Here is a 57,671-nt window from a genome sequence, read left to right as displayed (position 1 = left end):
TTGGAGGAGGCAAAGGCATTCCGAAAACGATTCTTTGAAGCCTACACCGGAGTAGCAGAGTGGCATGAGACGATCAAGCGCAGTTACATCCGAGGAACGAAGGAGAGCCGTACACTGGCAGGACGGCGGCGCAGGTGGGCAGATAAACCCAGGCTGGCGGAGTTGCTGAACCATCCAGTCCAGGGATTGAATGCTGACATCACGAAATTGGCGTTAGTGAAACTCAACAAAGTACTGACAGAGACAGGAGCAAAGCTGATTTGCACAGTTCATGATGAGATTCTGCTGGAGTGTCCTGTTGTTGAGGCAAAGCACATTAGTTATCTCTTACGTCGCTGCATGGTTGCAGCAGCTCGGAAGTTTCTGCGTCCGATCCCAGTGGTCGTGGACATCAAAGTTTCATCTAGTTGGGGTGGCGATGAGGCTTAGGGAATAGTTTTGCCTTTATAACGAGCCAAATTTTCCCTAACCAAAAGCAGTACGGGTGAATCTGGACTTAGGGAATAAAAACAAGCTAAAGATCTCTAAGTATTCCCTAAGCAGATTTTGCGAGATCAGGGGTGGGAGATGCCAAAGCGGAGCAAAGCAGGGCAATTGATTCAGGAACTCCAGGATTGGAGTGATGAAGAGCTAGGGGATCTGGCTGAAATGATTCAGGGGCTATTGGAGTCACGCCGGGAGGAGGCAGAGGAGAAAACCCAGGAGACTCGTGAGGATGGCACACCGCTGGGGAAACACGGGGGACGAGGACATATTGAGCTGAAGATGATTCCTGACTCTAGGACGGGTAAAGCTTATGGACCTTACCGTTATCTGCGCTACTGGGGAGTGACGAAGAAGGGGACGATGGGGTTGAAAAGCGTGTACCTGGGTAGAGGGGATCGCTAATTAAGTAGAAAGGCGCTGTAAAACTCAACCATGTAAACGAATGTAAAGTACTCAAACGCCTGCTAGCAGATAATTGACTCTTGTTTACATGCTGTTACATAGCTCACTTTAATCCCGCCTACCTACTTACTATAAATTTATATAGTCAGATAGAAAAACTCATAGTCAGCTATATTTATGTAGTGTATTCAGGATATTTGCCTCGTAATCTGATTGAGGGTTAACTGTTCTAACCAACGGTGGTATTCAGAACTAATCTGCACGCGCCTATTAAACTAGTAGAGAGCTTACCAAATGGCAGATGCTCCAAAAATTCTTTCGTCTGATGATTTCAGGGTGGCTATTACTGATCCCGCTCGCTTCTTTGGTCGCAGTAATTTAATTGCAGTAGTACTTAGGTCTCCTTTTCAAGTTCGTATTCTACTTGGTGGAAGACGAATTGGCAAAACTAGTACCTTACGAGCTTTAGAATGGAACTTATTTGAATCAGCCTCCCGTGAACCTCGCCAAGCATTTCCTGTTTATTTAAGTTTACAAGTAGAACAGCCCAAAAGTCTGGGCAATTTTCGATACCTCTTAATTGCTCGTTTAAGAGAAGCAATAGAACGATGGCAAAACGTCTCAGGAACAACCATTCGTGAAATGTATCGCCAGTTTCTTAGACAGGTTAGCAGTGGCGAGGTAACTGCTAGTTTTTTGTCAGCCATCAACACTAAACTAAGTATCAGTGACCTAGATCAAGATAGACAGTTAACTCATGATGATTTCCGAACGGCGCTCCTTAAAACTATTGAAGAACTTTACAAATGGAAGTTTGAAGGGATTTGTTTCCTGTTGGATGAATCAGAATATATTGTGCAGCAGGATTGGGCGAATGATGCTTGGAGTTATATCCGAGGTTTGAAGGATACTGACACTGCTCTCAAACCATTTCTTGGTTTTCTCCTATCAGGTTATCGTGATCTGGAAAAGTACCAACAGCAAATAGGTTCTCCACTGTTAAATATTGCCGATATTGAGTGGCTAACAGTACTAACTGATGCGGAAGCGGAGCAATTAATTTCCTATCGAAGTCAGGAAGTAGGAGTTTCCCTTGGTAGTCAGATTGAAACTGTTATGAAATGGACAGGCGGACATCCATATCTTATTCAGGAAGTTCTTAGCACTATTTTCGATAACTTTCAAATAAATAAGGTTGCTGATTTAGATGGATTACTGGAACATTGCCTCAGCTTATTTCAGCGAGAATTCTCCAGATGGTGGGGAGAAGACCAGAACACTGACGGTTTTGGTGAAATTGAACGCTCAATTTACTACGCTTTGATAACATACCGTGAGGCAAACGTTGAGGATTTGGCACAGTTTACTGGCTTAGGTTTACATTTAGTAGAAAAAGCCTTGAATGTGCTGGCAGGAAGTGGTGTTATCCAATGGCTAAATGAGGGAAACTGCACCATTGGCGCAACACTTTTCGAGAAATGGGTCGCGCAGAAGCTATTTAAGCCCTTGTTAACAGTTGTGCGACCATTTTTGGAGCAAGCAGGGGCAACAACAAATCCGCTAGGCGAGAGATGTCTACAGGTTATGACTATTCAAGGTAAACTTAAACCTTATGCACCATTGCCAGTCTTGCTTGCCATTGACAAGCCAAATGATCGAGATATCGTTGAACTGTTCCAATACGCCGTCCAATTGGTAAGAAACCGCCAAAAGCAAGTTGGAGTTTTTATTTATCGTGAATTACCAGACGCGTTGTTTCGGGTGCGGATGGCTGAGGTTCGATTGCGCGATCATTTTATTCTCATTCCGCTTTCTTTAGCTGAAGTGGAAAAGGCGCTAGTTGGAAGCGCGAGTCGTGGACTGATAGCTAAGTACGCAGAGCGTTACTTACCAGGTTCTGATCTCTTTGATGATCGCAATGCTATTAGCGATACACTTGCTTTCTTTGGACGAGCTAAGCTTCTAGAAACTCTAACAGAAAACCTACAACGTAATCAGAGCATTGGTCTCTTTGGATTACGTAAATCGGGAAAAACCTCGGTCATAAGACAATTAGAATTTGCATTACGGCAATATCCACATCCAGTTGTGCAAATTGATCTTCAACGCTATGGTGACAAACTTCGCTTCGGATCTGAATTATTTAATGAAATTCTTCAACAACTCACCAGACTCGCCAGTAGCTCTGTTTTCATTCAAGTGAATGATAATAAAGTTTTCTCTAATAACCAAGAACAACCGAAGAAGCCAATTGTAACACCACTAAAAATTCCACTGCTGCCCTGTGAAGCTCCGGCAGCAGAATTGACCAATGAATTTATCAGGCAAGTCTCACAACTAGTAAATGTCCTTAAAGAAGTAGGATATCGATTACCTATCATCTGTTTTTTGGATGAAATAGAACAAATTCTACCTCGTTCAATAGATTCGTTTGAGAAAGCAGAAGAATTTAATGCTTTCTTTAGAGGATTACGGGTGTTAAGTCAGGAGCAGGAACAGCTAGCCCTTCTTGTTGCTGACGTTCACCCTGATTGCAACCGGATTAATCACTGGACACAATCAGACGCTCTAAATAATCCTGTTTATAATTTCTTCAAGGAGACTTTTCTACTACCCTTCTTACCGGATGATACAACAACGATGCTGACTGATATCGGACAAATGATGGGACAAAGGTTTGACCAAGAGGTACTGGCAGCAATTCATAAACAAAGCGGTGGACATCCTTTTCTTGCACGACAGCTAGCTAGTTTACTCTGCACTAAAATTACAACAGAGGCAGGCGAATCAATTACTTGGTCAAAAGCACAACGATATTTGAAGAATCCTTTTACCTACTCAGGTGTACTTAAGGAATATTTTAGACAGAACATTTGGGCTGATTTGGAAAAGCGAAAATTTATATCTGCAATGACAATTCTAAATGTGCTTGCCTGCAATAGTAACTTAAATCAGGGGATAGCTTGGGAGGTTCTTCTTATGAAGCTAAAGCACAAATTTTCTGAAGATCAATGTTTGGATGCTCTTCTATGGCTAGAAAGTGTTGGTTTAATTAGCTTAACTGAAGTAGAGGATGAAAATTACTATTGTCTACAAGTTCCACTCTTATCAAGATGGCTTCAAATGCAACTCAGAGAAGAGGAAATACTTCAATGGCAGATAAATTAAAAGATCGTCCATTCGATAATTTTAAGGCAGCAGTTACTGATCCTCCACACTTCTTCGGACGCAATAAGCTAATTGAGGAGGTGCAGCAGTTTCCTTTTCGAATTCGTGTCCTACTAGGGGGAAAGCGAATTGGAAAAACTAGCACTTTGCGTGCTTTAGAGTGGAACCTGCTTGAGCCTGCACCCAATAAATCTCGTCGAGCATTTCCAGTTTTTATTAGTCTTCGATACGAACGCCCTAACAGTTTAGATAATCTGCGTTATCTTATGATTGATCAGTTGCGGAACGCTATTGATCGGTGGCAGAAGACTCCAGGCTTGGTTCTCCGAGAAAAGTATCAGCAGTTTCTGAATCAGTTCGAGAGTGGTGAGGTAACTATTAGTTTTCTAACGGCAATCAATGCAAAAGTTAAGATCAATAATCTTGGCCGTGAGCACCTTTTGGACAAAACTGATTTCCAAAAAGCCTTATCCAAGACAATCATTGATCTTCAAAAGTGGGACTTTGAAGGAGTTTGCTTTCTATTTGATGAAGCTGTATATCTTGTACGTGAAGGTTGGGCAAACAGTGCCTTGAGCTACTTTCGAAGCATAAAAGATGATGACATGGAACTTAGTCCACTGTTTGGTCTCGTTTTGTCTGGCTATCGTGCATTGAAGAACTATCAACAAGAAGTAGGTTCACCGTTGTATGGTTTTGCTGATTTTCCTTGGCTAGGGGCATTAGAAGATTCTGAAGCAAAACAGTTAATTATCCACCGGATACAAGAGCAACAATTTTTTCTCAATGACTCAGTTAACACTATCATGCAATGGACAGGAAATCATCCTTACCTAACTCAACAAATGCTGAACTCAATTTTTGACATTTATCAGACAAATGCAAAAATGAATTGGGAAGCTTTATTTCATAAATTAATCCGGCAACATGATGTTGACTTTAGTGTCTGGTGGAACAAAAATCAACAGTCCGACGGTTTCAGTGATGCTGAGCGCTTGGTTTACGAAGCTCTAATTAAGAATCGTCGAGGAACTATTAAGGAGATGTTAAAGCTAGTAAATTTGAGCGAAAGTGAGGTTGAAGATGCTTTAGTAGTACTTTCTGGTACTGGTGTAATCCAAAGACTAGATGAAGAGTGCTACTCTATTGGCTCACTTCTTTTTGAAACATGGGTAAAACAGCAGAAAAAGTGAGTATATGGTGGAAGCCTAGTTAATATCATACGCTTTCAATTTTACTTGTAATGTCTAATTGCTACTCAAACAACTCTCGAGGAACGTAAGCAAATCTTGATCGATCGCCTCCACTCGCAGGTCTCGCATACGTCGCCTGATTCCGAATTGCCTGCATCTGTTCCGATTCCCGCTCCATCGCTGGGGTAAACTGCTGCCGCTGTGCCAACAAAGCCTCCAATTCAATTTGCCCCGGTTTGCCTTTGTAAAACGCCTCCTCTGCACAACGCTGCACCGCATTCCCAATCTCAGCAGGGGTACAGATTCGATACTCCGTCAACAGTCTGCGCCACTGGTCATCTGTCCAGGGTGATTGACTATTCCCTCGAAATGCTGGAAAGTACTTTGCCAGATGTAGATTGAACACCTCATACCTGGCTCCCTCATGGGGCAGATCGATAAAGAAAATGTCATCAAACCGACGTACCAGTTCGGGTGGTAGCATTCCGAGACGATTGACGGTTGCGATCGTGTAGATCGGTTCCTGGTGTTCCTGCATCCAGGTCAGCAAAGCCGCCGACAGACGACGGGCGATCCCACCATCAGCATTCGAGTCCCAGCCAGCAAAGCCCTTATCAAAATCGTCCCAATAGAGGACACAAGGAGCCAGGGACGTGACCACAGCAATAAACTCCTTCAAAGCGCGATCGGGGTTTGGGCTACTCAGGAGAATGCCCCAATTTGCCGCCAGCAAAGGTAACCCCATCTTCTTAGCCGCCAGTTTGGCAGAGAGGCTCTTGCCTGTACCGGGTGGTCCCCACAGCACCATCCCCGTAGGCAAGCTCAGCCCATATTGTTGAGCTTCGGGTCGAAGCAGAGAAGCGATCGCCTCCAACCGCCGCTCCAATAAATCCAATCCAGCAGCAGTGGGCACATCTGGTTCTGCAATATACTCCAGCCCCCGCCCTCGCAGCTTGTTAATTTTATGATCCAGAATCAATTGAATCAGTTGCTCCGAAGAATCCGCAAACGTCAGAAGTCTGTCCAGCACCATTTCAATCTCACCCACTGGCAATCCCTGACAAGCCGTAATCAATCGTTGCTGAGCTTCAGAGTCATCCTTGCCAATCCAGGGATGCTGGTTACAGAACTGAGACACGAGTCCTTCGGAGAGCTTCGCTAACGCTTGCACCTGTTGGCGATCGGGCATTGCATGAGACAGCACTGAAATAAACGGCTGAAGCTCCAATGGTAATTGAACGTAGGTTTCTAGCAAAACCCAATAATGAGGCAACGAATTCCAGAGCGATTGGTGGTAAGCATTCAAGAGTTGGTAGCAACGTTGCTGGCTCATCTCTGCCACAGTGCTATTCAAAACCCCTTCCAGAAGGTAAATGCCGGGTTCCGGCTGGTCTAGCAAGGATTGGAGGATGTCTTGCTCTATCGTTTGCGTTGTGGGTTGCAAAATCAGTCTCCCGTGCAGTTCTACCAACTGCTGAAGTGTTGAGTAACCAGGGTTCCAGACATAGACTGTTAGTGATCGCGCCTTACCCCATTGATAAAACTGGCTCAACACCGCCATTCGATCCGGAGTCTGATATTCCAGCGCCACGATCGGAGCGTTCTGCTCGATCAGTTTTATCCAATCCTGCAACTGTCGCATGATCTCAAACTGTAAGGGTTTCCACTGGTTGTAACGAAACAAAAACACTCCTTACCTCAGTCAAATGGACACTTTTGCCCAACACTGTTATGGAGTGCTATTCAAAACATTGTGGTGTTTGGAGATTGTTAAATGGAGCGCACTAAAATCCTTGAAGTTCCTGCCCCTAAGTTTGACCTCTATGAACTGGTAACTCTCTATTGGAATAACCGAGAACAGCCCACCCGAATTGTCCAACGGTGGCTCAACATCGATGAATCTGACCAGGGAGGCTGGTGGTACAAGGTTGCAGAAGATGAGCAGCTCTATCCAGAATCGGTACTCGCACCCCGTAATGATTGAATAATGGTTTTCAAATGGAGGGAAATGCCGCTAATGCGGCGAGGGAGGGAAATCCTCAAATTTGGGAGTTTATGAAATGGCAATGACCACAAAACCTCGCACCCCCAACGGCACTCGCAATGGTGCCACCTCCAAAACGGCTAAACCTAACGGTACAGCCTCAGCCACTAAAGCCAAAGCACCAACGGTTGATGGACCCCCGGAAACTAACGCATCAGCACTGCTCAAAGAATTGCGGAACTTGGTGTTCAAGGAGTACGGCGTGAAGCTGCAACTCCGGGATGCTCGTGTCTCTACCAAAATTGGGCATGCGACTCGCGAAAAGCTTGGGCTTGACATTGCCGCTCAGGTGAAGAAGAAGGGTGGTAACAAAAAGTTCGACTGGCAGCGATGGAATACGAAGGTGTTCCCGCGACTATTCGGACAACCCGATGCGCTGAAGTACGCGCCAGAAGTGGTGGCGATCCTTATGAGCCTGCTGTATGACACCGTTCGTACTGATCCAGAGCAAGCTGTTGCAGACCTGGTGGAATTCAACCGGGCATCGCTGGAGCGCCGCAACTCTTTCCAAGCGGAGCAGGATGATGACTTGGATGATGAACTGGATGACGATCTCGATGATGACTTGGATGATGAACTGGACGATGAAGCCAGTGATGAACTGGACGATGACTTGGATGACGAGTTAGATGAGGATCTAGACGAAGAAGAAGACGAATAACGCATTCGGTCTTGCTCACTGCCTGATTGCTTGCCCTGCATTAGTTCGGCTGATGCAGGGTTCTTTTTTCCCGCCCACCTCCCACGCACGCTGAAGCTAAAGGCAGTAGCAACTGCGGAAGGAATGAAAGCTCGGACTGCGCGAAGCAGGCATCTGTCGATGCGATCGCTGTGAGAAATCCAACTCATTCATAAAGGAGCAATTCTCATGGTTACTGCAACTGCAACACGCAAAGCTACAAAAAACACTGCACACAAGGTACCGAAGCACACACCTGCTTTACAACGGGTAATTCCCTATCAGGAGAAAGTTCGACTGATGGTGATTGAAGTGCTAAGGGAAGAGTCTGGACGAGAGCTGGCAGCATCTGCTCGTTTCACCGGACAGGAGTTCGATTGGGAACAGCACAATGCCCAGTTCCGTAAAGACTATGCCGAAACGTTACTCCGGGATCTGTTGACTTATGCTCGCAAGCTCTACGGATTGCAAAATCTGGATGAAGTGCGCGATCGCCGTGCTGCCCACAAAGCTACTCGCACGGGACGCTTGAATGCGCTCAACGGCTTGAGTACAACGGATGACTTGGATACGGATGAAGAGTTTGAAGTTGATCTGGAAGAAGACATCAACCTGGATGACTAATTCTTGAGCAGGTTCGGAGGCTACCACTCAAACCCCGGCGATGAGTCGGGGTTTTTCATTACCGCCCGCCCACCCACGTAGAATGGGGTTTAACCATTGTCCAAGATCGCTTGGACAATTAATTTATTCCTAAAAATTTTATTCGCTCACATCTGTAGGATCTGCGATGCTTGCACCGCGCTTCGCGTTCGCCTCTGCTGCCAGAGCATTTAGCTCCACCTCTAGCTGCTCAATACTGGGCAAACTTCTCTGTAATGGTTCTGGTAACGTGTCCTTCAGTCGGTAGGTTGCCACTCCCACCGGGTGTTGGATGTACCGCAATGCATATTCCACCGTTGCCTTATTTTTAGACTTGCACAAGACAATCCCAATCGTTGGATGATCCATCTCACTCCGCAACAAATCATCCACAGCAGCAATATAGAAGCTCATCTTGCCTGAAAATTCAGGTTCAAACTCAACCATCTTCAGGTCAATCACCACATAGCAGTGTAGTTTGACGTGGTAGAAAAGCAGGTCGAGTTTATACTCCTTGCCGCCGACCTCAAGCGAATACTGGCTACCCAGGAAGGAAAAGCCCACACCCAGTTCCAGCAAAAAATCTCGAATTCGATCCACCAGTGCCCGTTCAAAATCTCGCTCTTGAGCGGCTTCTGCCAGTTCCAGAAACTCAAAATTGTAGGGACTTTTCAGGATCTGGCGGGCTAGGTCTGACTGGCTTTGAGGTAGCGTATGGTCAAAATTATTAACGGCATTCCCCACTCGCTGATGCAAACCGCTTTCAATCTGATGCACTAGGGCACTGCGGCTCCAGCCATGTTCGATCGTCTTCTGGGCATACCACAGTCGTTCCTCATTGCCTTTGAGCTTATCCAGCAGCGCAATGTTGTGATACCAGGTAATTTGGCCCATGACTGCTTGAATTACCGTTTCATCCGGAAAGGCTTGGGCAAAGGCTCTCATATAGAGCAGATTAGAGCGGGAGAAGCCCTTAATCTCTGGAAAAGCGTGTTTTAGGTCTTTAGATAGGCGTTCAATGACTTTGGCTCCCCACCCTTCCTGCTGCTGCTTGGCAAGAATAGCACGCCCAATCCTCCAGTACAGAGTCACGAGTTCCCGGTTGACTGCGGTCGCTGCCCGCAGTTGAGCACTCTGAATCCATGCTTTGAGGTCATCCAGAAAGCGATCATAGCTATCTGACGACAGGTTGCTTGCCATTCCTTTCACAAACCAGTACAGGGAGTCTAATCCAGACCTTACTATACCGTGCGATTGGGTGAATTGCTTGTTTAGAGAAAGGGGATGAAAAATGATAGGGGAGCATTCAGCTCTTAATTGTCCAAGCGCTCTTGGACGATTGGCAAAACCCATCCATAGTACCAGAAATTAACTAGCAGGGGCGGGTTCACAGCCAACACCACCGAAAGTTGGAACACTTGAATTTGAGAGCTTTCCAGTGACCAATTCATGAACTTGCTGATTTGAAAGTTGTGTGGGTTTTACCTCGATCGTGGTTTTTCCACCCCGGTTAACCTGGATAATCGTGTCTGCCCAGTAAAATTGTTCTTGTGAAGGTTGCGAGTATGCTGGGTAGCAGCCTTTTGAGGCGATCGCAACTTTATGCTGTACAGCGGACACGGATGGCAGAGCCACTCCAGCCCGAACCAGCCTCGCTTCTCCTACTGGACCCCAAAGCTGAAGTTGAGTCGTGATGCAGCGTTTTCCATCCTTTAGTGGTGCAATAATGTTACCGCATACCTCAACATCCACGTTATAAAGCGGTGGATATTCTGGAATGGAAGGATTTTGCGCTTGAGTGGCTTCATTTCCGCCTCTTGTTGCGCGAGGAGTGCAACCAACGGCAAGCAGCCCCGCCAAAGTCACGACTGTCCAGTATTGAGTAGTTTTACAAGTCCACATTGGTAAATTCCCCTCAAACTTTGGATAGATGCTTAGTTTCGTTGAACGGGCGCAAATTCGCGTTGATTAGGAGGCTGAACCCATAACGTGCAGAATCCGGCAGTCGCTTTTCGGTTAGGCAGCATCTCCAGAGTGACACCCAAGCGCTTAACCTCATTGGCGCAAACAAGCTGACCATTGCGATCGCGGCTCAGCAAGTCCTGATTCCAGTTCATTAGATTACGGGCAAATAGCCCCTCAGCACTGGTTGCCCAGTCTAAAGCTTTGGCTTGCTCTAGCGTCAGTTGTCGGGGTCCGGCGGGATCAAGGGGGCGACTGGCTTGATACCAGGAGAGTCCGGCAACGCCCAAAAGTCCTCCTAATCCGGCTGTAGCCAGGAGCAATACCCCGGCTGCAAGCAATGAGGGAACCGAGTGAATAGCCCGCTCAAACTCTGTGCGACGAATCAGGGCAGAGACGGTTTGGGCGATCGCCTTTTGATGTCCTTTGATCGCCACCTTTTCGTAGGTCTGGAGCCGATCATATAACTGCGTCTGCCACTGATCAAACATGGTCTCCATCTCTTGGGGACTGTCTTCTAGCAGCACCTCTAGCCTGCCAGTCGCAACCAGCATCAAGAAGGCTGGATCATCTGGGTCAATGCCCGTTTGTACGACAATTTCCCATACTCTGGCTTTGAAAGCATCATCCTTACCGCGAATTGCCAGATCGAGCAGGGTCGGGTAAGGAATCCGATTTAGACCTTTGCCTCTGGCAGCCATTGATTCCAGAAATTGATCATCCAGATCCAGAGGTTCTTCTATTTGGCGGGGATTGCTCATAAGCCTTACCTCCCTTAGCTTGAACGTTTGCTATTGCGGGATTTAGAGCCGCTTGTTGCTGGTTCAGCCGTTTTAATGTCAGCTTCTCCAGCTTCCATTGGTGATCCATCATTCGCAGTTGGCTTTGAAGGACTGACTTCCGACTGCGAGAGTTTCCAGATGTTTGCCTGGTCGATCGCTTGATAAGCACTCTTCAGAAACGTATGGAGCCGCTGCTTCCCCAAAACGCCCAGCTCACCGCTCTCCCTGCCTGCTGAAAAAGCAAGTCGCTTGGCATCAAGGTGATCACGCTCGCGATAACTGAACTTGGGGAAATCAAGCACAGGGACTTTTTGCTTTGCCAGAAGTTGTTGTAGTTCCTCTCTAACGTCCAAGTGGGACCAGTCATCACAGAGTCCCCAGTTGCGGACAAAAACATGCTGCACTTTGCCATCAAACTGCTTTAAAGATTGGATGAAAAGCTGCACACTGTCATAGCCGCCGGTGCAGATAAACCACTTGCAGATACTAACTCCATGCTGCGCTCCCATCTCCAGCACCCCGTTGCGCTCAATCCAATCAGTAACGGCTGGAAAGACCTGAGCTGGGAGATTCACAATCACCGGAGTTTTGATCGCTAGGTCAAAAATGCGATCGGCATCGTAGGCTTTCCGTTCGGCTTCGCTAAAGATTGCTCGCTCACACCCTTCAGGGTAGACTTCACCCACATCAGGATTACTACGATCGGCTTCTACCAACACATAGGGAAGCTGGCGATCGATGCAATATTGCACCATTACGCGAGCAAACAAAGACTTACCGACACCGCCTTTTTCACCATCAATGAAATGAATGATTGCCATTGCACTCTCCTATTGCCACATCGTTCGGGTTGCTCGATCAGCAGGCTTGTTACTGCCATTTTGGCGATCGCCCTTGGTATATTCGATTGTTGAGGATTCAGCAGATGGAATCGGCAGTTGTAAACATTCCCGGATATAGTCTGCCTGACGTTCCAAAGCACGACAGCAGCTCAATCCCAGTTGGCGTAGTTCTTCTTGGCTCAACAGACCTTCTGCCTGACGAGCGGCTACCATCCAAAAAGCTCTGGCGGACTCCAACATCAACTCTTTGCCCTGCCTCACGCCATCACCTTTCTTCAAAAATGCTGTTAACACACCGTCTGGAGTGTCGGTGTAAGGCGAATAGCGAAAGCTGAAATCTTCGCGTTTACGGGAGGTTTGAGCGGTCTCGTTCATGCGACCTCCGCTAACTGCTCAACAAAGTCACAGTACATTCCAAAAGCATCAATTAGACGAAAGGACAGCGCTTCAGCATCTGAACGGCTAGAGCGATAATCCAGTCCTAACAGGTCTTGTAATCGTCGCTGAAGATCAGTACCCCAATAGGTCGGGGTTCGATTGAAATAGTTCTCTAATTCATCATGGAGGTAAAGAGCAGCTCCACCAGAAATAATCACCTCGGTGACATTTGGCAGCATGGTGTCAAGCCAATCTTGCAAGCGTGACCAGTACTCCTCTCTGGCAGTCAAAATAGCAGTGACAATTTGTTCCCGTTCTAGTTTTTGTTCAGTGGGCGATCGCGTTTTTACCAGCTGTTGAAGTTGTGTATGATCAGGAATGATCTGATTGCCAATACTATAGATTGCGCTCGTTAACGAATCAGCACTTTGACCAGAGGTGCGGTTTAATACCTTAGCTACCAGTTGATGAAAGCCCAAATCGGTGGTGTTACCGATCGCCAGCTTGCCCCGTTCAAACAGCAATAGGCTGGTATTCCGATGCCCAAACATCAGCACAGCCAGCGTTTGTTGCTGGAACCACTCTGCCCCATTCTGCATGACCCGTGCCATTGCCAAGCCACCTCCCTCTGGGCGACACTCAAAGGCTGCTAACTTGACCTGAAGGCGTTCACCGCGAAAGCTGTAGTTTTTGAGCTGTTGTTTCAGGAGTTGCTGAAAGCGTTGAGCATTCTGGTATTCGCCGTAGGGTAACAGAGCAGAAATGGCAATAGAGAACTTACGAGGTAGATCCATGTGCTGGACGATTGCTCCTACGGCTGCCAGCACTTTATATAACGCCCGTTCGTATTTCACCTCATTCATCCGCACGGCTGCCAAAAACTGACGCGCTAAATAACCAACCACCTGACACTGCTGACTAGCAACACATTGAAGCCAAACATCATCTTCAGGTCGGGTGATACCAAGACTTCCTCTGGTTCTCAAGTGGGCATCAATTGAACTCAAGCTGAGTTCAATCACTTCAGGCTCCATGAGCAGCAATCGAGGTCTGCCATCCGCCAAGTGATAGATCACTTTACTGAGTGAGGAGCCTGGATCGAAAGTCAACGTGAGGTCAGACATCACGGGTTGATCAGTAATGGTTAACGTTTCCTCAACTTAGCGAGCACTGATTGAATACTCATCATCCATGTGGATAAAAAAGAGAACCCCGGATTTCCTCTCCCGCAGGAGTTCACAATTTGCCACAGTTTCCCTCAATGGTTCGTCTCCATCCTCATTTGACCACCCGATTAAGGCGCTGAATTCCTAATAAGCTGGACTTGTTGACACTCAATAACCTCAAATGTCCACAGCTTTATCGCAGCATTCCACCCATGAACCACATTCTTACAGCAGACTACAGTACCCGTTCAAAACCCAGGATGCAGAGCAAGCCATGTTGTAATGTATATTCATATACCGGAATAAAAATAATGGTGTTATTGCAACACCCGTGAGTTTTGTTTGTTGTAAAAGGCTATTGCCCGATGCAGAAATCAAAAAGATAGCCGACTGGTAGATCACAAGTCAACGAAGGAACAGCAAAGCTAGAGAAGAATCTTCACCGTCTTCCTGATTGGCTGGAATGTCCTCGCAGAAACGTCCCATCAAGTTCCATATCTCCCTCAACGCTAAGGAGAAAGAGCAGGTGCGCTGTATGGCGACAGAGCACAACCTGACGATGGCAGAATTGTTTCGTGCCAAGACATTAAAAAATCAGCTCCCCCGGCGCGTAACTCGAATTGCGGGTCTGACCTACTGGGAACTCACCAAAATCAGTGACAGCCTGAACCAAATTGCTAGGGCGGTACTTGCGAACACAAAGGCTAGCACCAACACCACTGCTCCACTTCAAGCAACTCCGATCGTGGTCGATCAGGAGTTGTTGAATCAAACCAGAAGTCTCTTGAGCCAAATACGGCGAGAACTGACTGACCTGGAATTCATGACAGAGATAGAAGAGGAATCGTGATCGGCAAACAAATCAAAGGTCGGAGCTTCAGCAAATTGCTCAATTATTTGTTTGGCAAAGATGGAGCCAGCTTAATTGGCAGCAATATGGAGGAAACAACCCCGCGTGGGTTAGCAGCGGAGTTCCGATTTTGCCGACAGTTAAACCCCAGGGTGAGTCGATCGGTCTACCATGCCTCCCTGAGTTTGCCCTATACCGAGCATCTGGAGAATGACACCTGGCACGATATTGCCCAGAAATATCTCCAGGCAATGGGCTTTGACATGAACCAGTATGTAGTTGTGCGGCATAGCGATCGCGACCATGATCATGCTCACATTGTCGCCAGTCGAATTCGGTTGGACGGAACAACCGTTTCCGATCGCTGGGATTATCGCCGGAGTGAAGCCGCTATTCGCCAGTTGGAACAGGACTATGGGTTGCGATCGCTCCACTCAAACCAGGAAAAAATCAGCCGTAGCCCTACTACTGGAGAACAGCGATTACTGGCTCGAACTGGTGAGGAAAGTATTCGAGTGCAGCTTCAGCGATCGCTTGATCAAGCCACTCAATCTCCTATCACTATGCCTCAGCTCATTGGGCAGCTCCAGCAAAACGGCATCAGTGTTCGGATTCGCGATCGTCAAACTGGTGAGATAACAGGCATCAGCTACGAATTAAATGGTATTGCTTTCAGTGGCACTCATCTGGGCAAAGCCTATACCTTCCAAGGCTTGCAGAGATACCGAGGAGTGAACTATGACTCACATCGAGATGCGGAATTAATTAAAAAACTGGTAGAGCAACCGGTTAATTCATCAACTACCAGTGGAATCGATGCAGACTCGTTAGTGCAGGTATCGAATAGAGAAGAGAACCAACGGGACGATAATGCAGCGAAACATCGCCAAAAATCCAAATTACCAAAACAACGACAACGAGAGTTAGAACTTTGATAGTCAGGGCAGCTAACGCCACTCAAGGAGTAGCAATGCTCTTGGCTTAACTGCGATGAATGTCAATCTGCGACAAATGACGATCCGATTTCTCAGGCATATTGGCTTTGTGTCAGGTGCTAAAATCTGGCTACGGATATCTTGGGATCTTCCTGTAAAACTCATTCCTGACAACTGGAACTGCTACTGGAAGAACAATCAACTGATCTACAGTCATTACATTTTTTGTGGCAGCATCACTCCCCAGGGCTTTACCCTCTATTGCTGCACTCAGGGTGGGCGCGATCGCCAGGGTAATACCTGCTGGCAGCTCACTCCCAAACGCTATGCAGATGGATGGGCACTTGCATTCAAGTTTTCCTCTTTGGGTGCAACGGTTAGTTTCTACCCCAACCAGCCTGATAAAGGAATTAGCAACAACCACGTCAGGCAATGCCAGTGTTTGTTCTATGAAATTGATGACTTGCCTTTGGCAAACCAATACATTGTATTGGAAGAATTTAAGCATGCAACGGGCTTGGAACCAGCAGCAGTTGCATATACCGGAGGAAAATCACTCCACATGTATTTCAGATACAAGATTAAATTCTGTTCAAAAGGTAGAAATCTTTGATTTGTATATTCCCAAACTTTACTTATTCTGCACTTTTTCCAATTCTTCTTTCAGCTTTCTGCATTCTTCAGCTAACGGAATACCGAGTTCACTTGCAATCACGAATGCCTGCTCACAACATTCTAAAGCACAATCTACTTGTCCTAAGACTTGATACAATTGCGCTAGCTGTTTAAGAGCCTCAGCTTGATTACTTGTTGCGCCAATCTCCGTAAAAATTTCTAGACTTGATTGTAATTTTTCTAGAGCTTCTGAATATTTCTCAGTCTTTATTAATGGATGTGCCCATCCCATAAGCATCTCTCCTTCTGCGGCTTGGTCACCAAGTTCATGAACAACTTCTAAGGCTTGCTGATAGAAGTTAATTGCCTGTTGATAATCGCCTAGATCGCTATAGCCTTGACCTAGAACGCCCAGAACCTTACCCTCTGTCGGTTTATCTTCAATCTTACGTGCCATCGTCAAGCATTGCTGATAGGTGTCCATTGATTGTTGATAGTCATTCAACACTTTGTATGCAATACCTAGAATGACTAAAGCTTCACATTCTTGATGATGGTTTCCAGTCTCACGGAAGATTATCAAACTTTGCTGAGAGCATTCAATAGTCTGCTGATAATCGCCTAGAAGTGAGTAGGAAAGAACCAGGTTGAGCAATACCTTACCCTCCATTTCCCTATAACCAAACTTATGAGCAATTGGTAGAACTAGCTGCTGATAGTGGATTGCCTGCTGCGGATCTCCTAATAGAACATAGGTGTGCCCTATATTGATCAAAGCAACACTTTCTCCCCAATGGTCCTGAATTTTACGAAAGACTACTAAGCTTTGCTGGTGGTAATCAATTGCTTGTTGATGATTTTGCAAATGAGAGTGGGCATGTCCTAAGCTACCTAGAGCAGAGGCTTCCCACTTCAAATGACTAATATCACGAGCAATTGTCAAGCATTGCTCATAACAATCGATTGCCTGCCGAGAGCCATTTAGCGATAAGTAACTATTTCCTAGATTTAGCAGAGCACTACACTCTTCATCTTGATGCCGAATTTCACGCGCGATTGCCAATTGTTTCTGATGGTAGTCGATTGCCTGCTGATAGTTGCCCAAAGTTAAGTGTGCAACTCCTAAATTACTCAAGATGATTCCTTCACCTTGACGATTGTCCATTTTATGCACAATCGTCAATAAATTATTTTGAAGATCAAAATATTCTCGGTAGTAGCCCCATTGTCTAATGTGCCAGCTTAAATCTTGCTCTGTAGAAAAACTCAGCGAAGTACTTGCGGTTTGAATAGCTTTTTGCCAATCCTTTACTTCATAGTAATGATGAAATGCTTCTAAATAACCCCGTACTTTTTCCAAGTTTGGCCCATCAGGAGCAGGTTGGTATGCTGTTAGCCACATTTCAGCCGCTCTCTGCTGAGCAGACTTCCATACCTCGGAATTTTTTTGCAGTAAATCGTAGGCAACATCACGAATTAGGTTATGTTGCCGGATGAGAAGTTGTTCTTGCAGAGTACCTTCTTGCTCAACCAAGGTACGATCACTCAATACACGATAAGCTTCTTGTTGCTGAAAAGGAGTTCGATCCTCAAGCATTACCAACCAAAAACTTTCAACTACAGGACGACGGTAAACGGCACTACGGCAAAGAAGATTCAATGCGTCTTCAGGCAATCGCTTGAACGAGATTTCTACCCGTTGTCGTACCCGTTTCTGAAGTGTCTGGTTATAAAGAGCGGGGTTGACCCTTTGAGATTGTAGTTCGCGGGCAACTTGTTCAAACTCACTTCCGTACCGTTCCCAATACTGGACAACGTTGCCGCCAAAATCCTTGCGAATCTCTCCGCCAATTACCCGCAATACGAGCGGATGCCCTTCGTAAGTTTGCCCAATGCGGCTGAGCAAGGCATCGTTTGTACTATCATCTGCGACTCCATATTTACCAAAAAGCTCTAACTGTTCAGTATCAGACAATCCACGTAGCGTTTGTTCACTCCAAGCGTGAGGATAATCGTCCTCAAATCGAGCAAATTCGCTCGGTATCGCTTGGGCTGTCAAAACCAAGCGACTAGGAAAATCAGAACTACTCAGGCAGCGTTGGAAAAAACCTAACCAGTGAGAATCTGTAAATTCAGTGGGGTGTTCAGGATCAAGTAACCGCTCCAGCGCATCCAGTTGTAGCCAGTATTGATGCATCTGAAGTTTTCGGAGGAGGCGATCACTGAGTCGTTTCGGGTCATTAAGTTCTTTGGGGTCAAGGTCTTTATCCCCCAGTTCTGCAAGGATCTCAGCCGCTCCTGCTGTAAAGTCCTGGCTCTGTCCCACGATATCAAAACTGACTCGATGAAAGGACACATCGGGATTTTGAAACTGCACTGCCAAACATTCTGCCAGTGCAGTTTTGCCAATCCCTGAGATTCCAGTTAGACAAAGCAATCGAGTCTGCCCATGCAATTGATTGAGGAGATCGCCGATCAGGGCATCTCTTCCTGCCCAAGTCTTCGCATCATAGGCTGAAAGGCTAGGTGGTTTAGGGACAATCTGGGTCGATCGCAGACGTTTTTCCAGTGCCCCTCGAAAATTGGTTTTACTAACCTTCTCATCTAGTGCTCCAGATAACGCCGCCCAAAGTTCCTTTCCTTCGTTTTTGATGTGCTGAGTAGCGTAGCCTTGCATCTCCTCATACCCCTTACCTGCCAAAGACTCTAGTAAAATCAGGCGTTGGATATCCGTTAAACGCTTACCAGCGTGAACATACAAAACTTGATCGGCAACACCGAGAGCTTCTTCGGGGGTCATATTTCAAGTCACAGGGCAGTTAGGAAAATTGGTTTGATCATAACCTTACTTTTTCGGAACTTCTCGTAATGACTGACTCTGAGGCAGTTTTTAGGATGAGAGCATGAATTTAAGGAGTTCATTCAAATGTCCCCAGAGCTAACGAATACAAGCCAAACCCTTTCTCCAATTGCTCCCATTGATCCTACCGCGATCTTAGAACATGGCGACTCTCCCACCGCAATTATTTTGGCAATCACCATCCTCATTGCTATCCTACTTGGCTCTTTGGCTGGACTAGTTCGAGTCACAGTCATCCTAGTTCTTCGTCAGTCCAAGTCTCATCGATAGAGTTCAAGAATAGATTGCATTTCTTTTTTCGGGGATGCGATCTATTCTTCAAACTTCTTCAGAGCTATCGCTCCAACACTTTCAGCCGTTTAATCTCTGAGCGATATGGAGCATTATCTTAACTTCAACCTGGTTGGTGAATCCCAACGCTTTCATGTGAGCCTTCCCTGGAGCAACCTCCATGCCATCAATTTCAACGCGGTTGACGCGCATCTGAAAAGTGTGGTGCCCGAAGCGATATATGATCGCACCCGAAAGCTTAAACCCAGCGAGTATACCCCCGAACTCGAAAGTATCGACTTTCACCATTGGCTCCGGCAAGCGCAAACCAATACAGGCACCGTCATGAACCCGTATCAACAAGAACTCACCAAGCTGGTTGGTGGTCAGGTTCATCATGCTGGACTCACTCAGGATGGCTACCCTTACCTGATTGTGAGGCAACCAGCTTCAGAGACGTTCTTTTATGTAATCGCCCAGGCAAATCCAGAGGGCACCAGTATTGGGTTTCTGCATATCACCGAACGAACAGGAAACATCACCTGAGAACATCAAAATCCTTTCCTACGAACTCCTTCAGGCACTAGACTGGAGGATTTTTTATTTCTACGCTATGACTCCTCAATTGCATCTTCTCAATTGGGGGATGGGAGTTGAGAGCACAGCAATCCTGGTGCGTTGGCTACTGGAGCCTCAATCCCGTCCCTTCGATCGCTTCCAAAATCTAATCGTGTTGACCGCGCAAACTGGCGATGAGATGGATGAAACCAAATACCTTTGTGAGACTCATCTCTTCCCACTAATGCGGGAGCACAGGGTTCGATTGGTGCAAGTTGCCAAAGCCTCTGCCAGTAAACTGGATGGCTACATCATTCTCAGTGACACTCAGCAGCCCTACGAACTGCACACCGAAGGATACTTTCCCCTCAGCCGTGATCTGCTTCAGTCTGGAACCGTCCCTCGATTAGGGCGACCTCACATCTGTGCTCAACGTTGGAAAGGGGAAGTGCTTGATGCCTGGATCTCAGATCACATTACAGAAGCCTTTGGTCCCTATTTGGGTTACAACGCGGATGAAACAAAACGGGCAGGTAAAGCCGATGGCTACACCTGTCAGGGGCACCCGTTTCTCTACCCTCTCATCGAATGGGGATGGACACGGGATGATTGCATTGAATATCTCTATCGTGCTCTGGGAGTTCTATGGAGGAAATCTGCCTGTAGCTACTGCCCGTTTCAGCAAAAACAAGCTGCGATCGCCCGCTACAATCGTGACCCGAAAGCCGCAGGGTTCACACTGCTGATGGAGCTAAACGCTCTGGCATTTAATCCTCGAATGCATCTATTTTCATCAGGCACTGCTTACGATCTGATAGTGAAAAGCAGTAACCAGGCTGCCCTTGCTGAATTGGAGCAGCTCTTACGCCAGTTACAGTGGGCAATCTATCACGTTCAACGCACTTACAAGCAATTAACTGGGAAAAACGGCAAGCCCTACGTCAATTCCGATCGCAAGGTGGTTCTGGTAGACGAAGGCGACAAAGCTCAGATGGAGTCCAAGTTAGAGACAATTTGCCATCGTCATCATGCCTCAATAGAAGATCTGCACGGCAAACGGTGCTATCTCCACCGACGACAAGAAGGCGTTTATCCGGCTTTCGAGGAGTTTTACGTTGTGGCTCCCAAGCTAGCGAAAAACAAATGCCGTAACCTGAAAGCCTTTGAGCAAAATTGGCGAGAACTGACAGAACCCGCTAAACCTGTTCAGTTGACTCTCTTTGTTCCCTAACCTAAGCCCAGACAAGATGGCTGCGATCGTGATAGAGCTTCCGCTCCAGGCAATATAGGCGGGCTGCCAGCTTTAAGCAGGTCTATATGCTCTCGCCTGTTCACCAACATGGAGCGGTCTATGTCTGAATCACTCAACTCAAATCCTCCAACTTTCGTAGTGGTTAAGGTCGATGAACCTTTACCGTGGTCAGAACCGGAGACTTTCTATCCCATTTTGCCAACAGAAGAACCCCACACCTACGGTACGCTTCAGCGTGCAGTGGAACTGGTTGCCTCGTTGATTGAGGACTTTGGGTACACCACCCAAAATACTCGGATTTATCGACTTGTGCCTGTTGCTGACGAAGACACGTTGCCACTCATCCAAAACGCTCTGACGAATCTACAACAAGACGGTGAGTAGCTCATGTTCTTCTACTTTAGTGGGCTTTCTAGCACGAATGATGCCCTGATGCTGCGACAGGCAGATGTACAGCGAGTCCTTGTGAATCCAACCAAGATTCATCTGGTTCAAGGATTTCAACGGGTGGCTCTAGACTCTAATGCCTATAACCATTTCAGGCATGGCATCACATTAGATGTGATGCACTATTTGGAAGTCGCCGTCTCAGGGAATTACGTTTGGGTTAGCGCTCCTGATGTTATCGGAGATCCAGAAGCAACTTATCAAAACTGGATGGCTGCACGCCAATGGCTCCAGCAAAACTTTAGGAAACCACCTGTCAAAATGATTCCGATCTGGGGTTGGGGAACGCCCAAGAAATATCTCGACTACTACCTGCAATGCAGCAAGATTGTGGGCATTGGTGGATTAGTAATGTTAATGCGTCAGGGCAAATCTGAGGATCTAGAGGAAAAAGCGATCGCTTATCAAATGCTGCGTCAATTGAAAACCCTCTGTCAGCAATATCCTCAACGGTTTCACATCTATGGGTGCAATTGGACAGTTGCCCTCAATCACTTGCGGTATCTGGCTTACAGCGCAGATAGTAGCCTTGCTTGGGACGGTGCTCGCTATGGATTGATTATTCATATCCGTAACGGTAAACTAATTCGCACACCTGCCTGGAAATTAGGGTTTGAAGGTCACCGGGAAGCTCGGTGTATTGTATGTGCCAGAAGCATTCGACGGTTTATGGCACAGAGGTAGGGCGCTATCGCGCTGGTTCATACAGCGTGATCAAGGCTACCCCTATGCAAACTCTGACAACCAGTTCTACGAATCACTCAGTACCACTGACAATCACCCATCCTGATCTCTCTCTTGAATCCGAGCAATCCTCAGAAGACATTAATCCAGGCACTCTGATGATTTTGGCAGACATCGAAGCAGAACGAGACTATTACGAATCTTGTGGGAGATGGTAATCATGACCTTGCCTCTGGCTCAACAATCTCTGGCAGGACTCTCTCAAGCAGCAGCAGCACTCTGGGATCTGCTCACTCATTCCCAAACAGTTGAGGAGGAAGCAGAACTTCTTGCAGCGATTTGGGAAACCCAGGAAGCACAAGAAGACGCGATCGATCTTCACGCCGAGCTGGCATTTCAGCTTGATGCTGAGATTGCAGGTGTCAAACAACGGCTGGAACACCTGAAAGCAGTCCATCAGAAAGCCCTCGATCGCCTGGAACGATGGCGACAGGCCCTTGATCAAAGTATCCTGGAGCAAAACCTAGCCGGGGGGCTGCCCGATGAAGTCGTCGGACGTTCACTCCGCATCACCATTCGCGAAAATCCTCCCAGTTGTGAGCTACTGGTGGACGCAGAAGACTTACCAGATGAGTTCCGCAAAAAGAAAGTCACTTACGCTGCCGACAAGAAAGCGATCATTGCTGCCTGGAAGAGAGGCGTTCCGGTCGATGGCACCCATATCGAACGCAGGCGGCGCGTCATTTATGCACTGACCGCTACGGCGATTCAGGACTTCAAAAACTCACTTTTGGCAGAGCAATAAACCCTTTCGTCAGCCAACAGCAAGGATGCGCCTCTGCTGCTGGCTAATTTTTGCATTGTCCTGGCTACCGCCATGTCAGCCAGACCATTAATTTGTCTCTGCTATGAAATGGCTAACACCAGAAGAGGCGATTCTCAAAATGAGAGGCTCCGCCAACACTGCTGCAAATTTAACAGCGACAACAACTAAATTGGATGCGTTGGCGAAGCCTCTCGGAACGAGAATCGCCAAAAGCACTAATGGCAAAAAGACGGCTGAAGAGCGTTTTCAAGCGCTTGGGCTGTTGTTCGATCGGGAGCATTACGAAGCAAGTCATTCCAAACGATTGCAGCAAGCTGAACAGAAAGTTTTAAACGAACAACTGGAAGTGCATCGGTCGGCAAAAACCCTCGATCGCCTGCAACAACTCACCCTCGCCTGGAAAGATACTAAACGTTCCTCCCCATTTGCATTTCCCCTGCTTGTTGAACGTTTAACGTTGCGGATGTCTAACGAAAGTTTGCTAGAGCGCATCCAACGCATAAAACAGCAAAAGGAGAATAAATGATTCTCTAGACTTATGCAAACTGCTAGAGATAACTGTGTGTTTGCCTATCGGAAGTAGATTCTGGAACCGATGGCTCATTTGTCTGAGCGGAAGTGTCAGGATAAACCTGGGGACTGATCAAATTTTTAGCTTCTGCTTCTACGGCTCGTTGTCCTGGTTGATTTAGTGGTTCTCTGGGCGCTTGAAGATGCAAGTGTGCTTGTGCCATAGCTGCTTGCTCAAACAGCCTTATTTGGGAGTCTTTTTCTTCTATTTCTCTTGCTCGGAGCAACAATTGTTCTCGCAAATTTTCATTCTCGCCTTTAAGCGTATTAATTTCATCGTTAACTTTTTCAGTTTCCTGCTGAAGTTTGGTTATTTGTTGGCTCTGCGTGTTCAGTTGTCTTTCATTAATTGTTAATTCCTCTTCCAACTTCGTAATCTCGACATTTTGTTGCATCACGGGGGCGCTATCAGCTGGTTCATCCTTGCCATTCGTTGAACTATTGTTCCCAGGTTTTTCTTCAGGTAGATTATCTGGAGGAGTCGGCTTAGACTCAGGAACCTTAGATTTAGCAGCAAGATATTTTATGATATCTCGGACTTTTCTGAGAGAATCACGGTCAGCAACGGACAGAGTGATTAAACTAGATTCAACTTCTTTCTCAGCAAGGCCAAGCAGAGTTGATGAGGAAGAAGTCTCGCTTTGACTGTGCTGATGTAATCGGTCAATGGCATCCTCAAGACTTGCTGCATAAGCTTTTTGAACTTGATCCTCAAATAACTTTTCAGCTGTTCCCAAAAAAGAACGAGTTAATTGAATTCGTCGGCTTTTCCTTGTCTTACTTGTCCGTAATTCGAGTCTCAGTTTTGCTTGAACCTCCTCACTCCCTATCTTCAAATCTTGAAGTGTGTTTGTAATTCTCTGTTGACTATCCTGGCTAGAATTAGCAAATAGTTTGACAAGTTGAATCAGTAACCAGTATTCAATGTCTGAGCAGTTAAGTTCTTCTACATTTTGGTCTTTAGATTTTTCTTCCTCTAGTTCTGCCTGTTTTCGACGAATGATTCGATTAGCCCGAACCAAATCCTGTCTATTGGATGCATGCAACGGAGAGAAGCATATCATCATTTCTCTAACTGCATTAAATGGAAAAGCATATCCGCTGAATAAACCAAATACTAACCATAAAATAGGTAAGAGCGCCAGGATGAAAAAGGCTAAGACATAATTCCATACTCTTTGCTTAGTACTCAGATCTCCAGCCTGAATACCCAGCAAACTTCTCCATTCTTTGTTTTCATCATGAAATTTTGTGTTGAGAGCTTTAATGTCTCTATACTTTTGAAAGACCTGAATACTTGCTTCTATAGGAATTGCTACACTTTGGTTATCGGAGTTTGGGTGATCTTCTGAAGCATTGACAATTGCACAAACTTTATCACTATATCGACTTAATAATGGAGAGCCACTCAACCCTCCCCAAACAATTCCACCTTTGAATCTATAAAGGTATTCTCTTTCCTGAAGATTACCGTACCGCCGCCCTTCATAGCGAGCAGTTACCTCAAGTCCTCCCGTTTTTTCTGCATATCCATAAACGAGAAGTGGATCGTCTTGACTGGGTTCCACAAAATCGAAGGCAACGCAGGGATGCTTGGGAACATTACTTTCCAATTGCAGTAAAGCTAAATCCAATGAGTTGTTTCTAATAGGTCCAATAACTCTAGCTTTCAAATTATGTGGAGAGGGATCATACCAAACCACATTGATGGGATTTTTTTCTACATCCTCTACCACATGATGACAAGTGAGTATATAGCCTTTAGCAACAAAGAAACCTGTCCCTGTTTTACCAGAGGCAATGTGAACCGTACATTTTCGCAGTAACTCAGCCAGTTTATCTGAGGTTTTCGTTGACATTGTCTTACTTGATGTATTGAGGTGAATTATCTGTGCCTTTATTTGTTTGATTCATCCCAATTAAGCGTTACTTTTAGAGACGTTTTACTAGTCAACTTACCAAGAATTGCAACAAGATTGCCTGACTCTAACCCAAACTCCAACCCAAATTCTACGCTGCACCGATTTGCTTTAACATCCTGCCTCACATCTTCTACGGCTGTGGCAATTTCCGTAGCGATGACTCTAATTTGCTCTTTAACCTGCCTGAGCGGAAGCGGTCTATCAGGTGATCTTGGAGTTAGACCACCAGTTTCAGTAATTGGAGTTGCCTCTACACGAACAAGTACACCATTTTCGAGTTGAACCTGAACCAGTTTTGTTTGCTCCATAAAGACTCCTAAATTTCGCTTATACACTAATCTATATCCCTAAATTTTACCTTGGGAGTAACTTTTATGAAAGCTGATGACGGGGGTTGGGGAGTAACAGAACAGTGAACCGACTCAAGGACGTTTAGCGATCGCCCAACCCTTCAATCCAGCTTGGGTTGCTCCCGCCTACAATACCCTTGCCTTGGTCACTGGTTGTGTCGATAACGCCAGAGCCAGACAATCGATCGTTCAAATATTAGAGAACAACAACCACCAATTCACACCTCGCACCTGGTATCTGGATTGTGGCAATTCCCGACGCAGTGGACAAGTTCTCTTAGGCTCTCACCTTTCCACCAAACCCGATGATTATCAGTTTGGCGCATTGGGATGCTTTCGGCTCCCTGCCCCTATCATCCAACAACCCGACCTGCTGATTCCACAACCAGGGGAAATAGAGGATAACAGCCTCTCCTGTGAACAACTTGCCTCACTGAATAGCCAATCTCTCAGCATTAGTCAGCGGGTTGCGGCTGAAGCCTTTGATTATCTGTTGCAGTTGACCACCGGGAAGCTGCGACGGTTCGCCACCTACTTTGATCTAGAGAGCGGCAGTGGGCAATCGCTCTACACGACCCAAGCCAGTGTCATTCAAGCAATCCATCAGTCTTCAAATTAATCATCGCTCACTGCATAATTTTCCATTGTGCTGGAACTTTTTACTCGATCAGTCCTGCTCGCATTGCCAATACGGCTGCCTGAGTGCGATCGCTGGCACATAATTTGCTGAGAATACTACGGATATGCACTTTGACGGTACCAAGACTCATATAAAGTTGTCCCGCAATCTGATTATTGGTGTAGCCCTGCACTATCAATTCCAACACTTCCAACTCTTTGTTTGTTAATGGATCAGCCTCTAAAATCGTTGACTGTTCAGCGTCAAGGGCAGCGATCGTGACAGTCCTACAAGCAGTGGACTTTGTCGCTAATACAGCCTGCTTGGCATATTTGAGAATCACATGGGCAATAGTAGAGTCAATCCAAAGCTGCCCTTCAGCCGTAAGACACACCACTTCCGGCAAAAACTCGAAGCGCGTCGTTTTTACAAAATAGGAATCCGCCCCTACAGCAAACGCATCCAAAACGACCCGTTCGGTTGTAAATGCTGTCACCATTAAGAGCTTTGTGCGAGCAGCGTCATCAGCGCCGACGGAAAGCCGAAATTTCTGGATCAGTTCGGTTCCGCTCATGTCAGGCAGATCAATATCGATAATGGCAACATCTGGTTTTGTTGTCTGAAGCAGCTTCAACCCAGCCGTAGCAGAAGCAGCTTCACCAACCAAGGCAATTCTTTCACAGCTATGGAATGCACCGCGCATTCCCAAACGAGTTAGACTATGGTCTTCCACAATGACGGTTTGAATCTTCTTCATGATGATCTGAATGCGGATTGCTAATGATGTTGAAATAGATTCAGGCAGAATCGGCATCACAAAATAGCTCAACTAAATTGTCATTTAGCTGAGTCTTAGACTCGCATACGACAAGAACGTCAGTGGTAGACCAACCCTAAGGATCACAGCTAGACGGTAGTGACCTCCCTTAGCTTGCCATTTCAGCACAGCTAAAACAAGCACTTATCCTACAAATGCTGTGAAAATACCACTTTATAATACTAAATCGCTTCTTTTGAGGACTAATTAGAAAACCAGAGAAAATTAACGCCCTACTTTCAGCGCCCTACAGCAGCTTACAAGGCAAGTTACCCCAAAAATGAACAGCAGCAGCTTCAAGTCGCCTGCTGCCAAAACCGCCTTCTACAATGAGTACAGGTGTTAATGACAGTCGATCGCTGGTATCTGGTTAGTAGAAATCAGTACGGCACAGTTATTGCTGGTGTCGTCAAGTCACCAAAGCTGAGTTATTTAAATCTAGTGTAAAGTTCCAGCTTCTGTTTGATAGGTAACTATAGTGTTTGCATGAAGCGTCTGTGTTTTCACTGTAAGTTCACCGAAGTAGGAGCTAAGGTATACCTTGTTGTACTTCCTGACTGTGAGCTATATGCCAGTTCAGAAACAGACGATAGACGCAGCACCACCGAATCAGAAACTAGAGCATGAAGACCACGTAGAAGGTGCTTGTCGTCCTACCTTTTACATGCATGCAGACTTATTAGCGGCTCTCGAAGCTCAATGTGCCATCGAAGGCGATAAGAAACGATCGCCGTTCTTAGCAGAGCTACTGAGCTTGTTGCTAACTTCCCCTGTGGGGCAAGAACTACGTGAGCAAGCAAAGGTTCATAGACGCACACTGGTCTATGAGTTAGAGCGCAATCTCGTCCTTTTTAACGAACATCTGCCGACAGAGCGGATCAAAGAATTAGCTGAGCAAAGTCAGCGACATCCGGATCAAATGCTAGTACGTTTGGTTCTCATCGGGCTGAAAGTTTACGAACGATCCATCGCCCGTATGGAAACAGAAATCGAGACCAGCAAAGAGCTGCTCTAGCCTTTAAAGTCAGCGAAAAGTTCCGGATTGTTATATGAATTCGCTGTACTTATTTATACAAGCATCTATTGATACTTAGACGAGTAGTTACTTCGCTATGCTCATTGAACTACCGCTGACAAGCCCACTTCTCCTTGTTAGCCACCCTTAACCTACTCAACTACCGTACTTAGCGTGTTAGTTAAAGCACTAGTTGAACCTAGTAGTATAGCCGTCGAACAAGCGTCAGTTTGCCTCTCCCAAGGCGGCTCAAGGAACGCCTATGTTCTTACAGGAGCAAGCGTTGCTGCTGCACAACCAAGCACATAGCGTGATGATACATGCATTCATTTCCCCCCAGTGGAGAGCATGAGGATAAGCATCACTGTGAGACAACGCAACACTGCCTATTTTGCTCACATCCATGCATACAAACTCTTCAAGTCCTTACTCCAGGATTTTGATCCTGGGGTCTCTGCCAACGGAGTGTCAGTGGCTCCAACAGATTCTTACCACCAATGGCTATGCAGTATCAATAGCCGAGCCTGATGGACAACTTGAGCAAGCTCCCTTTGATCTAGTGATTCTCCATGCCATCCTTCCAGACCTAAGGCACAGAGCGCTGATCCAACAAATTCGCCAGCAGCAAATGGCATCCTTCATTCCTGTCTTGCTAATCACTGCCAATGATTCATTGAGCCTGCTTCGCAGTCTGGAGACGGAGGCAAATGACTTCATGGCAGCACCAGCGGAACCAAACCATCTGCTCAATCGAGTGCAAGTGCTGCTCAAATGGAAGCAGCTGATGGAGGAGTTAATCCAGCTTAACCAGCAGCGGGAAGATTTTGTCGCCTGTCTGCTACATGACCTACGCAGTCCACTCAGCGCTACAAATCAAGTACTACGGCAAATGCTACAGGGTGTATTTGGCAACACACTACCAGAACTTGAGTTGGTATTAAACCAGATAGCAGAGAATAATCAGTCCCTCATTCTAATGGTTGAAACTCTACTGGACAGTTATCGCTACGAGACTGGGCAGCAGTCCCTCAATTTTCTTCCGGTCGATCTAGCTGCATTAAGTCAGCAGATCGTCGATCAAATGTCACCGCTGGCAACCCAGAAAGGCTTAGCCTTGACGTTGCACCTGGAAGTAGAGCCAGGGCAAGAACCGCCTGTCATGATAGTTCTTGGCGATCACACAGCACTTTACCGGCTGCTCCTCAACCTTATTAGCAATGCCATTCAATATACAGAGAGCGGCTCGATCGAAGTACGGCTCTATTCCTCCGTCAGTACGCAGCCATCTACCAGGGAGCAGATCACTATTGAAGTAGCAGACACTGGCAGTGGTATTCCTACTGAGGGAATGGAAACGATCTTTGAACGTTTTCAACAGTCTAGCGCTGCTAGAAGAGGCTATGGTTTGGGCTTGTATCTCTCAAAGCAGATTGTCGAGTCGCATCAAGGAAGCCTTACAGTGAGAGTCAACCAAGGCAGAGGTAGCGTGTTCACGATCCGGCTTCCCACACGCCCTACTAACTGAAATTTAATTTATCTAGCGCATCACTCCATGTCAGCGCGGTGGCGTATGAGCATTGTGACCATAATGCTCATACGCCACTTTGATGCACGGTGTAAGGAATGCTTGAGGCAGTGATCGAGAACCGTCACACTTACAGAACTGGTAACATTAATCGATGCCACTGACGAGGATTGGGTGTTGGGTGCCCCAATTAATGAAATAAGAGCGCGTCACTCCGCTTCACCAATGAGTGTGAATGCAGCCCAGTTTAATGGTTGCGGATATTTATCGCGGGTGGACAGCATTGCCTTTCGTAGCGCCTGGGCTTTGTCTAGCTTGCGCTCCCGCCAGTTGCGATAAAACTCGGTCATCAAGAAGGCAGTGGAATCATCGGGTACTTTCCACAGGGAGACAATGACGCTGGGGACTCCAGCGACGAAGAGCGATCGCGATAACCCAATGACTCCATCGCCCGTAATATCACCGCGTCCGGTGTCGCAAGCACTGAGTACCACGAGATTGGCATTCAGCTTAAGGTCGAAGATTTCACCGGAGGTCAGCAAACCATCGTTGGGCTGGTTGGTGCCGTTGGGAGCCAGCGCGATCGCACCAGGAGTATCACCTTTGAAGCCATCCAATAGCCCATGCGTTGCCAGATGGATGATGCCTGCGTTCTGCATTTTCTGGACAATCGCATCTTTTTTAGCGTCGTTTCCAGTGATAGCTTGAGTATTGAGTTGCTTGGCGATCGCCTTGGCTTCCGTTTCGGAACCAGCAAGGGGAGCAAGTTTATGGGGTGGATTACCAATGATCGTGGTGACAGTAGGCATGGCGGGATTGCCCACCACAAGAGCAGGGCGATTACCTTTGGGCAGGGCTTGGGCTGTTTTATGGGTGAGGTCGAGGGTTTGGATGGAAGGGGCAGTGAGGATGGTGTGTTGGGTAATCAGGGGTTGGTTTTGGGCGTTGAGCAAGGCAGGGAAAGGCACGAGGAAAAGTTCGCCTTGAGGCATGAAGATGACACGATCGTTTTCGTTCTTAAGCAACAGATCGGCGATTGGCTCAATCAAGAGTTGATGGAGTTGGCGGAGGGCGCGATCGCGCTGTTCTCGCAGTTCCTGTTCTTTTTCAGGTGTCAGACTGACGACAATATCACCACGATCTCTAACTCCAAGCTTGTTACGGCTGGCATTGACAAAATCATTGAGGGACTTACCCAGGGTACTAATGTCACCTTTACGAAAGTGAATGCTGCCATCGGGTTGAATAATGTAAATGTAGAGGTCTTGATCAGAAGCAATCGAGTATTGCACCAATGTTGCAGTTTGAGTTTTAGAAACTTGCTGGATCTGTGGAAGCGAGAGTTTGGCAACCTTCTGTTTAGCAATTGCGTTTTCGAGAGTTTCGCCTGAAAATCGAGCCGCGAGTAGTTCGATGAAGGCTCTGGCACGACCGCGATCAGAAGTTTCGAGAGCAGCTTCAGGTTTCTGAAGTGCGATTTGGACTTGTTGCAGGAAACGATAGGTTTTAGCTTGTTCCTCAAACAGGGATCGTCGTTGAGTGTCTGTCAGTCCAAAGCGTAGAGATTCCCAAATTTCAACTGCCTTTAATAGGCTTACCTCTGCGTCTTCTGTGCGTCTATTATTAAATAGGGCAAGCCCCAGATTGTTGAGAGCAATTCCCTGACTGTTTTGAGATTTAATTTCTTGTGCAATAGCTAAGCTTTGTTGGTGATACTCAATCGCTTTAGCATAATCACCCAAAGCGTTATATGCATTTCCTAAATTAGCTAGTGAGTTGCGTTTACCACTTCGGTCTTCAATTTCTTGCGCAATCGCTAATTGCTGTTCTTCGTAATAGATCGCTGTAGCATATTCTCCTAAATAGTAGTGAACAATTCCCAGATCGCCTAAGGCGGCTCCTTCACCCTGTCGGTCTTTGATTTGCTGCGTAATAGCTAAGCGTTGTTGGTGATGTTCAATAGCCTTAGTATAATTGCCTAGAGCATTGTAAACATTACCCAAATCGCCTAGAGCACTGCTTTCAAGCTGTGGGTCTTTGATTTGCTGTGCGATGGCTACACGCTCTCGATGGTACTCAATGGCTTTAGCATAGTTACCCAAAGAAAAGTAAACGCTACCCAAGCCACCTAGTGTATTACCTTCAAGCCGTGGGTCTTTGATTTGTCGTGCAAGAGCTAAACTTTGTTGATGGTAATTAATAGCTTTAGCATAGTTGCCCAAAGACCAGTGAACACGTCCTAGATTACTTAGTGAAGCTCCTTCGCCCCGCTGATCTGAAATTGCTCGAAAGACATCTAAACTCTGTTGATAGTACTTGATAGCTTCAGTGTAATTGTCTAGAGACCACTGAGCATTGCCCAAGCCACCTAGTGTATTACCTTCAAGCTGTGGGTCTTTGATTTGCCGTGCAAGAGCTAAACTTTGTTGATAATACTCGATAGCTTTCGCATAATTACTCAGAGTATAATAATCAATGCCTAGATTATTCAATGAGGCTCCTTCGCCCCGTGGATCATTGGTCTTCCGCGCAAGAGCTAAACTTTGCTGGTGATACTCGATAGCTTTGGCAGAGTTACCCATTGTGAGATAAATACTTCCTAGGTTGCCTAGCGCATCACCTTCACCCTGTGGATCTAGGATTTGTCGAAAGATATCTAAACTCTGTTCGAGATACTCGATGGCTTTGAAAGAGCTACCCAAAGACCAGTAAGCACTTCCCAGCATATTTAGTGCTTGCCCTTCGCCCCGTTGGTTCTGAATTTCCCGCATGACTACTAGAGTCTGTTCAAAGTACTCAACGGCTTTGGCAGAGTTACCCAAGGCATCATAAGCACTTCCCAGATTACCTAGTGCATTGCCTTCGCCGCGTCGGTCGTTAATAGAGCGGTAAATCTGTAGGGCTTCTTGCAAGAACTGCAAGGCTGACTTAAATTGCCCTATTTTATATTGCTGAACACCTTGCTGCAACAACCGATCGCCCTCTGCTTTCTTCTCACTAATTGTCTCCTGAGCGATCGCCCCCTGATTACGCTCGCCTATCACCACCGCGATCGGCAAGGAGAGAACCAGAGGCGCAATGGCTAAACCAAATAGCTTGAGCGTGGGATGCATCCAAAAACTTCCATAGAGAGCAAGATTCGTTGTTAATCTATCACTCTTCGCTGTTGGAGGTTATGCACTCCTGTACCCAGGCGCGATCGCTCTCTGACAATGCGGGTTCTGGTATGGGTTGAGTGTAGTCAATCCGCAGATCGAAATTTCCTTGTTCATAAACCGTGTGTAAAAGCGGCTGTCAATCAACCAGTATTTCTAAATTCTTATTTCACCACCTCTAGGATGGTGGAAATGGCGGCAAGTTGCCTACGATTGATAGCGTTCATGTCTCGGCTCACAGTGATATCGCTGCGCGTGTTGCGATCGCCATCGCCCATCAGCGCTTCCACAAAGCCCAATTCCTCCTCCCCAGAGAGAGCCAACGGTGCTCTAGAGCCAGCCTCTGCCCCACGCCCAGCGGCGATCGTTTGTAAGCCCTTGAGCGCATCACGAATCGGTTTCTCGCTTGCCAACACCAGGACTTCCAGCGATCCAGTCCCCTCCAGCGTAAAGATATAGCTATCGCCCTGGACAGGCGTGAGCAAGGTTTGTCCGGCACCCAACAACGCTTCACTTTCTGCCGAATTCCAGTAAGGATAAAGGGGCGTCAGTTTCCCACTTTCACCAATCCCAATGACTGCGACATACAAATTGCGCTTTTCCTGGTTGCGAATTTGCACCTGTACCGTCGTCCCTTCCTTGAAGGTTTTGGGTGTAGTCGCAATACGGCTCCCTTTCGGCACTACGGCAATATCTACTTTATAGGCTGAGGACTGCCCAACCAGCACCACATCACTACCCGTCACCAGTTTCAGCAGCTTCCCTGCCAAGAGCGATTTGAACCGTCCCGCTAAACGATCGATCGCTGCCTGTGCCGTTTCACCAGGTTGATCACTGAAGGTTGGGGCGATCGGACGCAGCCCTGTCAAAAACAAGCCAACAGTCTCAACGTTTGGTAAGACAGCACCTCGCTGCGTTTGCCCACGCTTAACCTGTTGCAACACGGCTGGAGTTAACCGTCCTAGAATACAATCAGCACCTTGCTCAACACTGACGACTTGTACTCGCTCCAATTTTTGCAACGCGGCTTTTGCTGCCTCCAACTGGTTGCCCAAAGACGCATCCAAACTCACGCGCAATTTCAAATCAGTGGGCACACCGCGTATTTTTTCCCGCAGCACGGTGCCTCGTTGCAAATTGCTCAACTGACCCGATCGCACTTTGCCCGTTGCCGTTAACCCAGTGCGACTGGTTTGCTCCAGTTCTGCAATCTCATTGCCGTTGGCATCAATCACTGCCCACAGCCCACCTTTGCTACTGGCTGCCAAACTCAACGAAGAGGTGCCCCCCAGCCAGTACTCCACCTGTCCATCTGGTTTGACAGTACGCACGACTGCTTCTGCCCAGGGCTGATTCGGAGTGAGGAAATAGGCTCGTTTTTCTTCGTTGCTAACTGGATTGGCGGCAAAGAGGGGGAATTGCTCCACGGGATATTTGGTGTTGGCAGCTAAATCTTTGGTGCTACGAGCCAGGTTGACAAACGCCGACTTAATGGATTCCTTTGTATCCGATTGCCAGAGGTAGCGAGTCAGCAGGTAGGTAAAGGCTCCAGCATGGAATGTTTCGTTATCGAAGGCAGCATCAGCCGCGTATTGGTCAAACTGGGCAGAGCCGATCGCCACGCCTTTGGCAATCCCTTGTTTCCGCAATGCCAACAACTTCGTTTCGTCAAGGTCTTTCATCAGACGGTGTTGCAGTTCCAGTTCTGCTGGACTGGGTTTCGCGTAGCGATCGCCATCCACCCGCGACGGCACCGCGCGAAAGGTGAGTCCACCACGAGTGCCGCCCCCCGAATGGCAGCTATCAAGGACGGCTGTGACCAACTCGGTTTTGAGCGATCGCGTCAAGAGAAACAATGTCTTTCCCATAATGTCTTGCACAATAGCAGGGTCACTGGTGAGGCGATCGGTGGGCACCATCGTCCCGTTCAGGCGATCGGTATTGGGCATTTTCTCACCATTGATAATCAGCTCTGGAATGGGGTATGGATCAATAATGCGGGAACCATGCCCAGAGTAATGAAAGACAACCACGTCCCCAGACTTCGCTTGACCGAGGTGAGTTGTGAACGCCGTCAGGATATTGTCGCGCGTTGGTTTGAGGGGTTCAGAGTCTGTCACAGCCAATCTTTGATCTGCTACTACCAAAATATCTTTGGGGTTGAAGCCAAACCGATGCACCAGCAATTCCCACTGCAACTCCACATCGGTTAAACACCCTTTGAGGTTGGGAATCTTGTCTGGATAGGCATTCACCCCCACCAGTAGCGCCAACTTCCGCCCTGGCGTACCCTGCGCCAGAACGCGCCCATACTGCTCTGCCCGCTGTCGGATATCCCACTGGCTCAACCCCAGGCTTGCCAGAGTTGCACCAGCCGCTTGCAGAAAATGACGACGCTTGATGGGGGACATAATGGAACCGTTCTCCTGTAAAAATATGGATTGGTTTTGCAGCAAGCGCTTTGTCCAGAGGCATGGCTCTAAGACATCCAACAGCATATCCCTCCGGCACTTGGGAAGGTTTTGCAGCGATTAGCCAACAGCTAATTGCTAACGACTTACAGCCCATTGCCAATCAAAATAAATGGTGCCCAATAGTAGGGATGGGTATAGTCGGGCGATCGCTGGACAGGAAGTTGCTTACCCGGTTTAGCTGTCACTACTAACGCAGCATCGCCACCTCTAGGAGCATCTTTCTCAGTCTTTTTGCCTGTCATCAAGTCAAGTTGAGCTTGGCGCATAGCCTCTGATTTCGTTTTGCCTTCAGCCAGGTGACGATAAAATTCTTGCATCAGCAAACCCGTGCTAGCATCACTGACATTCCAGAGGGACGCAACTACGCTTTTAACACCCTTCTCAAAAAAGGCATTACCAACGCTAGAGATTTCAATACCATCAGCAGTTTGGCTGGCAAGAGCCGTTTGGCAAGCAGAGAGTACGACGAGGTTAACACCTGGTAATCCGTAGAGCGCAAGCATTTCAGAGATCTTTAGCTTGCTGCCGTTGCCAAGCAAAATATAGGATTGCTCTTGAATGCCACCAACAAATTGACCGTGAGTGGCAATGTGGAGGATTTGACGATTAGGTAAATATTGTTCCAGGATCGCGGCGGTAAATTGCTGATTGAGGAATTTGCGACCAGGGAATCTTCCGGTTTTGTCGCGATTATCGGTCTCGTCGCGCAGGATGGCGTTCAGTTCGCCTTCCACAGCGGGGAGGGGATAAGGGAAATCGGGTGGCTTGGCAGCGGAGAGACCGAGGGCAAGGACTTTAGTGTGCTTACTATCAGTGGGAAGACGCTCGCTGCGGGTAGAATCAGCGGAGACAATTGTGGCAACGGTGTAATCTTGGATGAGGTATTTTTGACCGTTGAAGAGGGCACTCATAGGGATATAGCGGGTGACACGATCGAGCGCAAACACGAGATGTTCAATTTTTGGAACGTCTTTGGTGCCTTGCAGTTCTGTTTGCAGATCCTTGGGAAATAGCCAGATATAAAGCTGCTGGCTGACGGCTTTGAAAGCAGCAGTATCGGCAGCAGTGCAAGGATTCTTCTCGCATCGTTTCATGAGATCTCGGAATTCCTGTACCTTGTCGGACAGTTGCTTTTGACTAACATCGACCTCGAACGATCGCAGCACTTCACTCTGAGTTGCCAGCACAATCCACAAACGTTTGTCAGTCACCAGTGTATAGATCAACGCCGTGTTGGGCTGGGCTTTGATGATTTCTTGGGCTTTGGCATTCAGAGGATTTTTCGGATCAAGGAAGTTCTTTTCATCGTTTGCCTTACGATCTTGGAGTGCCTGCTCAAAGGATTTAACAACTTTTTCGTATTCATCTTTGGCTTGCTTACGCTGTCGCCGGAGATCTTCACAGGGATCGTTTTTGTCTTCGCATTGTTTGAGCTGTTGTGCAAAGGTAATGTAGGTTGTATGTTTGGCAATAATGGTCTTCTCAGCGGCATCCAATTCAATGGTTTTGCCGTTCTTATCAACTTTTGCTCTAACGATAGGATCGAAGTCTTTCAATTCCTGTACTTTTAGCAGTTCCAATACTTCTTGGGCTTCCAGAATCCGCCCTTGAGTAAGCAGCAATTCTGCTAACTGACGGTAAATTTCACTAGTTTTCTGGCGTCCCAATCCTTGAACAGCCTGCAAGAACAATTGCTGTGAATCTGGAGATGATTTCTGGATATAACTGCGGATTTTTTCAATTTGATTAATAGCTTGTTTATAGTAAGCGATTGCAGAGACGGGCATATTTAAATCTTGATAAACCTGAGCTATTCCTATTTTTGCCCTATAGGAATAGACGAAGGATTTACTGCCTATGACTTCTCGGTAAGCTGCAATCGACTGGTCGAACTGACGCTGCTTGCGATAGATATTACCCAAAACATAAAGGGCGAGTCCCTCAATATCTCGGTTTTTCATATTGCGTGCGATTGATAAGCTACGCTGAGTGAATTCATAAGCTTTTGAATAACTTTCAGCATCTGTATGCCACCAGCCTAAATAAGCAGTTGAAATCGCTTCAAGAAGTGGATTTTTAGCCTGTTGTGCCGCTATCAAACTTTGTTGAAGAACCTTTTCTGCTCGTACATCGCCTTGCCCGTAGTATGCAGAAGTTAAACTAAGTAAAGCTATAGCTTCAATTGCTGGATCTTTGATGTTTTGATTGATTGTTTTGATTCTTTCAGCAGACTCGACGCTGCCTGGATAATTCCCGATCAGAAAGTATATATCACTTAGATTTACAAGCACAATTATCTCAGCCTGGGGATTTTTAGTCTTTTGGGCAGTTCTCAAGGCTTGTTGAAAATATTTAATTGCCTCAGGATAGTCATTGAATTGATTAGCATAAAGACTACCAAGAGCATTTAGAACTTTTGACTCACGAAAACTATCCTTCGCCTGCTTCGCCGTAGCAATCGATTGCTGATAATTCTTTATTGCTTCTGCATAGTCTTTCAATGCAACGTTAAGATCTGCAATCACTGCGAATGCTCTAGCGCGTGCAGAAAAGTTTTCAGTTCCTTCCGTCAGCTTTAAACCTTTCTGAGCCAATTTTAACACTCGTTGGTATTCCGTTTGTGATGCAGTAATCTGACCTGAAGAGTTAGCAATATCTAGCAGGGCTTCGATTTGTAGTTCCCGCTCTTGAATCTTCTCAGCGACCTTCAATCCCTGCTGATAATATCTAATTGCCTCATGATAATCGTTGAGGCTATCATTGTAGATATCACCAATTTGATTAAGAAGGCGGGCTTCTCGCCATCCCTCATGCGCTTCCTGTGCGTTTTTAGTAGCTTGCTGGAGGTAACTGATCGACTTCTCATAATCCTTTAAATAGTACTGAGCAGTACCCAGAATAGCGAATGCTCTGGCTTTGCCAGATAGGCTATTAGTACTCTCTGCAAGTTTTAAACCTTGTTGAGCGAATTTAGTTGCCTTTTGGTGATCTACTTGAGAAGTGGCAAAAAGAGAAGTAGTGTTGGCTATATTCAGTAATATATCAATCTGCAATACATAATCTTTAATTTCTTCTGAAATTTGTAGTCCTTTTTGGTAGGATTCAATCGCTTTTCGATAGTCTTTTAAATCGTTACTGTAAATATCGCCAACAGTACTAAGAGTAGACGCTTGACTATATTTTTCCTTCGCATCTCTAGCAGTAAGAATTAGCTGCTGATAGTACTCGATAGCTTTAATACTTTCACTTTTTCCTTGGTAAAGTCTGCCTAGATTACCAAGCACGATTTGCATTAGTTTAAAGTTGTTCTCGGCTTTCGCAGTGCTTAGTGACTGATTATACAGCTCGATCGCTTTTGTTATATTTTTTAATCCTTTATATGCATTACCGAGGTTATTGAGTGTCCTCCCTTCCAAATCTAGATCTTTGATCTCACGAGCAATTACTAATGTCTGCTGCTGATATTCCAGCGATTTAGCGTAATCGCTCAAAATAAAATATATATTGCCAATACTCCGAAGGGTGTGTCCCTCCTGTTGGCGCTCTCCAACTTTTTGGTAAATTACCAGAGCTTGCTGAAATGTCTTTAACGCCTCCTGATACTGCTTTTGTTCCAGTTGCTTATTTCCTTGCTCGAACAGGCGATTTGCTTCACGCAAAGCTGCACTGCCCTCCTCTGCCTTCTGATTTTGCGCGATCGCCGTTTGAGCGATCGCAGGTGAAACCACAGTGGGGATTGATGGACTCAGGCAAATGCAAATAGTGGCAATTGCCAGACCAGCAGACTTCAGGTGATGCATCAAAAAATCCTCTAGGGGTAGAGAAGCTCATCAGTAATCTATCACTCTCGTTTGCGAGAGGTTATGCAGTGTAAAGCTGATAGCTAGAAGCAGCAGCAGATATGATAGGTGTATTCAGTAATGCGCGATCGCCGTTCAGCCATCCAGGTACACGCCATGTCTGTTGCCACCAAACTCATGACACTTGAAGAGTATCTGAACTATGACGATGGCACCGATACCCGCTACGAATTGGTCAACGGGGAACTGATTGCCATGCCGCCCGAAAGTGTCCTCAATCACCAAATTGCCTCTTTCCTGTTTGCCTCCTTTTTGCAACTGGGGATTCTTTACTACTGTTTAAGCATTGGGGCGCAGATTGCAGTCAGTGGCTACCGCGCAACCGCACGACAACCCGATTTAATTGTTTTGTCAGAAGAAGTGGCAACAGCATTGGAGGGAGCAAGCCAGGATCTCATTACCCACGATATGCCACCGCCCCAGCTAGTGGTAGAAGTGGTTAGCCCCAAGCAAGAAAATCGCGATTACCGTTATAAACGCACTGAATATGTCGCCCGGCAGATTCCTGAGTATTGGATTGTAGACCCGATCGCTCAAAAGATCACCGTCCTGGAATGGGTTGATGGTTTGTACGAGGAAATGGTGTACTAGGGCGATCAGTCCATCCGTTCGCCCCAGTTTTCCACCTTAAATGTGACGGCTGCAATGGTTTTAAGCGCAGGACGCTGAGTGAGGTTTACTGCGCAGGGGCGGCTTCAGGCTTTTGCACCACGAAAAAGCAGCTATTGTATTCACTGCCGCTGTCTAACCCCCAAACGCCTGTAAACGGACGCACACCCCGATCGCTAACCGACTTCACCACCACATCATACTGCCCTGGTTCCAGCACATAGGTGCCGACTGGACCTTGATTTGGGCACCCCTTCGGTCCTTCTCCCACATATTTTTTGCAATCGGTACAGGGTGCCAACTCTTCCAGGCGCGGCGTCGGTCCGCTAAACACGATTCGCATCTTTTCTGGAGAATCATTCCGAATGACAACAGCGGTCGTGCCATCGCCCCTGGAGCCACTGAACCCTGGACGATCAATCTTACCTGCTCCTTTTGCGCGCGTATCATTCACGATCGCTTGGGTATAGGAGCGTTTGACCGCTGCGGTTTGAGGATGCTTGGGATAGTCATCCAGAAATTTCTCAAACATAGCAAGCGCCTGCGGAAAAATTTTGCGATCGGCGTAGGCGTTGCCACAGGCTTGGTAAAAGCTGGGCAGATTGGTCGCAGGCTGCGGCAGCAGGTTGTGTTTGGTTAACGTCCCAGCTTGGTCACAGACCTTGGGTGTCACCAGAGCCACCATTGACGGCTGCTGAAACAGTTGAGCCGTTTGCTGTTGGGTGGCACTCATCAATCCGGTTTCAGGATACTGCTTGGCAAGTTGGAGATAGGCTAGCAGCGCCGCTGCGCCTTTGCCTGCCTGCTGCTCGCTAACTCCCTTCTGAAACGTCTGACATTCCGCCTTTTTGACCTTTGCGGTCGCCACCAGGTCATCATCATCATTACCGGGATTAGCAGTAATTACTCGATCGAGAGCCGCGATCGCAGCAGTACAGTTAGCTGCATTGTATGCTTGCAACCCCTGTTTGTAATGATGGCGATCGACAAAGTATTGAATGCTGCTGGGCAAGAAGAGAACCGCAACTGCCACGGTTCCCAAACCGAAAAGCCATCGACGTGTTTTGTTCGGTGGCGGCGTTTGCACCCTGTGGGGCGAAGGGGACACTTGAGACATGGGAGACTCCTATTGAGTAAAGAGAGTGATTCATACCTGTGTTCAGCCGCATCAGTGAGGCAGATGGCACACATCAGCACAGCAACGTCAGCCAATGTTGTGAGTACCAACCTGGAACGATCGAGGGATAAATAGAACGAAGACTTTGAGTGCTGTGAACAAGCAGTAGTATCTGTTTCTGGTGTTTCTGTCTCTGCTTGCTTGCTTAATTAAAGAGTACGGTACCAGTCGGGTGAAAGAAGCGTCTTTTCTACCAACTCGTTGAATGAAAGCGGCGACATCGTTTGCACAAAACAGCAATGTGACGCAACCAACACCAGCCTGCTGTTAAAGACAAATTTCGGCGTTGCCTGGTGAAGGGATGAATCGAGGTGAATGCTGAGCTGATGCCATGCCCTGAGTGCAAGTCCACGCCTGTGTAAGTTGACGCATAGCCATAGAAATGGCAAGCACAGCAGTAAACAAAATCAACATCTGTGTCGATCGATGTTCCTGTCCCCGTCTGATTCATCCACTATGCAGCAACATCCTATCGGTTTCACCTCTATGGCAGACACCTAAACGGTTTCGACTTGTGGACGCTGCCCCACTTTGCGTAATAACAGATCTCGATTCTGTTGGGCTTCTTTGTTGCTGGGATTAATTTGCAAGGCTTGATCAAACGCCGCGATCGCCTCTTGATAGCGTTCTAGCTTTGCCAATGCTACACCCCGGTTGAACCAGGCAGATTCAAATTTGGGATTGAGGGCAAGTGCTTGGTCATACGCCGCGATCGCATCTTTGTAACGCTTCAATCTGCCCAGGGTCACGCCTTTGTTGTACCAGGCACTCACTCGCTTCGGCTCTAGCTGAATTGCCCGATCGTAGGCTTGCAGCGCGGCTTGCGGTTGTCCGCCATCGTCCAGCGCATTGCCCAACGTTACCCAGGCACCAGCCAGTTTCGCATCCAATTTTACGGCTTGCTGGAGCGCCGCGATCGCCTCCGGGTAGCGCTCCAGGTCGTACAGCGCCTGCCCGCGACTAGCCAGGGTGACGGCATGGTTGGGATACAGTTTGAGCACTCGGTCGAACAATGCCAATGCCTGTTCTGGTTTACCTGCGTTCAGCAATTCCCATCCCTGGTTAAACCACTGCTCGGCTTGTGCTGCCTGGTCAGCTTGTGCGGATGCTTTGGGTTGAAGTTCTAAAAGTGTGGCATTGGCTGGATGGGTGGTTGATGCCTGAGCAATGGTTGGTAAGGCAGGAATGGCATATCCGGTTAGTAGAACAAGAGAAATGGTGAAGCCAAGTTGTTTGAGAGATGACATGATGGTTCCTCAATGGGTTTCAAGGAAATATCACGCTTGAGTACCAGGAACATATGCAGGGAAATTGCTGTTAGCCATTAGCTTTTAGTTATTTCAGATGTGTATACAGCTGGAGAAGCAGCGAGTCGCTATTCTGCCTCGCCAATGAGTGTAAATGCTGCCCAATTCAGTGGATCAGGATATTTCTGTTTTGTAATCAACATTGCTTGCCGAAGTGCCTGTGCTTTGTTGGGTGATCTTTGCAGATTTTTATAGAACTCGGTCATCAGGAGAGCAGTTGAATCATCAGGTACTTTCCACAGGGAGACAATGATGCTGGGAACGCCTGCGGCAATGAGCGATCGCGATAAACCAATGACCCCATCGCCGGTAATTCTGCCACGTCCAGTGTCACAGGCACTCAGCACGACCAGTTCAGCCTTCAGCTTCATGTCCAAAATTTCGTCAGCTGTCAGCAACCCATCATTGAGTTCACCGTTACCAGATGGAGCAAGAGCGATCGCGCCGGGTAAACCCAAGCCTCTGAAGTCATCTAACAAACCATGAGTAGCTAGATGGATAAAGCGAGCATTAGGCATTTGTTGGATAATTGCAGCTTTAGTTGCTTGCTGATCTGTGATGGCTTTTGTGTTGAGTAAGAAAGCAATTTCCATTGCTTCCCGTTTAGCTCCCAACAGGTTAGGCAGTTGCACAGGGGTATCTCCAGCACGAGTAGTGACCTTTGGCATAGTGGGATTGCCCACAACTAATGCAAATTGCCCGTTCTGCCAGATGCTTTTGCGCTTCTGTTCTTCTGCTTTCTTATGGGTCAGTTCCAGGACTTGAATGGATGGTGCTGTGAGAATTGTATGTTTCTCGATCAAAGCTTTACCATTAGCATCCAACAGTGCTGGGAAGGGAATCAAGAAGAGTTCGCCTTGAGGAACGAAGATGACACGCTGATCGGGATCTTTGGGAAGAAGATCGGCGATCGGCTCGATCAATAGTTGATGTAGTTGTTTCAGATTCTGAGTTTGCTTTTCTTGTAATTGCCGCAATGCTTCCGTTCCTAAACTAACTTCTACATCAGCCCGACCTCTGGCACCAATGGCATCACGGCTCTCGAAGACAAGATTTTCCAGTTCGGCAGTTTGAGCTTTGAGGTCAACTGGGCGAAAGGCAATTTCTCCTGTTGGTTTCACAACCCAGAGGTACAAACTCTCATCTCCAATCCTAGAATATTGAACCAGTGTGGCGTTTTGTGCTTTGGCAATTTGTATTATTTGGGTAACAGTTGGGTTGGCAATAAATGAAGATGTGGATGTATCAGATGATTTATTAGATTTATCTGTAATCACCGCTCCAGAATCTGTTGTCAATCGCTTCGTCAGCAGTTCCACAAAGGCTCGTGCCCGCCCTCTTTCAGCGATTTCCAGCGCAGAATTAATTTTGTTTTGGGCTATCAAAGACTGCTGCAACAGACGGTATGTCCTTTGCTGGGTTTCAAACAGGGAAATCTTTTGTTGATCGGCACGCTGATCAAAACGAAGTAATTCCCAAATCTCAAGGGCTTGAAACAATGCCGTTTCAGCAGTGGCAGGTTTGCCTAAACTAAGGAAGAGGACTCCCAGGTTATTTAAAGCACCCCCCTCACCCATGCCGTCTTTGATCTCACGAAAAATTGCGAGAGCCTGCTGCTGATATGTAATCCCCTCGTTATAATTATTCAGGGCACCGTACGCCATTGCGAGATTGCCCAAGGCGTTTCCCTCACCTTGGCGATCGTTGAGTCTACGGGCAATAGCTAAGTGCTGTTGTTGATAGTTGATCGCCTGGGAATAATTGCCTAGAAAAAGATATGCGTTTCCCAGATCTCCCAGAGACTTTCCTTCGTCACGAGGATCTTTTATTTCACGAGCAATGGCTAGGCTTTGCTGCTCGTAGTCGATTGCCTTTGGGTAGTTGCCTAAAGACGAGTAGGTGTTGCCAAGATTGCCTAAAGCTTTGCCCTCACCTCGGCGATTTTTGACCTCGCGAGCAATAACTAAACTTTGCTGTTGGTAATCGATCGCCTTTGGGTAGTTTCCCAGGAACCAGTAAGCTAATCCAAGATTACCTAGGGCAACGCCCTCACCTTTGCGGTCTTTCAGTTCACGGGCAATAGCTAAACTTTGCTGCTGATAGTCGATTGCTAGTGGGTAATTACTTACAAACAAGTAAACCGCTCCAAGATTGCCTAGAGCACTCTCCTCCTCTTCGCGGTCTTTTAATGCACGAGCAAGGGCTAAATGTTGCTGGTGGTAATCGATTGCCCGCAAGTACTTGCCTAGAGACTCGTAGGTATTACCCAAATTCCTCAGGGCACGCCCCTCGCCTTGACGGTCTTTCAAAGCACGGGCGAGGGCTAAATGTTGCTCATAGTAATTGAGTGCTTGTGGGTAGTTGCTCAGAGCATAGTATGCATTGCCAAGCTTTTCTAACGCTTGCGCTTCACCTTGGTGGTCGTTAAGTTGGGGCGCATGGGCTAAACGTTGCTGGTAATAGCGAACTGACTGCGGGTAATTGCCTAGAGCTAGGTATGCAAGCCCCAAATTGTCTAGAGCTTGCACCTCATTCTGCGAATCTTTAATCTGTCGCGCTAGGGTCAATTGCTGATCAAAAAGTTCAATTGCTTGCTGTTTTTCACCTAAGACAAGGCGTGCTGAACCTATATTGCCTAGTGCATCTTCAGGGAACCTTTTTTGCAAGAGGGTCTAACAGAGGGCAATCAAAATAATCAGATACTCTGGTTTTTAATTCCAGTGCGGTCAATTTGCGTTCAGGTTCGACAATGGCTCGTTTAGCATGAATCCATTTCGGCTCAATCGCATTTAACCAAGGACTCTTGACTGGAAGTTTACACACAATCAATCGGACTCCAGTTCCAGTTTGCTTCACCTGACGGTTGTGATGCTTAATCCATTGCTGCACTTGTTTGGACAGATGCCAGGTGGCATTATCCCAAATCAATGGCATGACTCGTTTGCCCATTTCACACACCTGATGAGTCACCCACTCCAAAAACTGGCAAGTGATTTCGCTGACGGGACGTTGTTCGACAAAACGCACCAGCATCTGGGATTGAGATCTCAAGTACACCCCATAACAAGCAATTGCCTTCGGGTCAGACTCGGTTTTGTCTGCACTCTTTTCAACCAAATGCAACGGGTGCTTGTCCTCTGTCCAACTGTGCATCATCGGGTCACGCAACCGACTCCACCAGACCTCGTCCATAAATCCCAAGATCCAGTCTGAGTGCTTCTCACTGAGGCTAATCAGGCGGTTGCGTTGACGCTTTTTTAGTTCATACTGCTCATCGGGTGAAACAATCCAGGCTTTGGCTCGACTCCAGGTGATCTGCATCGCTTTGAGGGCTTCCTCAATCGTCGTCCGACTCACCTGATGTTCAGTAATTCTCTGTTCCCAACAAACCTCTGCTAACAAGTCTAAAGTCCAACTTGAACGGGATTTCCCAAACTGGCGAGGATTCGCGTGTAGCAACTGCCGCAATTGGTTACGTTTGTCCTCATCAAAGATGGGTTGGGTTGTTTTAGGACGACTCGATTCGGCTTTCAAACAAGCCAATCCCTGCTGCTCAAAGGCGTGAATGGTATTGCGAACCGTTTGCACACTGCAACCCACATAAGCCGCAATTTCCTTGGGTCTGGTTCGCTTTGCACTGGCTAAGAGAATTTGGCACCGTCGCACCGTAAAGGCATCTTTCGAGCGCAGTCCTTGTTTAAGAGAAACTTGCTCAGTTTCACTCAACGGGTGAACAGATAGTGGGGGATACATGAAGGCATTTGAGGAATGAGAAGGTTCTATTTTTAGAATAGTCCTTGCCTCCTTAATTGCACAGTAGGTCCGCTGAAGTCACACTAGTAAAGATGCTTCCCACTGGAGATCACCAATTTCTTGTGCAATCTTGAGAGCTTTTTCATAAAAATTTAGAGCTTCCTGAATTTGCTCTTCTTTAAAGCGAAGAATTCCCAGGTTGCCTAAAGCTTTTGCCTCAACCTCTCGATCATTGATCTCTTTCCCAATTGCTAAAGCTTGCTTGAAGTTCTCACTAGCATGTGAATAGTCTTGTAATTCAATGTAAACAAGTCCCAAATTATTTAACGCGCTCGCCCGCCCTCGAGAATCTCCTAAATCCTGATATATTTTAAGTGCCTGTTTCGTCAATTCGATAGCCAATTGAAACTGGTTGGCTTGGAACTGCCGAGTCCCTTTTATCAAAAGGTTTTCCGCTTCAGCTATTTGTTGATCTCGATTAGGTTGCGCCGTAGCTGGAGACTGAGAGCGAATAGTATCACTAGAAGAAGTAGACGTATTACTGAGTAGTTTGAAAGAGCCTAGAAATTTATCTCCTTCTGTATTCAGTACCGATTCAGAAAGCGCCAAGATCGAAGCAATATAAAAGCGAGAGTTAACTTGATAAATTCTGGCTTTACCAATAAGTCCGTCAGCAGTGGAAAAAACGACTTCTCTACCTGGGTGCGCTCCTAGTTGAATAGGACAAACCTTCAACAATTTGCCATTCAATCCATTAACCAAGTTGCTGGGTGCTGCATTCAGTGAGTGCTTAATTTGCTCTGGCAAAAGTTGAGCAGCTTGAAAATCAGCGAACTGTACTGCATAGGTTGCGGTTCTAGAAGTTAGCCAAACTCGATAACTTGTTGGATCACCTTCTGATTGACCTGGTATTTCTTCCTGACTGGGCTTCCCAGGAAGAAATACGCTGAACCCACCCTCAGTTGAGGTGGTTTCCTGCCATATTGCTGGTTTTTGCCTAGATGTCGTCTGTGCTTGGGCAGAGGAGAGGGAAAAGAGAGTAGAGTTTGGAGTGTAGAGAGAAACCAGCGAAAACAGCGATGTGGCTGTGGCCAGTCTGGCTAGCTCTAGGCAGGGGCGCTTCATGAAATCCTCTCTGAGCAAGAATAGCTTGTCGTTAATCTATCACCCCTTGCGGTGTGAGGTTATGCAATGCTAAGAGCTTGTCAAGAAATAAGTTCATGGCTTTGGGATTAGAATAAGAGGCTAAATATCAGAATCGGAGTACCTGGATGGGGAGCCAAAGCATTCATCAGTGCCAGTGTTGGGAGTGCCAGGAGGGAAACGCAACGACTCGGTCGCACCATGAACAACTGAATCTGTTGATGAGTCGTTTGAATGAACAGCAACGACGATGGATGGCAGCTTTAGAAGCAAAACGGCTAGGACATGGGGGAACGCAACGCTTAAGCGAGATCACTGGACTTGACATCAACACGATTCGACGGGGACGACGGGAACTCGATGCGGGGTTAGCCAATCGACCCGTTGAGCGGATTCGAGTGACTGGGGGTGGGCGCAAACGGGTAGAAAAAAACTAACCGGAGTCGAACAGGCGTTGCAAGCGATAGTGGAAACACAGACAGCAGGAGACCCATGCGGAGCAGGCAAATGGATTCGTCAGAGTTTGCGGCGCATCCAAGCCAGTTTGGTGGGCATCGGGTTTCTGCTGAGTCATACCAGCATTCGACGATTGCTCAAGCAGCAGGGCTATTCGCTCAAGTCCAACCGCAAATCGGTGGCGACGACTCAACACCGGGAGCGAGACATGCAGTTCCGCTACATTCGTCGCGTCAAACAACGATTTATCCAATCAGGGCACCCGGTCATTAGCGTCGATACCAAGAAGAAAGAACTCATTGGTAACTTCAAAAATGCCGGACAAACCTGGACTCAGCAGGCTGAAGCCGTCAATGACCATGAATTTCCTCAAGATGCCATGGCCAAAGCGGTGCCCTACGGGATTTATGATCTAGTGCATAATCAGGGCTTTGTCTATGTTGGCAGCTCCGGTGATACGGCAGCCTTTGCGGTGGATGCCATTGAGCGATGGTTTGAACGCAAAGACCGTCCTCGCTTTGCCGATGAAAGCAAGTTGTTGATCCTCTGCGATTCAGGGGGGAGCAACGGTTACCGGGTTCGCAACTGGAAGCGTCAACTGCAACAGCAATTAGCGGACCGCTATGGGATTGAGGTGATGGTTTGTCATTATCCATCCGGTGCTTCCAAGTGGAATCCCATTGAGCATCGTTTGTTCAGTTTTATTTCGCTCAATTGGGCAGGCAAACCATTACGTTCCCTCAATTGGATGACTGCTCTGATTCGAGGCACAACAACCCAAACCGGGTTAACCGTCAAAGCCGCCCAACTCAAGGGCAGTTATCCAACTAAAGTCAAAGTCTCAGACGAAGAAATGGCGGCACTCAAGCTCACTCATCGCGAGATTTGTCCGCACTGGAATTACATTCTCCATCCTCGCACCCAAATCCTCGATAAAGCATGAACTTATTTATTTACAAGCGCTAAGCCATTAGCGCTTAGCGCTTGACTGGGAGTGAACAGCCAATACAATGCCGATACAATAAAGCCAGGGCTTTCGCTGGAGGCGATATGAACCAACCCACGACAGAGCGGGTTCGCTGGACAACCTCAGACCTGGAGCTATTGCCGGAGAGCAGCAGTCGTTATGAAATCATTGACGGAGAATTGTTTGTGCCTTGCGCACCCCATTGGGGACATCAAAATGTGAGCGGCAACACCCATGCTGAATTAAGGGGCTGGTCGATCACCGTGGGCTTCGGTAAAGCAGTGCAGGCTCCCGGTGTCATTTTCAGCGATGCGGATAATGTGATTCCCGATGTGGTTTGGATCAGCAACGAACTACTTGCCACTGGGTTGGATGCAGCCGGACATCTCACCCTTGCGCCAGAATTGGTGGTTGAAGTCCTCTCGCCCGGTACTTAAAACGAACGGCGCGATAGGGAAGCCAAACTCAAACTCTACGCTCAATGCGGTGTGCAGGAATATTGGATTCTGGACTGGCAATTAAAGCAGGTGGAAGTGTATCGGCGGCAGCAAGTCCTACTGAAACTGGTACATACCCTGTTTGTGAACGATACTCTCACCTCTCCACTCTTGCCCAGTTTTGAGTGCGCCGTCGATCGCCTCTTTCTTTGAGTACAGACTTTAAGGTACAGACTTTGAAGCACAGATCTCCTGTTCGATCTCGTGGGCAACCTGTTGCAGTTCTGCGGAAGGCTTTTTGACGGCATAAATTTCTTGCATCCCATCTGACCACAATCTGCGCTCGGCAAAGAAGTTCGCCCGCTGTAAGGCGATCGCGTCTCCCTTTGTACCTGATGCGTTTAGTTTGGCATCCAGCTTTGCCAAGTCAGCCGTAATCAAAGCGCGCTGGTTCCCATCCATCACCTGAAACGGCACACTTAACTGGAGCGATCGCGTCGTCTGGTCAAAAAAGAGCCATTCATAATTGCCCGGTGGCAACGGTGCTTCAGACGTAACCACGTAGCGTGCTGGAGACGATTTTGTTGCATCCATGTTTGTCGTGGCAACCTGCTGCCAAAGTACAGTGTCTTCACCCTTCACACGCACTCCCATCAAGCGGGACCCCCCTAACCACACGAACGTAGGGCGGTTATGCCAGACGGTCTCGGTTGGCGTTAGCCAGCAAAGGTCAGGCGGTCTCGGACCACCCCGCCGACTTGGACCACCATCCCGTGGCTCCTTGCGCCCCAAGATTCGCTCAATTAAACCTTTCCAGGACAGTTGCGCCTGGGCGATCGCAGGTTGAGCAACGACCATTGATGACCCTGGCAACGTGGCACTGGCGATCGTCAGCGTGACAAACAGGCAACCAGAGAACACCCCTTTAGCGTTGAGCATGATTCCTCCTCATGAGCGCAAGTAGCAGATACAGCCAAACCGTCGCCGATGGCAATAACCAGGGCATGAGCACACCAGGGATAAGATACAGTTGCAGACTCGCTAAACCATAAATCACCGTGCCGCCGATCGATAGCATCACCCAGCGCCAATGCCGTTGTTTTGCCAGTAGCAGTGCCAAACCTTTCCCCAACGGGATGACTGCCAGCACCAGCCAAAAATCGGGAATTGGCAGCACAAACCGATGGGTGAGAAAGTGATGGGTCATGTACGCATGGGCTTGCCCACCAGGAAAGTTGGGGTTGTCGTCAGGTGGCGTTTGCTGACGACGCCAGTAGGCGATCGCCGCAGGAAGCGGAAAATTGTCTTCACCAGCAAACCCGACTCCAGCTTCGCTGTAGCCGCCCGCGACCAGCATCACCATACGGTCTTTGAGAGAAGTTAAGCCCTGCGATCGCATCACACCATGCGGCTGCTCTAACAACTGCCAGGCTGGGATCGTCGCATAGACCTGATCGGGCGGGATTGAGAAATCCAGCACTGGTTGAAGCCACCGTTGCTGGAGCAGGTATGAGAACGCTGTCACGGGCTGCAATTGCATGGCTTCGCTCACCAGCGGGCGTTTATTAGTGGGTACCGCTTTCGCTGTTGTTTCTCTTACCTGCGTCAGTAAATCCCTTTGACTATGCAAACTGGGCGAGGGACGTTGGAGAGACGGATTAAATGAAAAAGACTCCGTTTGGAGGCGATAGGCAGTCGCTAAGAGATAACTGAAAGGTGGGGGTGTGGAATCCAGCCAGGGCAGCGGTTTGACGTACCAGAGCGGGATTGATCCATTACCCTGTAAACTCCAGGTCGAGCGAGCAACATCAGGTGTCACCATCAACCATTCCCGCATCTCACTTTCATGCACCGCAAACACAAACCAGGTGTTTTGTCGTTGGATGGCAGCGGTCAAGGCGTTGCGAAGTGAGTCGTCTTCAGCGTGGGGACGATCGAGCCAGAAATCAATGCCAATGACACTTGCATCCAAAGCCGTTAATTGATTGACCAACCTGGCGAGATAATCACGCCGCATCGGTACAGGATCAGCAATCCGAGCTTTTTGTAAGGAGCGATCGTCAATCTGTACCAGTAGTACAGGGGGCACAGAAGCGTTACCCATTTGTCCAGTCCACTGACGGTAAACGGCTTGCGTCAACACCCGTTGCTCTAAAAGCCATTGCTGTACAGGTGGATAGAAGCTGAGTGCAACCAGAGCGGTTAGAGCGATCGCTTCTTGCTGGGTTGGTAGCCATTGCTTCAGCTTGTTGCGCCAACCAAAGGGTTTGAGGCGGAAGGGAGTGGAATCAGGATGACGAAAGAGGGAAGGCACCAGATATGCAGAGGGATAGGTCAGGTTCTTATCGAGCTTGAACGACTGGCAGGTCAAGCGGAGGGCATCTTGAACATCCTGATACGTGGTTAACTCTCGCACAAAGCGAACGAGAAATTCCTGAGCTACCTGGTTATGAATGGGTTCCCGCATAACAGCGGCTTGACCCAGCCCTAAATCAATCAAGGCGTTGGCAATACTTAAACCTTGGCACGAATTAAAGATGGCAAATTGTAAGCCCCGCTGTTTTGCCAACACTAACTGGGTCGAGATCTCACTGATAAAGACGGATTGATGCGGCGAGATAGAAAGTTCTCCGCCTGTGAGATTGGTTTCATTGCTATGTCCCGCGAAGAACAGAATATCCCACCCATTGGGGTCTGCGATCGCTTGCTGAATGACTTCCAGAAGTTGATGCGTCTCTTTTCCAGCTTGCCAGCCCACCAACACAACATCAGCGAGTGGCTTCAGTGCTTGCAGCGCCGCCTTTTCTGCCTGAAAGTTTAAGCCTGTATCATCGCCCAAAATGGTTAGAATCCGCATCTTTCCTGGACGCGATCGCTGCCCTGGTTCAGCGCGAATAGTGGCAGGTGTGCGGACTAAATGAATGGTTTGAGTTGCCGCAAACTCGGTGCCAATCTCCCAAGTCTCCCACGGCAACCGCTCTAATGCCACAGAATCACAGGTCAAAAACACAGCAACAGGTTGAGGGGTGGCGATCGACGTGACTGCCACGGCAGTTCGCCCCCCAGAGGCAATGGCTTGCCGTATTTTCAAGAGTTCTGCACTACTGAGCCAATGATGAAATTCTGCTGTTAATTCCGCTTCTGCCTGTGCCAACCGGGCACGCCAATCAACCGCAGGGGTTGCCATCGTGCCACTGACATCTACCCGTCCCCGCAGAAGCGATTGCTGAAACTCCTTTGACCGATAGAAGTTGATGTAAGCATCTTGCCAACTTTGATATTGAGTCCGGAGGGTATTGGGAAAGGGCAATCTTGCGGTTAGTTGTTGTCCTTTGCCCCACGACAATTCAAAGACGCAGGTTTGCTCAACGTGCCAGATTTTGAGACGGAAAGAAGCCATATAGTGTGGGTCGCTGTTAGCTGGTAGCTGGTAGTAATTAGGGGTCAGCTTGAAAGGCAAAGGGCGGTAGGGTTAGCGGATCGCTATTTGGCGTTGCGATCGTGGCTGAAAATTGTTCATCTAAGGTACCAATGACTTTTGCATACAGGTAGGTGTCTGGTTGGCTCAGGGTTTGCTGCGCCAGGACAGTGCCTGCCTCACAAAGCTGAAGTTGCGTACCCTGTGGCAATGGATCGAGCGATCGCGGACCCAAAACAAGTAACAACGTCCATTCGGGAGGGCTTTCAGTCACAGGTAAGGTACCAGCGATCGCATAAAGCCGAGCCGCAACCCTGCCAATCTCTAAGTCCTGGTACGCAACACGAGCATCAGGCGGTAGTGTCATTCCATTTCGCACCAGTTGTTTGATGACGCTCTCAAACCCCTCTTGAGGAGACGGTGGATCGACGACTCTGGCAGTGAGCCGCATGGCATTTTCTAAAGTGAGAGACGGCAAGAGCACCCACGACCATTGCCGAGCCAAGTCATCTAGCTCATTCTGCAACCAGCGGCGAATGTTGATTGATGTAGCTGTTGGCTGTTGGCTGTTAGCGATGAGTGGGTAGCTGGTAGTTAATTGGTTGTTAGCAACAGGAGTGGGCAAGGGTATTGCTGCTGGATCTGAGCAGCGCAGGTAGAGCAGCAGTCGATCTAAATCTGGCTCGAAGTCATTGATGGCAAGGGTGTAGAGATGATCGGCATCGGGTTGTAAGGCTTGAATGCGGGTAGTGATCTGGTCATAACGCAGAAAGCTATGCACAGCAATCTGAGCCTGCTCTTCATAGATCGCAACTGCCACGTAGAAGTTGGCAGCCAGTTCAGGATCGGTGATCGCGAGAGCCGGTAGTTCCACTTCATCAGGTTGGCTTTCCACTGGAATCAAACAGACTCTAAAATCATTCACCCTGACATTGCAGACAACTGGAAGTGTCATGGATTCTGGCACGATCGTATTTGATGGATTGATCAAAAGGTCGCTGGCGCGTTGGTTTAGCCATTGCTCAAACCCAAACAGCGCTAATGCATTGAGATATTGTTGCCATTGTTGAACTGGGTCAGTTATGGTACAGCTCTGCTGCCTTGCCTGATCGACCTGTTCCATCTTGAGTGCGATCGCCCTTGGCGCTAACGCCTCATAATCTGCACGAATCATCGCATTCATAAAAACCTCGTTTTTTAGCTGTTAGCTGTTAACTCATCAAGATAGCGACACAGCGTTTGGGCAAATAAGCTGTCTGAAACATAGCCTTTAGGGGTTTTGGCGTTTGCCTGGTCTTTTTGGAGCAAATCATTCACCTGTTCTTCGAGGGCTTCGGCGATTTGTTGATCAATTTTGTCTAGCATGTCTGGTGCAACATCATTCAGTACTGCATTTTTCACGGCATGGCGTAAACACTGGAGCATCCCATGACGCACATCCGTTCTTAGCTCTTCCAGCTTCAGTAAACGAGACACCTGAAACTGAGCCTGCAAGCCAATTTGCTGAGCGATCGCTCCCATGGAACGTTTTTGACAGTGAAACAACTGGAGGGCAGCCAGAAAGTTTTGCTGTTTGGGTGGTTTTAAGGTTTGCACGCGATCGGTCACAACTCGGTGTAAAGCCGTTTCCAGGCATCCCAAAAATTGCGGACGATAGGTTTGCAGAAATGCCACCTGGGGGTCTTCATCAATGGAGCCGGAAGCCTGACTTAATTCATCCACAAGTGTATTGCCAGGTTGATCGAGGGATTGGCTCGGTGGTTTGCCCCCACCCACAGCAATACGGTACTGGCGCAAACGCCCTGCCAGGGCAGTCAAGCGCGTGAGTATCGTGCCTGGAGAAGGTGTGCCTGGAGACGCGAGAAGGTTGGTTGGTTGCACGTAATCGCCGATTTCCTGGAGTTGTTCTGAAGTGGGAGCAAGACAGGCACCTTTCTGCCCTTGCAAGAGGCGATCGCGACGGTAAACGGCATGATAGCTGTCTAATAAAACAAGCGCCTGCTGTACTTCCGGTTCCGTTAAGTGATGGAACTGGGTGAGAACTCGTCGTAGCTTTTTGGGCTTGGTGTCATTTAAGATCGCCCAATCGCTGAGCATACAGAGTCCTTGTTCTAACAAAAAGGCATTGAGTTCGTGATGTTGTTTTACCAACCGCACTGTCCAGGTTGACAGATTGGCGCGATTGGGGTCAAATGTTTGCAGAATTTTTAAAGCCAGGGGTTGGTAACGCTTCGCTGCTGGCTCTTGGCTAGTAGCCTTTGGCTGTTCACTCACAGCTATTAGCTGATAGCTGGCTGTGCCATCATCATCTAGTACAAAGGGATATAAGTCATAGCGAGTGAAACCATAGTAGGCACCAAACTGAGTTTCTAAGTGAGTGCAGGCTTGCTCAATGAGGTGAGAAAGGAAGCAGCGTAAGCAGAGTGCCACCACGTCTTGATCGGGATGGTTGGGCGATCGCATCAGTGGCACGAGGCGCTGTTGCATTGCGGCATCGGTCACATCAGCGGTGAGCTGTTGCTGAACGAATGTCTTGGCAGGTTCAAGCATGTGCCGCTTGGGGTTGCCAGCGTTGTCAAGTCGTACCAGGGTCCAGTAGCGAGCGTTGTCCATTGGTTAGTCTGCCTCACCACTGAGCGTAAAAGCTGCCCAGTCGATCGGATTGGGGTGCGTTTTCATGGTGGCAAGCATCGCCTGACGCAGTGCTTGAGCTTTGTTGGTGCTGGGTTGTTGCAGGTTGCGGTAGAACTGACTCATAAGTTGGGCGGTGGGGGCATCAGGTACTGACCAGAGGGAAACGATAACGCTGGGCACTCCGGCAATAAACAGGGTGCGGGAGAGTCCAATTACGCCATCGCCTGTGAGGTCGCCACGTCCAGTATCGCAGGCGCTTAATACCACAAGCTCGGCGTTTAGCTTCATGTCAAAGATTTCGCCGCTGGTGAGCAACCCATCGTTGATTTCGCCGTTGCCAGAAGGACCAAGGGCGATCGCGCCAGGAGTTTCACCTTTAAAGGTATCCAATAGCCCATGTGTTGCCAGATGGATGATGCGGGCACTTGCCATCTGTCGCACGACTTCAGCTTTGGTGGCTTGTTGTCCGAGGATGGGTTGGGTATTGAGCAGTTGAGCGATCGCGATCGCTTCGTCTTTGGCTCCGGGTAAGTTGGTGAGCCGCACGGGTAGATCGCCTACCTTAAAGGTGACGTTGGGCATGATGGGATTGCCTACAACCAGGGCGGTTCCTTTAGTGGCTTGCTTGCTCCGTTGCGCCATTGCTTTTTGATGGGTTAGCTCCAGTGCCTGAATAGCGGGTGCGGTGAGAATCGTATGCTGCTCGATCAAATAGGTGCCGTTGGCAGCTTGAAGCGCAGGGAAAGGCACCAGAAATAGAGCACCTTGCGGCACAAAAATCACCCGATCGTTTGGGTCTTTGGGCAAGAGATCGGCGATCGGTTCAATTAGCAGTTTGTGTAGTTCTTTCAGGTTGCGGCTCTGCTGTTCCTGTCGTTGTTTTAAAGCTTCTGGTGTCTGGCTGACAATAATATCGGTTCGCTCACCGCGACCTCTCACCCCGATCGCTTCTCGACTGCGGATCACCAGTTGATCCAGCGGTGTTTTGAGCGATGTTAAATCCGCTTTGCGAAACGTGATGGTGCCTGCGGGAGAAACCGCCCAGATGTAAAGTGTTACCTCACGCCATTCTTTCTTGCCCTGAACCTTAAACCCATCCTGAATAATGGAATACTGCACCAGCGTCGCGTTTTGGGTTTTGGCAATCTGTTGGATTTGGGCGATCGTTGGTTTACCAACTGCTAACCCATTCGTTGTCAGTAGTTGGTTGTTAACGGCTTTGTCGCTCGTGTCTGCATTTAATCGACTTGCCAACAGTTCAATTAATGCCTTTGCCCGACCGCGCTCCGATATTTCCAGCGCTGCCTGGGTTTTGTTCTGAGCGATTAAGGCTTGTTGTAAAAGGCTGTAAGACTGTGGCAGCGTTTCAAAGAAAGTGATTTTGTTGGCATCAGATAAGCCAGGACGAAGTGATTCCAACGTGTCGATCGCTTCAAATAACGACTTTTCAGCAATAGGAAAGCTACCAACCTGTAACAGAGAAATCCCAATATTATTGAGCGTGGCACCTTCCACTGGACGATTTTGCACTTCTCTGTGGATTGCCAATGCCTGCTGATAAGTCTCCAAGGCTTTCGGATACTGTCCCAGGCTGCGATACACCTCGCCAATATTGTTGAGCGTGGTACCTTCCTCTGGACGATTTTGCACTTCTCTGTGAATCGCCAATGCCTGCTGATAAGTCTCCAAGGCTTTCGCATACTGTTCAAGACCGTGATGCACTATTCCAATATTGTTGAGCGTGGTACCTTCCTCTGGACGATTTTGCACTTCTCTGTGAATTGCCAATGCCTGCTGATAGGTCTCCAAGGCTTTCGGATACTGTCCCAGGTTGCGATACACCTCGCCAATATTGTTGAGGATGACACCTTCCCCTGGACGGTTTTTCACTTCTCTGAGAATTGCCAATGCCTGCTGATAGGTCTCCAGGGCTTTCGGATACTGTCCCAGGCTGTGATAAACTGCTCCAATATTGCTAAGCGTGGTACCTTCCACTGGACGGTTTTTCACTTCTCTGTGAATTGTCAGTGCCTGCTGATAGGTCTCCAAGGCTTTCGGATACTGTCCCAGGTTGCGATACACCTCGCCAATATTGTTGAGGATGACACCTTCCCCTGGACGGTTTTTCACTTCTCTGAGAATTGCCAATGCCTGCTGATAGGTCTCCAGGGCTTTCGGATACTGTCCCAGGCTGTGATAAACTGCTCCAATATTGCTAAGCGTGGTACCTTCCACTGGACGATTTTACACTTCTCTGTGAATTGTCAGAGCCTGCTGAAAAGTCTCCAAGGCTTTCGGATACTGTCCCAGATTGCGATACACCTCGCCAATATTGCTAAGCGTGGTACCTTCCACTGGACGATTTTCCACTTCTCTGTGAATTGTCAGAGCCTGCTGAAAAGTCTCCAAGGCTTTCGGATAC

The 57,671-nt window shown here is 47.7% G+C and carries 47 protein-coding genes and 3 pseudogenes (1 of these 50 running past the window's edge); 24 read left to right on the top strand and 26 right to left on the bottom strand.

The genetic code is table 11. The features are described from left to right. The 4 genes from AC5JO6_RS01135 to AC5JO6_RS01120 all read left to right on the top strand — a co-directional run. On the top strand, positions 1-429 hold the 3' portion of the coding sequence (locus tag AC5JO6_RS01135; RefSeq protein WP_496079195.1) for a bifunctional 3'-5' exonuclease/DNA polymerase. Its footprint begins 1,449 nt before the window's first position; 429 of the gene's 1,878 nt are visible here — the last part of the coding sequence; the start codon falls outside the window, past its left edge; its stop codon occupies positions 427-429. A 138-nt stretch (positions 430-567) separates the two neighbouring features. Next, positions 568-888, top strand: a complete 321-nt coding sequence (locus AC5JO6_RS01130) for a hypothetical protein (RefSeq protein WP_496079194.1) — start codon at positions 568-570, stop codon at positions 886-888. A gap of 294 nt (positions 889-1,182) precedes the next feature. Next, positions 1,183-4,056 carry a hypothetical protein gene (locus AC5JO6_RS01125; RefSeq protein ID WP_496079193.1) on the top strand — a complete coding sequence of 958 codons (2,874 nt, stop codon included), beginning with the start codon at positions 1,183-1,185 and terminating at the stop codon, positions 4,054-4,056. Further along, entirely contained in the window at positions 4,041-5,249 is a 1,209-nt protein-coding gene (locus AC5JO6_RS01120) for an ATP-binding protein (RefSeq protein ID WP_496079192.1), read from the top strand. The genes AC5JO6_RS01125 and AC5JO6_RS01120 overlap by 16 nt, the downstream gene beginning before the upstream one ends. A gap of 61 nt (positions 5,250-5,310) precedes the next feature. Here AC5JO6_RS01120 and AC5JO6_RS01115 read toward each other — a convergent pair whose 3' ends face one another. Continuing rightward, the gene (locus AC5JO6_RS01115; RefSeq protein WP_496079191.1) at positions 5,311-6,939 is read right to left on the bottom strand and encodes an AAA family ATPase; all 1,629 of its coding nucleotides are present in this window, start codon (positions 6,937-6,939) and stop codon (positions 5,311-5,313) included. 84 nt (positions 6,940-7,023) lie between these two features. Here AC5JO6_RS01115 and AC5JO6_RS01110 point away from each other — a divergent pair, with 84 nt between their 5' ends. The 3 genes from AC5JO6_RS01110 (at position 7,024) to AC5JO6_RS01100 (ending at position 8,596) form a co-directional block, all read left to right on the top strand. Next, complete coding sequence (locus tag AC5JO6_RS01110; protein WP_496079190.1) at positions 7,024-7,233, top strand: hypothetical protein; 210 nt, start codon at positions 7,024-7,026, stop codon at positions 7,231-7,233. 82 nt (positions 7,234-7,315) lie between these two features. After that, positions 7,316-7,954, top strand: coding sequence for a primosomal protein (locus AC5JO6_RS01105; protein WP_496079189.1), 639 nt, complete (start codon positions 7,316-7,318; stop codon positions 7,952-7,954). Positions 7,955-8,161: 207 nt separating this feature from the next. Further along, positions 8,162-8,596 carry a hypothetical protein gene (locus tag AC5JO6_RS01100; protein ID WP_496079188.1) on the top strand — a complete coding sequence of 145 codons (435 nt, stop codon included), beginning with the start codon at positions 8,162-8,164 and terminating at the stop codon, positions 8,594-8,596. Positions 8,597-8,734: 138 nt separating this feature from the next. On the opposite strand, the gene AC5JO6_RS01095 is transcribed toward AC5JO6_RS01100, so the two are convergent. From AC5JO6_RS01095 to AC5JO6_RS01070, 6 genes are all read right to left on the bottom strand, one after another. After that, positions 8,735-9,814 (bottom strand): PDDEXK nuclease domain-containing protein, encoded by a 1,080-nt coding sequence (locus AC5JO6_RS01095; protein ID WP_496079187.1) that lies wholly within the window; start codon positions 9,812-9,814, stop codon positions 8,735-8,737. Between the two features lie 168 nt (positions 9,815-9,982). After that, positions 9,983-10,516: a hypothetical protein gene (locus AC5JO6_RS01090; protein WP_496079186.1), complete on the bottom strand. Its 534-nt coding sequence runs from the start codon at positions 10,514-10,516 to the stop codon at positions 9,983-9,985. Positions 10,517-10,548: 32 nt separating this feature from the next. After that, positions 10,549-11,337 carry a DUF6753 family protein gene (locus AC5JO6_RS01085; RefSeq protein ID WP_496079185.1) on the bottom strand — a complete coding sequence of 263 codons (789 nt, stop codon included), beginning with the start codon at positions 11,335-11,337 and terminating at the stop codon, positions 10,549-10,551. A gap of 14 nt (positions 11,338-11,351) precedes the next feature. Next, on the bottom strand, positions 11,352-12,179 hold the full coding sequence (locus tag AC5JO6_RS01080; protein WP_496079184.1) for a P-loop NTPase family protein: 828 nt from the start codon (positions 12,177-12,179) through the stop codon (positions 11,352-11,354). A gap of 9 nt (positions 12,180-12,188) precedes the next feature. Continuing rightward, positions 12,189-12,575: a hypothetical protein gene (locus AC5JO6_RS01075; RefSeq protein WP_496079183.1), complete on the bottom strand. Its 387-nt coding sequence runs from the start codon at positions 12,573-12,575 to the stop codon at positions 12,189-12,191. Further along, positions 12,572-13,702, bottom strand: coding sequence for a ParM/StbA family protein (locus AC5JO6_RS01070; RefSeq protein ID WP_496079182.1), 1,131 nt, complete (start codon positions 13,700-13,702; stop codon positions 12,572-12,574). The genes AC5JO6_RS01075 and AC5JO6_RS01070 overlap by 4 nt, the downstream gene beginning before the upstream one ends. A 505-nt stretch (positions 13,703-14,207) precedes the next feature. On the opposite strand from AC5JO6_RS01070, the gene AC5JO6_RS01065 reads away from it, so the two are divergent. From AC5JO6_RS01065 to AC5JO6_RS01055, 3 genes are read left to right on the top strand one after another with little or no spacing between them, the layout of a single operon-like run. Beyond that, a complete protein-coding gene (locus AC5JO6_RS01065; protein ID WP_496079181.1) occupies positions 14,208-14,594 on the top strand; it encodes a plasmid mobilization protein in 387 nt (128 codons plus the stop codon). Next, complete coding sequence (locus AC5JO6_RS01060; protein ID WP_496079180.1) at positions 14,591-15,529, top strand: relaxase/mobilization nuclease domain-containing protein; 939 nt, start codon at positions 14,591-14,593, stop codon at positions 15,527-15,529. Before AC5JO6_RS01065 ends, AC5JO6_RS01060 begins: the two co-directional genes overlap by 4 nt. Positions 15,530-15,584: 55 nt before the next feature. After that, positions 15,585-16,142 carry a hypothetical protein gene (locus AC5JO6_RS01055; RefSeq protein WP_496079179.1) on the top strand — a complete coding sequence of 186 codons (558 nt, stop codon included), beginning with the start codon at positions 15,585-15,587 and terminating at the stop codon, positions 16,140-16,142. 18 nt (positions 16,143-16,160) lie between these two features. On the opposite strand, the gene AC5JO6_RS01050 is transcribed toward AC5JO6_RS01055, so the two are convergent. After that, entirely contained in the window at positions 16,161-18,944 is a 2,784-nt protein-coding gene (locus AC5JO6_RS01050) for a tetratricopeptide repeat protein (RefSeq protein ID WP_496079178.1), read from the bottom strand. Between the two features lie 435 nt (positions 18,945-19,379). Between AC5JO6_RS01050 and AC5JO6_RS01045 the strand changes: the two genes are divergently transcribed. From AC5JO6_RS01045 to AC5JO6_RS01015, 7 genes are all read left to right on the top strand, one after another. Further along, positions 19,380-19,820, top strand: coding sequence for a hypothetical protein (locus AC5JO6_RS01045; protein WP_496079177.1), 441 nt, complete (start codon positions 19,380-19,382; stop codon positions 19,818-19,820). Between the two features lie 67 nt (positions 19,821-19,887). Further along, positions 19,888-21,063: a hypothetical protein gene (locus AC5JO6_RS01040; protein WP_496079176.1), complete on the top strand. Its 1,176-nt coding sequence runs from the start codon at positions 19,888-19,890 to the stop codon at positions 21,061-21,063. Between the two features lie 120 nt (positions 21,064-21,183). Then, on the top strand, positions 21,184-21,468 hold the full coding sequence (locus AC5JO6_RS01035) for a hypothetical protein (protein ID WP_496079175.1): 285 nt from the start codon (positions 21,184-21,186) through the stop codon (positions 21,466-21,468). Between the two features lie 3 nt (positions 21,469-21,471). Beyond that, on the top strand, positions 21,472-22,215 hold the full coding sequence (locus AC5JO6_RS01030; protein WP_496079174.1) for a hypothetical protein: 744 nt from the start codon (positions 21,472-21,474) through the stop codon (positions 22,213-22,215). 44 nt (positions 22,216-22,259) lie between these two features. Next, positions 22,260-22,433 carry a hypothetical protein gene (locus tag AC5JO6_RS01025; RefSeq protein WP_482037689.1) on the top strand — a complete coding sequence of 58 codons (174 nt, stop codon included), beginning with the start codon at positions 22,260-22,262 and terminating at the stop codon, positions 22,431-22,433. A 2-nt stretch (positions 22,434-22,435) separates the two neighbouring features. Beyond that, positions 22,436-23,020, top strand: coding sequence for a siphovirus Gp157 family protein (locus AC5JO6_RS01020; protein WP_496079173.1), 585 nt, complete (start codon positions 22,436-22,438; stop codon positions 23,018-23,020). A gap of 103 nt (positions 23,021-23,123) precedes the next feature. Beyond that, complete coding sequence (locus AC5JO6_RS01015) at positions 23,124-23,567, top strand: hypothetical protein (RefSeq protein ID WP_496079172.1); 444 nt, start codon at positions 23,124-23,126, stop codon at positions 23,565-23,567. 22 nt (positions 23,568-23,589) lie between these two features. Here the strand turns inward: AC5JO6_RS01015 and AC5JO6_RS01010 are convergent, their stop codons facing one another. Together AC5JO6_RS01010 and AC5JO6_RS01005 are read right to left on the bottom strand one after the other, a co-directional pair. Continuing rightward, a complete protein-coding gene (locus AC5JO6_RS01010; protein ID WP_496079171.1) occupies positions 23,590-25,470 on the bottom strand; it encodes a S1 family peptidase in 1,881 nt (626 codons plus the stop codon). Between the two features lie 38 nt (positions 25,471-25,508). Then, the gene (locus AC5JO6_RS01005; protein ID WP_496079170.1) at positions 25,509-25,841 is read right to left on the bottom strand and encodes a CU044_2847 family protein; all 333 of its coding nucleotides are present in this window, start codon (positions 25,839-25,841) and stop codon (positions 25,509-25,511) included. Positions 25,842-26,025: 184 nt separating this feature from the next. Between AC5JO6_RS01005 and AC5JO6_RS01000 the strand changes: the two genes are divergently transcribed. After that, the gene (locus AC5JO6_RS01000; protein ID WP_496079169.1) at positions 26,026-26,502 is read left to right on the top strand and encodes a ubiquitin-activating E1 family protein; all 477 of its coding nucleotides are present in this window, start codon (positions 26,026-26,028) and stop codon (positions 26,500-26,502) included. Between the two features lie 40 nt (positions 26,503-26,542). On the opposite strand, the gene AC5JO6_RS00995 is transcribed toward AC5JO6_RS01000, so the two are convergent. After that, positions 26,543-27,259 carry a LuxR C-terminal-related transcriptional regulator gene (locus tag AC5JO6_RS00995; protein ID WP_496079258.1) on the bottom strand — a complete coding sequence of 239 codons (717 nt, stop codon included), beginning with the start codon at positions 27,257-27,259 and terminating at the stop codon, positions 26,543-26,545. A 628-nt stretch (positions 27,260-27,887) separates the two neighbouring features. On the opposite strand from AC5JO6_RS00995, the gene AC5JO6_RS00990 reads away from it, so the two are divergent. After that, positions 27,888-28,334 carry a hypothetical protein gene (locus tag AC5JO6_RS00990; protein ID WP_496079168.1) on the top strand — a complete coding sequence of 149 codons (447 nt, stop codon included), beginning with the start codon at positions 27,888-27,890 and terminating at the stop codon, positions 28,332-28,334. Between the two features lie 403 nt (positions 28,335-28,737). After that, positions 28,738-29,859: a hybrid sensor histidine kinase/response regulator gene (locus AC5JO6_RS00985; protein ID WP_496079167.1), complete on the top strand. Its 1,122-nt coding sequence runs from the start codon at positions 28,738-28,740 to the stop codon at positions 29,857-29,859. 209 nt (positions 29,860-30,068) lie between these two features. Here AC5JO6_RS00985 and AC5JO6_RS00980 read toward each other — a convergent pair whose 3' ends face one another. The 4 genes and pseudogenes from AC5JO6_RS00980 to AC5JO6_RS00965 all read right to left on the bottom strand — a co-directional run bounded on the left by AC5JO6_RS00980 (position 30,069) and on the right by AC5JO6_RS00965 (position 39,288). Further along, complete coding sequence (locus tag AC5JO6_RS00980; protein ID WP_496079166.1) at positions 30,069-32,972, bottom strand: CHAT domain-containing tetratricopeptide repeat protein; 2,904 nt, start codon at positions 32,970-32,972, stop codon at positions 30,069-30,071. 40 nt (positions 32,973-33,012) lie between these two features. Next, positions 33,013-33,141: pseudogene (locus AC5JO6_RS00975) on the bottom strand (DUF4058 family protein); the annotation flags it as partial. Positions 33,142-33,178: 37 nt separating this feature from the next. Next, positions 33,179-35,512: a caspase family protein gene (locus AC5JO6_RS00970; protein WP_496079165.1), complete on the bottom strand. Its 2,334-nt coding sequence runs from the start codon at positions 35,510-35,512 to the stop codon at positions 33,179-33,181. A 59-nt stretch (positions 35,513-35,571) separates the two neighbouring features. After that, positions 35,572-39,288, bottom strand: a complete 3,717-nt coding sequence (locus tag AC5JO6_RS00965) for a CHAT domain-containing protein (RefSeq protein WP_496079164.1) — start codon at positions 39,286-39,288, stop codon at positions 35,572-35,574. A gap of 156 nt (positions 39,289-39,444) precedes the next feature. Here AC5JO6_RS00965 and AC5JO6_RS00960 point away from each other — a divergent pair. Beyond that, positions 39,445-40,017 (top strand): annotated as a pseudogene (locus AC5JO6_RS00960) (Uma2 family endonuclease). A gap of 7 nt (positions 40,018-40,024) precedes the next feature. On the opposite strand, the gene AC5JO6_RS00955 reads toward AC5JO6_RS00960, so the two are convergent. The 5 genes from AC5JO6_RS00955 to AC5JO6_RS00935 all read right to left on the bottom strand — a co-directional run bounded on the left by AC5JO6_RS00955 (position 40,025) and on the right by AC5JO6_RS00935 (position 47,319). Continuing rightward, entirely contained in the window at positions 40,025-41,074 is a 1,050-nt protein-coding gene (locus tag AC5JO6_RS00955; protein ID WP_496079163.1) for a hypothetical protein, read from the bottom strand. A 557-nt stretch (positions 41,075-41,631) separates the two neighbouring features. After that, the gene (locus tag AC5JO6_RS00950; RefSeq protein ID WP_496079162.1) at positions 41,632-42,381 is read right to left on the bottom strand and encodes a tetratricopeptide repeat protein; all 750 of its coding nucleotides are present in this window, start codon (positions 42,379-42,381) and stop codon (positions 41,632-41,634) included. Between the two features lie 128 nt (positions 42,382-42,509). After that, the gene (locus AC5JO6_RS00945; RefSeq protein WP_496079161.1) at positions 42,510-45,107 is read right to left on the bottom strand and encodes a CHAT domain-containing protein; all 2,598 of its coding nucleotides are present in this window, start codon (positions 45,105-45,107) and stop codon (positions 42,510-42,512) included. Next, the gene (locus AC5JO6_RS00940) at positions 45,088-46,194 is read right to left on the bottom strand and encodes an IS630 family transposase (protein ID WP_496079160.1); all 1,107 of its coding nucleotides are present in this window, start codon (positions 46,192-46,194) and stop codon (positions 45,088-45,090) included. Before AC5JO6_RS00940 ends, AC5JO6_RS00945 begins: the two co-directional genes overlap by 20 nt. Positions 46,195-46,272: 78 nt before the next feature. Then, positions 46,273-47,319: a tetratricopeptide repeat protein gene (locus AC5JO6_RS00935; RefSeq protein WP_496079159.1), complete on the bottom strand. Its 1,047-nt coding sequence runs from the start codon at positions 47,317-47,319 to the stop codon at positions 46,273-46,275. A gap of 146 nt (positions 47,320-47,465) precedes the next feature. On the opposite strand from AC5JO6_RS00935, the gene AC5JO6_RS00930 reads away from it, so the two are divergent. The 3 genes and pseudogenes from AC5JO6_RS00930 (at position 47,466) to AC5JO6_RS00920 (ending at position 49,410) form a co-directional block, all read left to right on the top strand. After that, entirely contained in the window at positions 47,466-47,774 is a 309-nt protein-coding gene (locus AC5JO6_RS00930) for a transposase (protein ID WP_496079158.1), read from the top strand. Positions 47,775-47,791: 17 nt separating this feature from the next. Next, positions 47,792-48,736: an ISAzo13 family transposase gene (locus tag AC5JO6_RS00925; RefSeq protein WP_496079157.1), complete on the top strand. Its 945-nt coding sequence runs from the start codon at positions 47,792-47,794 to the stop codon at positions 48,734-48,736. A gap of 107 nt (positions 48,737-48,843) precedes the next feature. After that, positions 48,844-49,410 (top strand): annotated as a pseudogene (locus tag AC5JO6_RS00920) (Uma2 family endonuclease). A 9-nt stretch (positions 49,411-49,419) separates the two neighbouring features. On the opposite strand, the gene AC5JO6_RS00915 reads toward AC5JO6_RS00920, so the two are convergent. Genes AC5JO6_RS00915 through AC5JO6_RS00890 form a run of 6 tightly spaced genes read right to left on the bottom strand, consistent with a single transcriptional unit; the run spans position 49,420 to position 57,658 of the window. Beyond that, complete coding sequence (locus AC5JO6_RS00915) at positions 49,420-50,136, bottom strand: hypothetical protein (RefSeq protein ID WP_496079156.1); 717 nt, start codon at positions 50,134-50,136, stop codon at positions 49,420-49,422. Then, positions 50,123-52,597 (bottom strand): CHASE2 domain-containing protein, encoded by a 2,475-nt coding sequence (locus AC5JO6_RS00910; protein ID WP_496079155.1) that lies wholly within the window; start codon positions 52,595-52,597, stop codon positions 50,123-50,125. Before AC5JO6_RS00910 ends, AC5JO6_RS00915 begins: the two co-directional genes overlap by 14 nt. Positions 52,598-52,634: 37 nt before the next feature. Beyond that, the gene (locus tag AC5JO6_RS00905) at positions 52,635-53,798 is read right to left on the bottom strand and encodes a DUF1822 family protein (protein ID WP_496079154.1); all 1,164 of its coding nucleotides are present in this window, start codon (positions 53,796-53,798) and stop codon (positions 52,635-52,637) included. A gap of 14 nt (positions 53,799-53,812) precedes the next feature. After that, positions 53,813-55,228: a hypothetical protein gene (locus AC5JO6_RS00900; protein ID WP_496079153.1), complete on the bottom strand. Its 1,416-nt coding sequence runs from the start codon at positions 55,226-55,228 to the stop codon at positions 53,813-53,815. A gap of 3 nt (positions 55,229-55,231) precedes the next feature. Further along, positions 55,232-57,484, bottom strand: coding sequence for a CHAT domain-containing protein (locus AC5JO6_RS00895; RefSeq protein WP_496079152.1), 2,253 nt, complete (start codon positions 57,482-57,484; stop codon positions 55,232-55,234). A gap of 9 nt (positions 57,485-57,493) precedes the next feature. Further along, a complete protein-coding gene (locus AC5JO6_RS00890) occupies positions 57,494-57,658 on the bottom strand; it encodes a tetratricopeptide repeat protein (protein WP_496079257.1) in 165 nt (54 codons plus the stop codon). Positions 57,659-57,671 lie beyond the last annotated feature (13 nt).

Source organism: Tildeniella sp., assembly GCF_059505325.1.
The sequence above is the reverse complement of the archived record's forward strand: the minus strand, read 5'-3'. Positions and strand labels throughout refer to the sequence as shown.

Coding starts and splice junctions, on each gene's coding strand:
- AC5JO6_RS01055 (WP_496079179.1), top strand. CDS start 15,585: ATGAATGTCAATCTGCGACAAATGACGATCCGATTTCTCAGGCATATT.
- AC5JO6_RS00955 (WP_496079163.1), bottom strand. CDS start 41,074: ATGTCTCAAGTGTCCCCTTCGCCCCACAGGGTGCAAACGCCGCCACCG.
- AC5JO6_RS01015 (WP_496079172.1), top strand. CDS start 23,124: ATGAAATGGCTAACACCAGAAGAGGCGATTCTCAAAATGAGAGGCTCC.
- AC5JO6_RS01020 (WP_496079173.1), top strand. CDS start 22,436: ATGACCTTGCCTCTGGCTCAACAATCTCTGGCAGGACTCTCTCAAGCA.
- AC5JO6_RS01095 (WP_496079187.1), bottom strand. CDS start 9,814: ATGGCAAGCAACCTGTCGTCAGATAGCTATGATCGCTTTCTGGATGAC.
- AC5JO6_RS00910 (WP_496079155.1), bottom strand. CDS start 52,597: ATGGCTTCTTTCCGTCTCAAAATCTGGCACGTTGAGCAAACCTGCGTC.
- AC5JO6_RS01075 (WP_496079183.1), bottom strand. CDS start 12,575: ATGAACGAGACCGCTCAAACCTCCCGTAAACGCGAAGATTTCAGCTTT.
- AC5JO6_RS00985 (WP_496079167.1), top strand. CDS start 28,738: ATGCATACAAACTCTTCAAGTCCTTACTCCAGGATTTTGATCCTGGGG.
- AC5JO6_RS00990 (WP_496079168.1), top strand. CDS start 27,888: ATGCCAGTTCAGAAACAGACGATAGACGCAGCACCACCGAATCAGAAA.
- AC5JO6_RS00905 (WP_496079154.1), bottom strand. CDS start 53,798: ATGAATGCGATGATTCGTGCAGATTATGAGGCGTTAGCGCCAAGGGCG.
- AC5JO6_RS01025 (WP_482037689.1), top strand. CDS start 22,260: ATGCAAACTCTGACAACCAGTTCTACGAATCACTCAGTACCACTGACA.
- AC5JO6_RS01035 (WP_496079175.1), top strand. CDS start 21,184: ATGTCTGAATCACTCAACTCAAATCCTCCAACTTTCGTAGTGGTTAAG.
- AC5JO6_RS00900 (WP_496079153.1), bottom strand. CDS start 55,228: ATGGACAACGCTCGCTACTGGACCCTGGTACGACTTGACAACGCTGGC.
- AC5JO6_RS01065 (WP_496079181.1), top strand. CDS start 14,208: ATGTCCTCGCAGAAACGTCCCATCAAGTTCCATATCTCCCTCAACGCT.
- AC5JO6_RS01030 (WP_496079174.1), top strand. CDS start 21,472: ATGTTCTTCTACTTTAGTGGGCTTTCTAGCACGAATGATGCCCTGATG.
- AC5JO6_RS01080 (WP_496079184.1), bottom strand. CDS start 12,179: ATGGCAATCATTCATTTCATTGATGGTGAAAAAGGCGGTGTCGGTAAG.
- AC5JO6_RS00915 (WP_496079156.1), bottom strand. CDS start 50,136: ATGCTCAACGCTAAAGGGGTGTTCTCTGGTTGCCTGTTTGTCACGCTG.
- AC5JO6_RS01040 (WP_496079176.1), top strand. CDS start 19,888: ATGACTCCTCAATTGCATCTTCTCAATTGGGGGATGGGAGTTGAGAGC.
- AC5JO6_RS00965 (WP_496079164.1), bottom strand. CDS start 39,288: ATGCATCACCTGAAGTCTGCTGGTCTGGCAATTGCCACTATTTGCATT.
- AC5JO6_RS01005 (WP_496079170.1), bottom strand. CDS start 25,841: ATGGAGCAAACAAAACTGGTTCAGGTTCAACTCGAAAATGGTGTACTT.
- AC5JO6_RS00980 (WP_496079166.1), bottom strand. CDS start 32,972: ATGCATCCCACGCTCAAGCTATTTGGTTTAGCCATTGCGCCTCTGGTT.
- AC5JO6_RS00970 (WP_496079165.1), bottom strand. CDS start 35,512: ATGCTGTTGGATGTCTTAGAGCCATGCCTCTGGACAAAGCGCTTGCTG.
- AC5JO6_RS01050 (WP_496079178.1), bottom strand. CDS start 18,944: ATGACCCCCGAAGAAGCTCTCGGTGTTGCCGATCAAGTTTTGTATGTT.
- AC5JO6_RS01130 (WP_496079194.1), top strand. CDS start 568: ATGCCAAAGCGGAGCAAAGCAGGGCAATTGATTCAGGAACTCCAGGAT.
- AC5JO6_RS01010 (WP_496079171.1), bottom strand. CDS start 25,470: ATGTCAACGAAAACCTCAGATAAACTGGCTGAGTTACTGCGAAAATGT.
- AC5JO6_RS00940 (WP_496079160.1), bottom strand. CDS start 46,194: ATGTATCCCCCACTATCTGTTCACCCGTTGAGTGAAACTGAGCAAGTT.
- AC5JO6_RS00950 (WP_496079162.1), bottom strand. CDS start 42,381: ATGTCATCTCTCAAACAACTTGGCTTCACCATTTCTCTTGTTCTACTA.
- AC5JO6_RS00935 (WP_496079159.1), bottom strand. CDS start 47,319: ATGAAGCGCCCCTGCCTAGAGCTAGCCAGACTGGCCACAGCCACATCG.
- AC5JO6_RS01100 (WP_496079188.1), top strand. CDS start 8,162: ATGGTTACTGCAACTGCAACACGCAAAGCTACAAAAAACACTGCACAC.
- AC5JO6_RS00995 (WP_496079258.1), bottom strand. CDS start 27,259: ATGAAGAAGATTCAAACCGTCATTGTGGAAGACCATAGTCTAACTCGT.
- AC5JO6_RS01085 (WP_496079185.1), bottom strand. CDS start 11,337: ATGAGCAATCCCCGCCAAATAGAAGAACCTCTGGATCTGGATGATCAA.
- AC5JO6_RS01070 (WP_496079182.1), bottom strand. CDS start 13,702: ATGTCTGACCTCACGTTGACTTTCGATCCAGGCTCCTCACTCAGTAAA.
- AC5JO6_RS01125 (WP_496079193.1), top strand. CDS start 1,183: ATGGCAGATGCTCCAAAAATTCTTTCGTCTGATGATTTCAGGGTGGCT.
- AC5JO6_RS01120 (WP_496079192.1), top strand. CDS start 4,041: ATGGCAGATAAATTAAAAGATCGTCCATTCGATAATTTTAAGGCAGCA.
- AC5JO6_RS01110 (WP_496079190.1), top strand. CDS start 7,024: ATGGAGCGCACTAAAATCCTTGAAGTTCCTGCCCCTAAGTTTGACCTC.
- AC5JO6_RS01045 (WP_496079177.1), top strand. CDS start 19,380: ATGGAGCATTATCTTAACTTCAACCTGGTTGGTGAATCCCAACGCTTT.
- AC5JO6_RS00930 (WP_496079158.1), top strand. CDS start 47,466: ATGGGGAGCCAAAGCATTCATCAGTGCCAGTGTTGGGAGTGCCAGGAG.
- AC5JO6_RS01090 (WP_496079186.1), bottom strand. CDS start 10,516: ATGTGGACTTGTAAAACTACTCAATACTGGACAGTCGTGACTTTGGCG.
- AC5JO6_RS01105 (WP_496079189.1), top strand. CDS start 7,316: ATGACCACAAAACCTCGCACCCCCAACGGCACTCGCAATGGTGCCACC.